General features: G+C 37.8%; 37 protein-coding genes, 1 pseudogene and 1 other annotated feature (1 of these 39 running past the window's edge). Of the genes and pseudogenes, 32 read left to right on the top strand and 6 right to left on the bottom strand.

Annotated elements, in window-relative coordinates:
• The 22 genes from BMY85_RS09855 to BMY85_RS15650 all read left to right on the top strand — a co-directional run.
• Positions 1-2,296, top strand: partial view of an RICIN domain-containing protein gene (locus BMY85_RS09855; protein ID WP_092478108.1) — the 3' portion only. The gene continues 425 nt to the left of window position 1, outside the view; 2,296 of the gene's 2,721 nt are visible here — the last part of the coding sequence; the start codon falls outside the window, past its left edge; its stop codon occupies positions 2,294-2,296.
• 165 nt (positions 2,297-2,461) lie between these two features.
• Positions 2,462-3,313, top strand: a complete 852-nt coding sequence (locus BMY85_RS09850; protein WP_092478107.1) for an HNH endonuclease — start codon at positions 2,462-2,464, stop codon at positions 3,311-3,313.
• Between the two features lie 50 nt (positions 3,314-3,363).
• A complete protein-coding gene (locus BMY85_RS09845) occupies positions 3,364-4,209 on the top strand; it encodes an MBL fold metallo-hydrolase (RefSeq protein ID WP_092478106.1) in 846 nt (281 codons plus the stop codon).
• 238 nt (positions 4,210-4,447) lie between these two features.
• On the top strand, positions 4,448-10,498 hold the full coding sequence (locus BMY85_RS09840; RefSeq protein WP_092478105.1) for a CehA/McbA family metallohydrolase: 6,051 nt from the start codon (positions 4,448-4,450) through the stop codon (positions 10,496-10,498).
• Positions 10,499-10,685: 187 nt separating this feature from the next.
• Positions 10,686-11,870 carry a YibE/F family protein gene (locus tag BMY85_RS09835; RefSeq protein ID WP_092478104.1) on the top strand — a complete coding sequence of 395 codons (1,185 nt, stop codon included), beginning with the start codon at positions 10,686-10,688 and terminating at the stop codon, positions 11,868-11,870.
• 22 nt (positions 11,871-11,892) lie between these two features.
• Complete coding sequence (locus BMY85_RS09830; protein ID WP_092478103.1) at positions 11,893-13,299, top strand: hypothetical protein; 1,407 nt, start codon at positions 11,893-11,895, stop codon at positions 13,297-13,299.
• Between the two features lie 16 nt (positions 13,300-13,315).
• Complete coding sequence (locus BMY85_RS09825; protein WP_092478102.1) at positions 13,316-14,281, top strand: U32 family peptidase; 966 nt, start codon at positions 13,316-13,318, stop codon at positions 14,279-14,281.
• An 18-nt stretch (positions 14,282-14,299) separates the two neighbouring features.
• Entirely contained in the window at positions 14,300-14,986 is a 687-nt protein-coding gene (gene tsaA / locus BMY85_RS09820) for a tRNA (N6-threonylcarbamoyladenosine(37)-N6)-methyltransferase TrmO (RefSeq protein WP_092478101.1), read from the top strand.
• A 123-nt stretch (positions 14,987-15,109) separates the two neighbouring features.
• The gene (locus tag BMY85_RS09815; protein WP_092478100.1) at positions 15,110-15,400 is read left to right on the top strand and encodes a hypothetical protein; all 291 of its coding nucleotides are present in this window, start codon (positions 15,110-15,112) and stop codon (positions 15,398-15,400) included.
• 146 nt (positions 15,401-15,546) lie between these two features.
• Entirely contained in the window at positions 15,547-15,936 is a 390-nt protein-coding gene (locus BMY85_RS09810) for a hypothetical protein (RefSeq protein ID WP_092478099.1), read from the top strand.
• A gap of 132 nt (positions 15,937-16,068) precedes the next feature.
• On the top strand, positions 16,069-17,304 hold the full coding sequence (locus tag BMY85_RS09805) for a hypothetical protein (RefSeq protein ID WP_092478098.1): 1,236 nt from the start codon (positions 16,069-16,071) through the stop codon (positions 17,302-17,304).
• A gap of 15 nt (positions 17,305-17,319) precedes the next feature.
• Positions 17,320-18,192 carry an ABC transporter ATP-binding protein gene (locus BMY85_RS09800; RefSeq protein ID WP_092478128.1) on the top strand — a complete coding sequence of 291 codons (873 nt, stop codon included), beginning with the start codon at positions 17,320-17,322 and terminating at the stop codon, positions 18,190-18,192.
• 15 nt (positions 18,193-18,207) lie between these two features.
• Positions 18,208-20,553, top strand: a complete 2,346-nt coding sequence (locus BMY85_RS09795) for a hypothetical protein (RefSeq protein ID WP_092478097.1) — start codon at positions 18,208-18,210, stop codon at positions 20,551-20,553.
• Positions 20,554-20,736: 183 nt separating this feature from the next.
• Positions 20,737-21,750 carry a LacI family DNA-binding transcriptional regulator gene (locus tag BMY85_RS09790; protein ID WP_092478096.1) on the top strand — a complete coding sequence of 338 codons (1,014 nt, stop codon included), beginning with the start codon at positions 20,737-20,739 and terminating at the stop codon, positions 21,748-21,750.
• A gap of 833 nt (positions 21,751-22,583) precedes the next feature.
• On the top strand, positions 22,584-25,616 hold the full coding sequence (locus tag BMY85_RS16070) for a glycosyl hydrolase 53 family protein (protein WP_278280405.1): 3,033 nt from the start codon (positions 22,584-22,586) through the stop codon (positions 25,614-25,616).
• Positions 25,617-25,796: 180 nt separating this feature from the next.
• On the top strand, positions 25,797-26,438 hold the full coding sequence (locus tag BMY85_RS09780; RefSeq protein ID WP_092478094.1) for a hypothetical protein: 642 nt from the start codon (positions 25,797-25,799) through the stop codon (positions 26,436-26,438).
• Positions 26,439-26,802: 364 nt separating this feature from the next.
• Positions 26,803-28,236: a glycoside hydrolase family 26 protein gene (locus BMY85_RS09775; RefSeq protein ID WP_092478093.1), complete on the top strand. Its 1,434-nt coding sequence runs from the start codon at positions 26,803-26,805 to the stop codon at positions 28,234-28,236.
• Positions 28,237-28,311: 75 nt separating this feature from the next.
• A complete protein-coding gene (locus BMY85_RS09770; RefSeq protein WP_092478092.1) occupies positions 28,312-31,083 on the top strand; it encodes a glycoside hydrolase family 9 protein in 2,772 nt (923 codons plus the stop codon).
• Positions 31,084-31,270: 187 nt separating this feature from the next.
• Positions 31,271-32,152 carry a helix-turn-helix domain-containing protein gene (locus tag BMY85_RS09765; RefSeq protein ID WP_177180736.1) on the top strand — a complete coding sequence of 294 codons (882 nt, stop codon included), beginning with the start codon at positions 31,271-31,273 and terminating at the stop codon, positions 32,150-32,152.
• A gap of 134 nt (positions 32,153-32,286) precedes the next feature.
• Positions 32,287-32,826: a flavodoxin domain-containing protein gene (locus BMY85_RS09760; RefSeq protein WP_177180735.1), complete on the top strand. Its 540-nt coding sequence runs from the start codon at positions 32,287-32,289 to the stop codon at positions 32,824-32,826.
• A 110-nt stretch (positions 32,827-32,936) separates the two neighbouring features.
• Positions 32,937-34,202, top strand: coding sequence for a hypothetical protein (locus tag BMY85_RS09755; protein ID WP_092478089.1), 1,266 nt, complete (start codon positions 32,937-32,939; stop codon positions 34,200-34,202).
• A gap of 272 nt (positions 34,203-34,474) precedes the next feature.
• On the top strand, positions 34,475-34,993 hold the full coding sequence (locus tag BMY85_RS15650; protein ID WP_177180734.1) for a hypothetical protein: 519 nt from the start codon (positions 34,475-34,477) through the stop codon (positions 34,991-34,993).
• Positions 34,994-35,120: 127 nt separating this feature from the next.
• On the opposite strand, the gene BMY85_RS09745 is transcribed toward BMY85_RS15650, so the two are convergent.
• The 3 genes from BMY85_RS09745 to BMY85_RS09735 are packed head-to-tail and all read right to left on the bottom strand — an operon-like array spanning position 35,121 to position 38,871.
• Complete coding sequence (locus BMY85_RS09745) at positions 35,121-36,239, bottom strand: GerAB/ArcD/ProY family transporter (RefSeq protein WP_092478087.1); 1,119 nt, start codon at positions 36,237-36,239, stop codon at positions 35,121-35,123.
• A gap of 33 nt (positions 36,240-36,272) precedes the next feature.
• On the bottom strand, positions 36,273-37,400 hold the full coding sequence (locus tag BMY85_RS09740; RefSeq protein ID WP_092478086.1) for a Ger(x)C family spore germination protein: 1,128 nt from the start codon (positions 37,398-37,400) through the stop codon (positions 36,273-36,275).
• 10 nt (positions 37,401-37,410) lie between these two features.
• Complete coding sequence (locus BMY85_RS09735) at positions 37,411-38,871, bottom strand: spore germination protein (RefSeq protein ID WP_177180733.1); 1,461 nt, start codon at positions 38,869-38,871, stop codon at positions 37,411-37,413.
• A 246-nt stretch (positions 38,872-39,117) separates the two neighbouring features.
• Here BMY85_RS09735 and rlmD point away from each other — a divergent pair, with 246 nt between their 5' ends.
• From rlmD to BMY85_RS09710, 5 genes are all read left to right on the top strand, one after another.
• A complete protein-coding gene (gene rlmD / locus BMY85_RS09730; protein WP_092478084.1) occupies positions 39,118-40,281 on the top strand; it encodes a 23S rRNA (uracil(1939)-C(5))-methyltransferase RlmD in 1,164 nt (387 codons plus the stop codon).
• 421 nt (positions 40,282-40,702) lie between these two features.
• Positions 40,703-40,849, top strand: coding sequence for a DUF4357 domain-containing protein (locus tag BMY85_RS15765; RefSeq protein ID WP_207646545.1), 147 nt, complete (start codon positions 40,703-40,705; stop codon positions 40,847-40,849).
• A 153-nt stretch (positions 40,850-41,002) separates the two neighbouring features.
• Complete coding sequence (locus BMY85_RS09720) at positions 41,003-42,049, top strand: Fic family protein (protein ID WP_092478083.1); 1,047 nt, start codon at positions 41,003-41,005, stop codon at positions 42,047-42,049.
• A gap of 313 nt (positions 42,050-42,362) precedes the next feature.
• Entirely contained in the window at positions 42,363-43,745 is a 1,383-nt protein-coding gene (locus BMY85_RS09715) for an MATE family efflux transporter (protein WP_242939717.1), read from the top strand.
• Between the two features lie 94 nt (positions 43,746-43,839).
• Positions 43,840-44,391, top strand: coding sequence for a hypothetical protein (locus tag BMY85_RS09710; protein ID WP_092478082.1), 552 nt, complete (start codon positions 43,840-43,842; stop codon positions 44,389-44,391).
• 196 nt (positions 44,392-44,587) lie between these two features.
• Here the strand turns inward: BMY85_RS09710 and BMY85_RS09705 are convergent, their stop codons facing one another.
• Complete coding sequence (locus BMY85_RS09705) at positions 44,588-45,811, bottom strand: S-methyl thiohydantoin desulfurase domain-containing protein (protein ID WP_092478081.1); 1,224 nt, start codon at positions 45,809-45,811, stop codon at positions 44,588-44,590.
• 276 nt (positions 45,812-46,087) lie between these two features.
• Between BMY85_RS09705 and BMY85_RS09700 the strand changes: the two genes are divergently transcribed.
• The 5 genes from BMY85_RS09700 to BMY85_RS09680 all read left to right on the top strand — a co-directional run bounded on the left by BMY85_RS09700 (position 46,088) and on the right by BMY85_RS09680 (position 54,715).
• The gene (locus BMY85_RS09700) at positions 46,088-47,998 is read left to right on the top strand and encodes an OPT family oligopeptide transporter (RefSeq protein WP_092478080.1); all 1,911 of its coding nucleotides are present in this window, start codon (positions 46,088-46,090) and stop codon (positions 47,996-47,998) included.
• Between the two features lie 283 nt (positions 47,999-48,281).
• A complete protein-coding gene (locus tag BMY85_RS09695; protein ID WP_092478079.1) occupies positions 48,282-50,216 on the top strand; it encodes a [FeFe] hydrogenase, group A in 1,935 nt (644 codons plus the stop codon).
• Between the two features lie 65 nt (positions 50,217-50,281).
• Positions 50,282-50,500, top strand: coding sequence for a hypothetical protein (locus BMY85_RS09690; RefSeq protein ID WP_092478078.1), 219 nt, complete (start codon positions 50,282-50,284; stop codon positions 50,498-50,500).
• A gap of 97 nt (positions 50,501-50,597) precedes the next feature.
• Positions 50,598-50,833 (top strand) — a binding site (T-box leader).
• A 23-nt stretch (positions 50,834-50,856) separates the two neighbouring features.
• Positions 50,857-52,608 carry an aspartate--tRNA ligase gene (gene aspS / locus BMY85_RS09685; RefSeq protein WP_092478077.1) on the top strand — a complete coding sequence of 584 codons (1,752 nt, stop codon included), beginning with the start codon at positions 50,857-50,859 and terminating at the stop codon, positions 52,606-52,608.
• Between the two features lie 385 nt (positions 52,609-52,993).
• Positions 52,994-54,715 carry a methyl-accepting chemotaxis protein gene (locus tag BMY85_RS09680; RefSeq protein WP_177180732.1) on the top strand — a complete coding sequence of 574 codons (1,722 nt, stop codon included), beginning with the start codon at positions 52,994-52,996 and terminating at the stop codon, positions 54,713-54,715.
• 112 nt (positions 54,716-54,827) lie between these two features.
• On the opposite strand, the gene BMY85_RS09675 is transcribed toward BMY85_RS09680, so the two are convergent.
• Both BMY85_RS09675 and BMY85_RS09670 read right to left on the bottom strand, forming a co-directional pair.
• Positions 54,828-57,119 (bottom strand): RICIN domain-containing protein, encoded by a 2,292-nt coding sequence (locus tag BMY85_RS09675; RefSeq protein ID WP_092478075.1) that lies wholly within the window; start codon positions 57,117-57,119, stop codon positions 54,828-54,830.
• A 225-nt stretch (positions 57,120-57,344) separates the two neighbouring features.
• A pseudogene (locus tag BMY85_RS09670) lies at positions 57,345-57,671 on the bottom strand (IS110 family transposase); the annotation flags it as partial.

The raw sequence follows: 57,671 nt of genomic DNA, 5'->3' as shown, positions 1-57,671 counted from the left end.
ACGTCCAGGCGAGCGTGGTACCAATGCTGACTATGATGCATTTGGAGGAGCAGACGGAGCAAACTGTATCGTAGACCACTGTTCCATCGGCTGGGCAAACGACGAACAATGGGGACTTTACTCCAACAACGATTACAATACCGTACAATGGTCAATTATTGGACCATCTAACTCCTTTTCCTATCACTCCAAAGGAATCCATGGTTTTGGAATTATGTTCGGTAAATCCAACTGCACCATGCACCACAATATGGTAGTACATAACGTGTCACGTAATTTCCGGGGAAAGATACCAGGCAAATCCACAGCCGAATTCGTCAACAATGTCATTTACGACTGGGGATATCAGACCGCATATGGAACCATCGGACACATGAACTATGTAGGAAACTATTTGAAAATGGGGAAATCCACAAAAGGTGGCTACAACTACATGTGCATTGACAGCACCACCAATCCAGAGAACTTCGGACTTTACCTGAAGGATAACAAAATGGTTACTATCGGTGGTTTGGACTACGGTTCTCTTACCTACAATAACTGGTCAGGAATTACTTATGGCAGTTCCAATGGCAGAAATGAATCCAACGTAAAATCCTATTCTCCATATGGCATCCAGATAAACGGTGAAAATGTAGCATATGCGGCTAAAGCAGAAAGCCCACAAGACGCCTATGACCACGTTTTAAGCTTTGCTGGTGCGGGCATAAATGCTTCTTCTCGTCCAGCAATCGACCAGCAGGTTATGTATGAATGTAAGACAGGAACGGGTTCTTGTAGTGGTGCAAGACCTTACTGGGAAGCCAATAGCGAACAAAAGGCGACCATTGACAAATACAGCATTGCTTGTGGTGTCACTTATAATTATCCAGCCAAGATTACTACGGGTGCTCCACTTGACAGTGACGAAGACGGAATGCCAGATGCATGGGAATCCGCCCGTGGCTTAAATCCCAATAGTCCATACGCTGGTGATGGTTCTTTGGAATCCAGCCAAGATTACTGCGGCAAAGGCTATACCAACATTGAATATTACATCAATGACCTTACAGCTGATTCCTTCCCAAAAGGAACCGTAGAGCTGTCACCAGCAAAAGCATTTGCCACACCAGCACCTTCTATTAAGCCATCCGAAGCAGCTTCTGTTACTCCAACAAATGAGGTAGCAATCGAAGCAAAAGAAGGCATTTACCAGATACAAAATGTCAATAGTGGCTTGTATCTGAACGTGGAAAATGGCCTTGGTGCCAACAATACCAACATTCAGCAATGGGGTTCTAATTCACCAGCCGACTACGATACTTTCCGTCTGGTGTCTTGTAACAATGGGTATTTCAAGATTTATTCCATGTTAGCAGGTGGAACAACTTATGTACTGGACATTGCAGCCAGAAAGACAGACAATGGAACCAACATTGCCCTTTACACCGATAAAAATGGAGCAAACCAGCAGTTTAAGTTTGTGCCACAAGGAGATGGTACATTTGCCATTATGACCAGACTTACAAATGACGCAAGTTGTATTGATGTTGAGAATTACAGCAAGGATTCGGGGGCTAATGTATATCAGTGGGTGTTTAATGGTACGTCTAATCAGTTATGGAGACTCGTGCCAGTAAATACAGCGTCACCAAGTCCAAGTATAGAACCAAGTGTGACACCAGAGCCGATTGTTATAGTAAGTCCAAGTATAGAACCAAGTATTGAGGCAGATCCGAGCATAGAGCCAAGTGTGGAACCAGAACCAAGTATTGCGGCAGATCCGAGCATAGAGCCAAGTGTGGAACCAGAACCAAGTATTGCGGCAAGTCCAAGCGTAGAGACAAGTAAAGCACCAGTTCCATTGGTAAAAGTAAGCGTATCAGGAGATACCAGTGCGACAGCAAGCTGCCTAAATAAAGTCATTTCCATTACAGGAACTGCATCTGAAACTGTGGACTTATCAAAGTTAAAAGTAAGATACTATTACACAGCAGACGGCAGCCAGAATCAAACTGTATGGATTGACTCTGCCGCCATGATGTATTCTGTAGCACCTTACTATGTGAATATTGCAGAGAATGTAAAAGGCTCAATTGTGAAATTGACGAATCCAGCAAATAGTGCAGACAGCTATCTGGAAGTAGCATTTAGTGGCAATTATAAAGTAAACAATGCAGTAAACGGCCAGGTGGCATTCCGTATTGCGAAAAATGACTGGTCATCCTTTGTACAGACCAATGATTATTCCTTTGGGGATGATAAAAAAGTGGTTGTGTACTATGATGGGGTTGTGATTGCAGGCGTGGAGCCATAAGGACATATAAAAATATGAGGATATAAGGTGTATGGTTTGAAAGAGGGCCATACATCTTATATTTTGTTTAACAATTTAATATAAAACTTTATTTAGGGTTATTTGAAAATCAATAATATGATAGAATTAGTATTAAATGTGAAGAAAAAAGGGAGGCAATAGTTTATGAGTTTTGTTCCATTAATAGAAATAGGAGATAAAGTCACAAATGATCAATTACGAGAGATATTCGGGTGTGGAATGATGGGGGGGATGAGACGTTCTACGAAAACTAATACATTAGTAATTATTTCTGATGAAACAAAGGGAATATATTGTGACACATGGAAAGAAGGAATATTACATTATACTGGTATGGGAAAAGTAGGGGATCAGAGATTAAAAGATCAAAATAAGACTTTATTTGAGTCTCAAACCAATGGAGTTACAGTACATTTGTTTGAACGAATGGAACCAAGATATTATACATATCGTGGAATTGTTGAATTGGCAGACAAACCATATACAGAACAGCAGAAAGATGTCAATGGGAATGATAGAAGTGTGTGGGTATTTCCGATTAAGATTGCAGAACAGATAATAAAAGAGCCACTCGAAAAAGAGGTGGCACAATTATCATATCAAGAATTAGTAAGAAGAAAACAGATTTATGTGGGTGACAAAGAATGCAAAACAGCAAAGGTAAAGGTTTACTATAGAGATCCGTATTTAAAAGAAATTGTAAAGCGGATTGCAGAAGAAAATTGTCAACTATGTGAAGATAAAGCACCATTTTATGACAAGAATAATAAACCATATTTAGAAGAACACCATATTATTAAGTTGGCAGATGGAGGCTCTGACACTATTGATAATGTAGTTGCAATATGTCCTAATTGCCATAGAAAAATTCACATTTTGGGAGATGAATCAGATATGACTAAGCTTAGAAAAAAGGCGGCTGAAAATGAAGAAAAGTTAAACAGAATGTTAGCGTATGAACGGACTAATAAGACTAAGATAAAAAAGAAAAAATAGATCAAAAATATTTTAATTATTCAGTTCGTAAAAACAGAAAGGAAAACCATATGAGTATCACCATCACCACCCTAATAGAAAACACCCCATCAACAACCATCCCACTCCTCAACTACGAACATGGTCTCTCCCTTTACATCCAGACAGCCCATGCAACAATCCTCTTTGACACAGGCCAGTCTGGTGACTTTATCCAGAACGCAGACAAGCTAAACAAAGACCTGAAAGCTGTAGATTACCTAATCCTAAGCCACGGTCATTACGATCACGGAGGTGGAGTGTGCAAATTATTAGAACAAAAAGTACTAAATCCAAAGTGTAAACTCCTAACTGGAGCAGAATTCTTCACTCCAAAATACAAGATAACAGAAGACGGGGAGTGCAAGTTTATCGGAAATGCATTCGACGAAGAAGAAATTCAGGCAGCAGGCATCCATTTAGTTAAGATTACCCAAGACACTGTTGCGTTGACGCCAAATGTATTGATATTCCATCATTTTCGTCAGTTTAATCACTTCGAAGAACTGAATCCGAAATTTATTTTAAAAAAAGCAGCAAACCACGTCATAGATTCCTTTCAAGATGAGATGGCAATTGGAATCAAAACAGCAAAAGGATTGGTTCTAATCGTAGGCTGTTCCCACATTGGCATTGTCAACATTTTAGAAGATGTAAGCAAACGGGTAGATATGCCTATTTACATGGTCATTGGCGGAACTCATCTAGTGGCAGCAGATGAAGAACGAGTGCAGAAAACAATAGAGGCATTTCGGCAATTTGGCGTGGAGAAAATAGCAGTTTCCCATTGTACGGGAGAGTATGCAGCTGGAAAATTAAAAGAGAGTTTTCCAAAGGGATTTGTCAAAAATAATACAGGTAACATTATTTTTCTGTAAATTCACGAAAATAGATTGACGAATTACAAAATATCAGTATAAAATGTGAATAGGGAGAAGAAATAACGAACGGTAATAGGGGACGGACTTTTAATAGTCAGTCCTTTTTTCTTTATAGAAATACTGTGGCAATCATTTATATAAAGCCATTAAGCCTTATATAGTTTAGTAACCAGTCAAAAAATAACCGTATATCCATACGGATTACATAGATATCATTCTAGAGAAGAGGAAAAAAATGAATAAAATAATAGTGAAGAAACATCGAGTATTGGCTATTTTGTTAGTATTTGCAATGGTATTAAGCTCCATTACGCCAGTACAGTCTGTATCTGCATCTGAGGAAGATGGAAAGGATTACAAACTAGTCAACATGATACTTACTGATGGCAAGGTATCTTTGCTGCCATATGAAGACGATTCAACTGGTGTGCATGCTGTTTTACAAAGAGACATAAGTGTAACCCCAGGCTTTTCATCATCATCTTTGAAAACAGATTCATGGGATGGTGAGATGACAGATAGATATTGGCTGATTTCTTTTTCAACCAGGAATTTTGAACATGTAACAGTAGATGCAAAACTTCGTTCTTCTGGTACAGGACCAAGAGATTTTAAGGTGCAGTATAGTATTGATGGAACGAATTTTACGGACTTATCTGAAACCATTACAGTGGGAACTTCGTTAAATGCAATTAGCCAGATTAAACTTCCAGAAGTGGCATCCAATCAGGATAAGGTATATGTTCGCATTTTACGTGTAAGTAACATTGCGGTGAATCAGAAAAATGGTATGGATCAGAACATTGCGGCTGCTGGAGTTTCTAACATCAATGACATTGTGGTAACAGGTGATTCTATTGACGGTACACTTCCAGAAGTAACCGTGTCACCATCAGTAGAGCCAAGCCAGACAGTCACAGCCAGTGCTGCACCGGCAGAACCAAGTAAAGCACCAGTGACAGCACCACAGCCAGTTGTTTACAACGATCCTATTGCAGCCAGTGAAGTTCCAGAAGGTGCGGTAACCATTGATAAGGCTTATGAAGCGGCAAAAGGAGCAGAACTTACAGTTGTCGGCCAGTTACAGTACCAGTATGGAAAAAATGGTTCTGTAAATACTGCCATTATTGAGGATGTTATAGATGGTGAAATCTATGGATTCCAGATCTATGATAGCTTATCTGGCTACAAAGCTGGTGATGTACTTGCAATTACCGGAAAAATATCGGAATATGGTTCCGTAAAGCAATTACAGAAACCAGACAGTGGAAGTCTGGTTATAAACAAAGTAAAAGAGGCAGCACCAATAGGTGCACAGACGGTAACTCTTGAACAGCTAGATGAGGGAAAAGATGCCTATTTATCAGAATACGTTCTTATTAAAGAGGTAACTTTAGGAAAATATAGTACCTCCAATACAGCAATTACAGACGGCACAGGCAAAAGCCTGAACATTTACCAGAGCAGTGCTTTCCCAGCAAAACTGGCAGAAGGCGATAAAGCCAACGTATACGCAGTATTTTCAAAGTACAACACAACCTATCAGCTTCGTAACGGCAGTTCCGAAAGCAGTTTTAAAAAGGCAGGTTACGACGTAGAAGAAACGGTTACCAGTCAGCTAGCGAAATGGGCTGGCAATGGGCAGTTTGAAGGAAATGTAGCATATGGTGACTTATATGCCAACAATGATTTTCTAGATAAAAATGCAACATTTACATTAAGTACAGGCAATCAGCCACAGTATAGCAACAACAATAACGGAACAATGGAATATTGTCTTGGCCAGACGAAATTTGCATTGGGCCAGTATTTCCAATTAGAGTTTTCCAGTGATAAATATGCGGCTATGGAACTTGACTTCCAGTTGCGTTCTTCTAATGCTGGAGCGAAGTATTACCAAGTCCTTTATAGTACAGATGGTATCCATTTCGAGAGAGCCAATAAGATTTCATATGTGATTAAAACCACAGATTATACAGGTGCTACACCAGTAAGTTCTTCTAAGACATTTGAAAATATGGATCAGTTAGAAGCCACTGCAGGCTGGCAGGCTTATACGGTGCAGCTGCCGGATAGTGTAGCCAATGCAGAGCATGTAATGGTTCGCCTTCTGGCACCTGTGGAAAACAGCCGTATTGATGGAAAAGACAGTGCAGTAGGAACTGCTTTCCCATGTAGAATCAGTAATGTAGTAGTAACGGGTTCTCCTATTGTATCAGAGGAACTGACAGGTCTTGTAACGGTTTCTCCAGAGGCAGGAGCCGTAGCTTTAGGGAGTGAAGTAGCACTTTCCTGTGCAACAGAAAATGCGGTTATCTATTATAGCGTGAATGGAAGTGAGCCAAAAGAGTACAAGGAAGATGCGAAACTTGTTCTTACACAGCTTCCAGCTGTTGTGACTACATATGCGAAATCAGAAGGAAAAAAAGAAAGCGTCAAAGTATCATACGGATTTACGCAGGCACAGGTATCTACTGTAAAAGCTTCACCAAATGGTGGTGCTGTAAAACCAGGCAGTGAAGTAAAGTTAAGCTGTTCAACGGAAGGTGCAAAAATCATGTACTCTATGGATGACGGTGTAAGTTATAAAGAGTACACAGAAAAGATTGTACTAACCAATTTACCTCAAGTTATCAAATGTTATGCTACGTTAGATGGTTATGTACAGAGTGAGGAGAAAGTTTTGAACTTTACAGAACGTTCCAAGGAAAACTACACACCTTACTTTGGACAGATTCACTCCCACACCAATTATTCGGATGGTGCAGGAACACCGACAGAAGCATTTGAACATGCCACAAAGGTAAAGAACTTAGATTTCTTAGCAATTACAGACCATTCCAATTATTTTGACAATGATACATCCTGTACGATTTCGGATGGTTCTAAGAGTACGGAGTGGCTGCAAGGTCATGAGATTGCAGATCAGTTTACCAGCGATAACTTTGTTGGGGTTATGGGGTATGAAATGACATGGTCTGGTGGTGCACCAGGACATATGAATACCTTTAATACAAGTGGATTTTTAAGTAGAAATGACACAGGCTATGGGAATGGAAGCAGTGCGTCTTTAGTAAATTACTATGCGGCATTAAAGACAGTGCCAGATTCCATTAGCCAGTTTAACCATCCAGGTACTACCTTTGGTGATTTTTATGATTTTGCATATTATGACACAGAAATTGACCAGTTAATTACAACGATTGAGGTTGGTAATGGAGAAGGAGCTATTAGAAGCTCAGGTTATTTCCCATCTTATGAGTATTATACAAGAGCATTAGATAAAGGATGGCATGTAGCACCTACCAACAACCAGGATAATCATAAAGGATTCTGGGGAGATGCCAATACAGCAAGAACGGTTGTATTAGCCGATTCCTTAACAAGAGATAATATTTATGATGCCCTAAGAAATATGCGTACATATGCAACAGAAGACAACGACTTGTCCATTCAGTACACTTTAAATGGAGAAGTGATGGGTACCATTCTGGAAGAAACTCCAGACGAAGTAAACATTGCAGTTTCTTTAAAAGATGCTACCGTGGATAAAGAGAACAAAAAAGAGAATATCGGAAAAGTAGAAGTTATTGTAAATGGTGGCTTATCCGTTGCATCAAAAACTATTTCTGCTAGTGAAGGGACAATTGACTTTAAGTTAAGTCCAGACTATTCCTATTATTATATTAAAGTGACTCAGGAAGATGGAGATATTGCGGTGACTGCTCCAGTCTGGGTAAGTGAGGTAGATGCAGCAGGTATCGCAGCTGTTACTACATCAACGGCTATGCAGATTCAAAATGAAGCAGCAGATATTACAACAGAGATTTTCAATAATAATGACAAAGATTTAAACATTGATAAAATCCAGTTTACAATTAATGGAGAAGTGGTTGAAAACTTAGAAGGAGAAAAGCTTAGTGAAGCTGGACTTTCCATTCTTCCTTCTCAGACAAGCAAAAAATATACGTTTGATTTAACCTATACAGGTTTAGGAAACACAACAGTAGTTGCAATAGTCTATGCAACTGCCAATGGAGTAAATAAAGTATATTCCAATAAAATAGAATTAAACTATGTTCCTAGAAGCATGGTAAGTAAAGTAATTGTAGATGGTACGCATTTTAATGATTATGTAAATGGATACTATGAAGGCAGCATTACAGAATTAGGACAGCTTGCAGCCAGCTATTATGAAGAAGTAGTTGTGAAAAAAGATAAGATTACAGCACAAGATCTGAAAGACTGTGCTCTTATGATCATTACTTCTCCTGCAAAACAGTCTGGTACAACCAAAGATGGAACAGCGTATACGCCAACTACATTTGACGATGCATTTATTGCATTAGTATCGGATTACGTGAAAAATGGTGGAAAAGTTGTACTTTGTGGTATTGCAGATTATAAAGATTCAGCCACAGTCCAGACTTCCACAGAACTTAATAAGTTACTAACAGCAATTGGAGCTACAACCCGTATAAACAGCGATGAACTTTGTGATGATGAGAATTACAGCAATCAGAATTACCGTCTGTATTTCGACGATTATAATACTTCCTCCAAATACCTGAATGGTTTAGTAGAGAAAATGACATATAGCTGTTACAGTGGATGTGGTATCCTAGTAGATAAAAATGCCATTGCCAGTGGAAAAGCAGAAGCCATTGTATATGGCCATAATACTACATATTCTTTCGATTCTAAGAAAATGGATTCTAACTATGTGGAACAGCAAAAGGGGGATATTGTAGCACTTGCTTATGAGCAGGTTGGAGAGAATGGCGGAGCAGTCTGGGTAGGCGGAACGGTATTTTTATCCAATTACGAAATTGATACAGAGATTAAAAACAATTCGGATGAATTATCTTATTCCAATACGGTAATTGCAGGGAATATTTTAAAAGAAAGCCAGAAGGAATTAGAGATTACAGATATTGCAACGGTAAGAAAAGCAAAGGAAGGCGAAATCTTCACAGTGGAAGGTTATGTAACGGCAGGTACAACAGATGTTGCAACTACATTTTTTGATACCATTTATATTCAGGATGATACAGCTGGAATCGATATTTTCCCAGTTGCACAGCAGGGAATTGAAATTGGACAGAAGATTCGTTTAACAGGTTATGTGGCAAGTTACCAAGGGGACAAAGAACTTATGGTAATGTCTTATGACTTGTTGTCAGGAAAAAAGGTTTATAAACCTAAGAAGCTGACTGCAAAAGAAGCAGCAGATTATGATACATATGGAGGAAGTTTAGTTAAAGTAACAGGGAAAATTGTAAAGCTAGATTACTCCGAAAATGTATTAAACTACATTTACGTAAAAGATGCATCGGGAGTGGTATGTAAGGCATTAACAGATGGTTATATTGGATCTTCTTCTGGAGTCGATAAGACTAGCAGCGTTTGCAAAGTAGGGAATAATGTTTCTATTACAGGTATTTTATACCGAAATCCAGACGGAACCTGTATCCGTGTGCGAGACCGAGATGAAATCGTATTAGAAAAAGCACCAGCAGAGCTAACACAAACCTCTACTATCCACTATGTATTAAATGGTGGAAAAAATGCAGCCTCCAATCCAGATAAGTACACAGAAGGAAAAGCGGAGAAGCTTGCAAATCCAGTAAGAACAGGTTATACTTTCGCTGGATGGTACAAAGAAGCATCCTTTAAGAATAAGATTACAAGCATTTCTTCTTCACAGAAAGGAGATGTGACGGTATATGCAAAATGGACTGCAAACACTTATAAAATCAGTTTTTCCAGAAGTACAATACTTGCAAATGGTTCTATGAAGAAACTTGCGGCCGTATATGACAAATCCGTGAAACTGCCAAAGGCCAGCTTTACAAGACGTGGCTATGTATTTGCAGGCTGGTCTAAGACTTTAAATGGTGCGGTTGTTTATAAAGATGGTGCAACGGTTAAGAATCTTACCAATATCAATGGAAAAGCAGTTACTTTATATGCTAAGTGGACCAAGGTTTCAGCAGGAACAGTAAGCAAGGTTAAGGTTGTGTCGAAAAGAAGAAATATTCTTACTGTTTTTTGGTCAAGTGTCAGTGGTGCAGAGGGATATAAAATTACCTATGCGGATAATAGTGCTATGAAGCATGCGAAATCCGTAGTGGTTAGCCAGAAGACTTTAACAAAAACATTAACAGGTTTACAAGCAGGCAGGAACTATTATGTAAAAGTAAGTGCTTACCAAAAGGATTCTGCTAAGGCAAACGTGTATGGCAAGAATTCCAAGACAGGAAAAGCTGCCGTTAAGAAAAAATAAGAGACTTCTATTTATAGAAATAAAATAATAGAAGTACAGGCTGCAGATGTCAGAGGAAAGTAAGCTCTGGCATCTGTGGTAAATGAGTTTAAAGACATAGGAAATGTGTTGCAGGTATATTTCCTATATCTTTAAAAAGAATCATACAGGACAGAATGTGAAAGTTTGGGTTACGAGGAGATAAAAAATGAAATGGTTTGGTTGGTTTTCCAGTGGGACAGAAAATGGCTTTGATAAGAAAGAAGCAGGAATTCGGTTGGGTGTAATTCTAGTAGCAGTGTTGCTTTTTGTGGCCGCATATGGGTATGTCCATGGACATTTACAGGTGAAGAAGGACAAGGGAGTACAAAAAAGCACTTATGAAAAGGCTGTTGTAGTGGAACTGGCTAGTGAAAAGGTGACCAAGGACAGTCAGTATGAAGGTGTCTTAAAGGGTTCCCAGAATATTGCAATTAAGCTTTTGACGGGAGAACACAAAGGAGAGATTCATCATATTACCAATTATTTAACTGCCCTTTATCAAATAGACTGCCAGAAGGGAACAAAGATCGTAGTTCGCTTAGATGAAAGGGAAAATGGTCTTATTAATGTGGGAGTATACAATTATGACAGAGAAGGAATTCTTCTTGGGGCTATTGGAGTATTTGTTCTTTTGTTAGGTGTAATCGGTGGGAAAAAGGGCTTTATGTCTTTGTTAAGTTTAGCTTACACTCTGCTTATGCTGTTCTTTGTTTTAATTCCGGCATTATATTATGGAGCACCATTGCTGCCAGCTACAATTGGAGTAATTATTTTAACCAGCATTATCAGCTTTGCACTGATTGATGGAATCAATCAGAAAACCATTAGTGGATTTCTGGGAACGAGTGCTGGTGTACTGTTTGCAGGCTTATTTGCTTATATTATGGGGAAAATGACACATATCTCAGGATTTCAGACCAACGAGGCGGAATCTTTAATGTTAGAATGTTATGATTATGGCTTGCAAATAACCAATATTTTTACAGCAGGAATTCTTGTATCGGCATTAGGTGCGGTAATGGATGTTGCTATGAGCATTGCGTCTGCGATTAAAGAGTTAGCCACGTTAAATCCAGAGTTAAAAGCAGTGGATTTATTTCGTTCGGGAATGAACATCGGGCGGGATGCTATGGGAACTATGTCCAATACGCTGATTCTGGCATTCGCAGGTTCTTCCTTAAGCCTGCTTATTATGATATACTCCTACCAGATTCCTTTGACACAGCTTTTGTCTACGGATCTTGTGGCTAGGGAAGTCATTCAAGGCATTTCAGGGAGCATAGGAATTATTATGACAGTGCCACTCGTTGCATTGTCTGCTTCCATTATTATGAGAAAGAAAACACATTAAATTGCATAAATGGAGTAAAAATATGAAGTTACATGGTGTGGAATTCCTGCCTTCTAGTCTGGTAACTTGTTTTGTTCAAGACAGGGAAGTCCGTATTGTAGAACTTGCTTATGAAGGATTTTCGTTTCGTGTGGCCAATCCATTGGATGCTATAGAGACAATTACGTTGCATTTTCTGCAGTTTGAGCAAAGCAGTTACCTTTCTGTGGTTTTGGAAGAATTTCAAGTGGAAACAGCAAAAACAGAAGAACCGTTTTTTATTACTTATACTGTCTGTACTAGGAAAGAATCGTATGTGGAAAATGTCAAAAGCCTTGTAGCCATGTATGGCAGATATATTTCCCTTAAATTAACAGGAGATGACGGATATCTGTCAGAAGAACTGGTGGAGTACCCAAGAAAAGAAGATGAAGTGTTTTACGAGACATTTGCCAGACAGAAAAAGGACTGGTTTTCGGATACTGCAGAATGCTTTGGAGGACAGGGCCCAATAGGAGAGAATGTTTTGGAAAAGTCTTACCAGCTTGCATTTTCCTTAGATACTCCAAAACATTATAAAGAGTATCTGGAAAAAGGAATTGCAGTGTTTCAAAGAGAGCGTCTGGAGGAAAATTATTTACAGGACCATCCCCTTTTTAAACAGCCAGTAAAGCGTCTGTATATCGGCAGCCAGTTCTGTCATAACCTGTTGCCAGAAAGAAACCAGTGGGTGGTACTTATGGACAAAGCATTAAGTGAAAACTTAGAGATTACATTAGTCTTTACTTATCTTAGAGATGAACTTGTAGAAGAAACAAGGGAGCTTTTGCAGGAAATCGTCCTGTGGTGCCAGAAAAGACAGAAGCCTATTGAAGTAGCAGTTAATGACTGGGGAATGGTGAACATGTTTCGGGAACTGCTTTTTGCCACAAAGGGAGAGGAATTCGTACAGTTAAATCTAGGAATATTGTTAAATAAATATCGAAAAGATCCTCGTTACGGTTATAAACTTGGCACAAAGCAACATGTGGATAACTTACAGAAAAATAATGTAAACGGTGAATTATACCAAAATTACTTGCATGATATTTGGAAGATTGCCAGATATGAGTACGAAGCAGTGGAGCCCTATATGGAAAATGGGGCTGTCAAAGTTATGGAGATACCTAGAGGAAACCACAGTCTTCATTTACCCTATTACCAGACCAATACATCTCAGTTTTGTACGTTATATGCCTTTTGTACCACAGGAGATCGAGGCAATCAGAAACTGCCGAGAAACTGTCCAGGTTATTGTGAAGAAAAAGTATTTCTGTATCCAAAGCATCTTTCTATGGTGGGGCGGTATAATTCCCTGTTTGGATTGGAAAAGACCATTCTTTCGGATCCTGCTATGGTCAATGCATACTTAAAACAAGGGATTGACCGTCTGGTACTTACCTTACTGTAAAAATGGGAGGAATTATATGAAAATTGTGTCAGGACTGGGTTCTGTGGAAGATTATCCTCTGTTAGCAAAGGCAGGGGCAGATGAGTTTTTCTGTGGCTATGTTCCCTTTTCATGGAATGAAAAATACGGTGTTCTTTCTCCTCTTAACCGTCGTGAAGTTTTATTTTACAATGTACAGATTGGGACAAGAGGGGATCTGGAGATTCTTAGAAAGATGGCAGAGTATTATGGGGTTCCTGTTAAAATTACTTTTAATTCCTTGTGCTATATGCCAGAACAGTATCCGTTAATAGGGCAGATTATGAGGGAATGTATCGAGTGTGGGTTTGACGTGTTCATTGTGTCTGATCCAGGACTTCTTCTGTATATTCGGACCATAGGGATTCCATGTAAGATTCATTTAAGTGGAGAGACCGCAGAAGTAAATCGCCCTATGATAGAATTCTTTCAGAAATTTGACATACAAAGAATCATCTTTCACCGGAAAAATACAGTAGAGGATATGAAGCGTTGTATGGATGCCAATAAAAGAAATGGTCTGGAGTTTGAGGCATTTGCATTAAATGAATATTGTCATTTTACAGGTGCATTCTGTAATTCTCTTCATTGTGACGAGCTGACGCATTTATGTAAAGTGCCATATGTGCTTGGTGATTTAAAGGCAGGGAAAAGTCATTTGTCCATGTGTAAGGATCTGACTGTTACAGAAAATAAAGAGGAAGCCTGCGAAGAAGGATATGTAACAGGACAGACAGGGTGTGGTCTTTGTGCTTTGAAAGAATTGAAGGAAATAGGAGTAACTCATCTTAAGGTAGTCGGAAGAGGCAATCATACTGCGTATATGGCAGAGGACATTAGACAGATGAAGCGGGCACTTTTACTAGCAGATGAAACAGAATCAGTAGAGGAATACAAAAGGCTTGTGAAAGAGAAGCTCTTTGTTGGAAAATGCATGGAAACCTGTTATTATAGAGAAAAATGAAGTGGTTAGGTGAACGATATGAATAAAATAGGAACCATACGAACGGATTTTCCAGCGAAGTTTGGAATTCCAAGGCAAAGTGGACTTGTAGAAGAATTAAAAGGAAAGATATATTTTGAACCACAGTATCATAATATGGATGCTTTTCGTGGTCTTGACGGATACTCTCATATCTGGCTGTTGTGGCAGTTTTCTGAGAATATGGAGAAAACGGCTCCTATTTCCGTAAAGCCGCCAAGGTTAGGGGGAAATACAAGAATGGGTGTGTTTGCCACAAGATCTCCATTTCGTCCTAATCATATCGGACTGTCTTGTGTGAAATTAGAAGCAGTTGAGTGGGAGGAAAAATCAGGACCAGTTATTACGGTTTCTGGAATTGATTTAATGGATCGGACTCCTATTTTAGACATTAAGCCATATCTTCCTTATGTAGACTGTCATCCAGAAGCGACTGGTGGATTTGGCAGCCAGGTAAAGGATTATGGATTGAAGGTCGTTTTCCCAGCAGATTTATTAGCACAGATTCCAATAGAGAAGCACAAAGCCGTAATCGGTGTGTTAGAACAGGATCCTCGTCCAGCTTATCATAAGGATCCTGAACGGAAATATGGTATCACATTTGCTGGTTTTGATGTACGGTTTTATGTGAAAGATGGAGTTCTGACAGTTTGTGAAATTGAACAAAAAAAGGATTTCATGATATGATGAAAGCAAAATAGGGAGGCATAAGAAACCTGTATTTTAGTAAAAGAATGATTGCTGTAACGGTTGCGTTAGAAGAGATGACTTGGTTAAGGCACTTTAGGAAAAAGAGATAGGAGAGATGGTATGGAAAAGTATATAATATGGCTAGGAGCGGTACTTTGGATTGCACAGCTAATTTGTTTTCTGCTTCCGTTCCAAAAGAAGAATAAGGGGATTATCAATTTGGCAGCAGGGGCTATAAGCAGCATAGGAAATGTTTGGATTGCAGTTTATTATAATAATCTGCCTGGAAAAGGGCCTATGCCAGGACTTACTTATATAAGCCAGACATTCCTTGCATTTGGATTCGTTATTTTGGCAGTTGTGCTACTGGTTTTTGGAGTTATTCTAGCAGTAATCCAAAAAAGAAGATAAGTTTTACTTTATTATATTATGTCTGGAATGGGTTTGTGCAAATTTGTGTTACTAAAAATGGAAAATTTAACAATAGAATGGTTGACTTGTTAAAAAAAAGACGATAGAATAGAAACGTGAATTTTATACATATAGGAGGATGAAGGATGAATTTGAAAAAAATAATTGCAGTATCAGCTCTATCGGCAGTTCTGGGGGTAAGCACGTTGAGCCAGGCAGTATCTGTTAATGCAGAGGTAGCAGAAACAGGTGTGTATTGTTCTAATGGAATGAGTGGAATTACCGTTTATGCATATGAACACTTTGGTCTCGAACTTGGAACCATGCATTTATATGTAAAAGGAAGAACTGCGTATAATGATTTTAAGACTTCCCGTTATTGTTCACCATATTTGGGAGTTGGTTTTGATCCATATAACTTTTCCTATGCTGGTAGTGCCTATCTTTATAAGAGAGCAGGGGAAATGGTGATAGCAAAAAAGACAGGAGGGTTATCAGATTCTGCATATGGGTTTGCAAATATAACGTATAAGTAGGACATGCTTATCATTGGTCTGGTAGGATTAGGGTGCTGAAGAAGGCTGTAAGATAGAGTAGATTTCAGATTTCTTAGCACTCTATATCAGATAAGGGCAATAACGAAGACTAGTTACACGAAAGGAAGCAGTATGAATAAAAAAGGAATAGGGATACTTTTGGCAATGGTTCTGCTTGTCATAGCAGGAGTTGTGTTTGGATATGTACAGCATAAGGACAAGGAAATCCAGTTTTCCAGTACCGAATATGCATATAATCCAGAGTCCAATTTTTATCTTGCAAAGGATGGCCTGTACTATGTTCAGGATGAGATCGCTCAATATTATGATATGGAGTCAAAAAGGAAGATTAAGTTAGGAAGTAACGATGGAGACGCTTATTATAAGCAGCCCGTAGGAATTCTGTTTTATAATAATACCTTTTATTGCATCTCGGCAGATTTTGATGCAGCAAAAAATGGAATCCCGAAAAATACGTTATATCAGTGTGACTGTGATGGAAATAATCGAAAAAAACTATATGAGTTTCCAACAGGTGGCGTAGAATCCATGTATGTATATAATGGCAAGCTATACTATACTTTTTTTAATGATATTCTAAAGAATGAGGACCATGAGGAAGAATGGAACGGATCTTTGAAAAGTATAAACTCTTTACGGGTGTTTGACTTAAAAACGAAAAAAGAAAAAATACTTTATGAATATAGACAAACGGGTGAACAGCGTAATGGATCGTTACAAATATGTCCTAGCGATAACAGAGACAAAATATATTGTCTGTATAGATATTATGATGGAGATCAAGAAGATAGAGACGCGGAAGACTACTTGCCAAAGTTTTTCCGAAGTGAATTTTTATGTTACGATTTAAAGAGTAAAAAAATGGAGAAGTGCTTTACACAGCTTGATAAAAGCTCATTTGTGGCAAAAGGCTGTATCTATCATGATTATCTATACTGCACAAGAATAGATTATACGACGAAAGAGGATGATATGATATTGGAGCGATATCCTGCAGATGGAGGAAAAAAAGAAGAACTTATAAAGTATGGGGAACATGGCTATGCTGCTTTGTTCGAAAATATTTTTTTCATATATAATGACACATCCAATGTTTTGTATGATGTAAAACAAGATATGTGTTACCGGAAAACGAGTAAGGACATGTTGCGTGTTTCAGCATTTTCTAGTGATGGCAAAATGGTTGCATTAGATGATGGGGACTATTCCGACCTGAAAAAAGGAGATACCTATACCAAAAGCAGATTTGTTCCAAAAGTCATTACAATGGATGAGTTTTTGACAGCATTTGAACCCTTTGAAGGTGGGAATTTTCAAGGAGTACAATATACACCAGTAAAAAATTAAGTTAGGGTGAAATTAGTGGAGTTAAAAATCAGTAACATAACAAAGCGATATGGGAAAACGGTTGCTTTAAATAAAGTATCAATGACTTTGTGCAATGGCATTTATGGATTACTAGGTCCAAATGGTGCAGGAAAAACAACCTTGATGAATATTCTTGTAAATGATATGGAGCCAGACGAAGGGCAGATAATATTCAATGGACAGGAAATCAATAAATTAGGCAAAGCTTATCGGAAATGCATTGGATATATGCCACAGCAGCAGTGTATGTATGAATATTTTACAGGATACCGTTTTCTGTCTTACATGGCAGCTTTGAAAGGAATGGATGCCAAAACAGCGGCAGAAAGAATTCAGTCAATTGCGAAAAAAGTAAATTTAGACCAATACTTAGAAAATAAAATTGGCAGTTATTCCGGTGGAATGAAGCAGCGGCTTCTGATTGCTCAGGCAGTTTTGGACGAACCGGCAGTGTTAGTATTGGATGAGCCAACAGCAGGATTGGATCCGAAAGAACGGATCCGGATCCGTAATCTTATTTCTGAAATAGCGAAGGATAAAATTGTTATAATAGCAACACATGTAGTACAGGATATTGAATACATAGCCAAAGAAATCATCTTGTTAAAAAAAGGCGATTTAATTTGCAAGTCAACTCCAAAAGGTATCATTTCGAGACTTCAGGATAAAGTATTTGAAATCAGCTGTAAGGAAGAAGAAGTTGGAATGCTTTCCAAAAAGTATCTGGTTACGAATATAGTGCGGGAAGAGAATTTCATTAAGGTTCGGGCAATATGTGAAGAAGTGCCAGCTGGTTTTTTGCATAATATGGTAACTGCAAGCATTGAAGATTGTTATCTATATGAGTTTCAAGATGAAATAGGTTAAAATAGGGAGAAAAGAATGAAGTATAGGTTGGGCAATATAATTCGTGCCGAAGCGAGAAAACTGCTGCAGAACAATTTGTTCCGAATTAGTCTGTTAATGCTTTTTTTTGCAAATTTCATTATTTTGATGCTTTCGTATCATTCCAATCCTGCGTTCAATCATTCTTATCGAAAGTTTAAAATGAACTATGAACACTTTGGAAAAACAGAGCAGGAACGGCTTGATTATGCAAAAGAACTGTGTGTGAAGAAACAGGTAATGAAAGTATATGGGGACGAGTTAAGCAGGGAAGAGGAAGCGTTATATTCCTTTGCCAGAAGTCAGGACATTGCAAAGCAGGAAGGATATTCGGATGCCTGGTATGAAGAGGTGAAAAAGGAGTATTTATCTGGAAGCAGATTAGAATATGGAGCTTCTGCGGAAGAAGAAGCAGGTTTTCTTTTGGAGACTTTGGAAGAAATAAAATATATAGCAAGTTATCAAGAATATTTAGATTCCGTTCAGGAGAAAGTAAAGGACAATTTTGCCATTAAATCATTTGCAGAAAACCAAAGTGAATTCAGTAAAAAGAACTTAAGAAAAATGAGCAAAGATTATAAACGGATGGAATCTGTAAAACCGGTTTTTTCAGGTACAAATGGCCTTGCTGGCATTTTAGGAGCCATCCGGCTTGATATCTGTCCATGTATTCTGTTAGGAGTAGTAAGTATTCTGCTTTTTTTGGAAGATAAAAGAAATGGTATTTCTAAATTGTATCGTTCTACTTGGAATGGGCGTGGTGGAATATTTTTAGCAAAAACAGTTGTAATGCTTTTGTCCTGCATGTTCATTGTAATTGTTTACTGGGGAGGAAATTTTGTTTTTATATGGAAAGTATGTGGGGGCATTCCGCTTCAAGCTCCAGTACAGTCCATTGTAGGATTTCAGCAATGCATTATGAAGGTAAGTATTGGAGAATATTTAGTTTATTATGCACTGCAAAAAATGTTTGCACTATTTGTTATAGGGCTTATATATAATCTTATTGGAATATGGGCAGAAAATTATGTAACCTTTTTTATTTTCGTTGGAACAGGTGGGGCTGTGTCTGGATTTTGTGCTTACATGATTCCGAAGTATACCTTTTTATCTCCTTTCAGATATCTTAATCTTATTTACTATGGTAAGGCAGCCCAGATGACAAAGCATTACCTGAACTTTAATGTAATGGGACATCCTGTAGGAAAGTGCATTGTTTGTAATATAGCCGCATGTTTACTAGCTCTTTTTATGCTGTCTGCAGGTTTAAGTCTCTATGGAAGGTGTGAAAGAGTATACCACAATTATTCGATATCTTTCCATAGAAAGATAAAAAGAAGAAAAAAAGCGAACGTATCTGTTCTAAGACATGAAATATTCAAAGTATTTTATGGTTCTAGGGTACTGGTTCTTATTATGCTGCTATTGTTCACTCTTTCTTATATAACAGTTTACCAGCCGTATTATTTGAATGAAGAGGAATACTATTACCAGATGTATATGAAAAAATTAGAGGGTGAAGTGACAGAGGAGAAGCTTGCTTATATTCAGCAAGAAGAAGAAAGGATTGAAAGCATTCATAAACAGATACAGTCAGCGTATGCCAAATATGAAAATGGGCAGATGGCGGAAGATGTAATGAATGCACTTGTTGGAATGCTCAGGCTGAAAATAAAGGGAGAAAATGCGTTTGAGAAAGTAAAATCGAGACTAGAGTATATTAATATTCATAAAAAGGAACAGTATCCATTGGTATATGAGGATGGATGGAATTGCGTATTTGGCTTATGTGATATAGGAGTTAGAAGGGATAAGCAAAATGCATTCCTATGTGCAGCAGCACTCATTATCTGTCTAGGAGGCATATTTGCCAATGAGTATGAAACAGGAATGAACCGCCTGCATAAGGTTTCGTTAAGGGGACGCCGTTATACAGCAGTTTGTAAGCTTGGTATGTCTGAACTTACACTAGTGATAACAATGGCAGTTGTGTATTCACAAGATTTCTTTTTTGCATCCAGAAGTTATGGAATCCATAGTCTGTTCCAAAAGGCAAAAAGCATACCGGAATTTGCGGAGTGTTTTGGGGCGGGAGGTACAATTCTTCAGTATTGTATCATACTGTTCCTTGTACGGTTCCTTGGGTACTCACTGTTATTGATGGTAAATTATGTGATAAGCCGTTTTACAAAGAGTACGATAAAAACAATGTTATTCTTGTTTTTGTTTTTTGTATTTCCAGTTGTTATGAGCCTTCTAAGAATTGAGCAGGTAGACAGGTTTTCTCTAAATTATTTGTTTTACGGAAATAAAGCACTGCAGTTACTGGGAAAAATAGTGTAAGTTATTTAACTATTTTTTTCCTTCGCTTCTTGTAACAATGCATAAATTTTCATCAAAAAAATAGCAATTCATATCTTGCGAAAGAAAAACAAATTTGTTACTCTTTTATTAGAGCAACCAGTTGCGCAAAAATTTAAGCAATATTATACATAAGATAAAGGAAAAAGGGGAAGGAGGGAATGCATGGAAGAGAAACTGCAAAATAAGGAAAACATGACAATTAGTGATGTTGCGGAAGCACTAGGTGTTTCTAAAACTACTGTTTCTCGTGCAATTTCAGGGAAAGGACGTGTTGGTGCGACTACAAGAAACAAAGTATTGTCTTATATAGAAAAACATAATTATAAACCAAGTACGGTAGCAAAAGGACTGGCGCAATCCAGAACCTATAATATCTGTGTCACAATACCTAGTGATTGTGGAGTCAGTGAACAGCTTTTTTTTCAGTCAGTAGTTGCAGGCATGTGCAATTATCTTGCGCTCCGAGATTATGATGTTGTAGTCGCAAGTATATCGGATATGGATATATCCAATCTAAAGAGGATTGTGTCTAATCACAAAGTAGATGGAGTTATTGTGTCAAGAACATACAGGAATGGAATTATCGTAGAATATTTAAAAGAATCTCACATACCATTTGTAACATTAGGTTTGTGCAATGATAAAGAAGTGGCGCAGATAGACTGTGACCATAGAGAAGGCTGCAAAGAGCTGACTTCGCTGCTTCTTATGCGGGGAATGAAAAAAATAGGCTTAATTGGTGGAGATACAAGACATATGGTAACTCAAAGCAGGTATCAAGGTTATCTGGATGCATTTAAGGAATTGGGACTGGAAGCAGATCAGCAGCTTATTTATGAAAATTCAATTACGGCAGTATTAGTAGAAAATGCAGTAGAGGAACTGATGGTACAGCAGGCAGATTGTATTCTGTGTATGGATGACAGCATTTGTAACTTTGTTTTGCATAAGTGCAGTCATGACGGTATTATCATACCAGAAGATTTAAAGGTTGCCTCCTTTTTTAACAGCAGCATTTTAGAAAACCATCGGCCAGCTATTACCTGCTTGAATTTTGATAATAACGAAGAAGGGGTCATAGCAGCAAAAACCATATTAGATCTGCTAGATGGAAAAGAAGTTCCTAATGTAAAAAAATTAGGTTATCAAGTGATCATAAATAATTCAACTAAATAATGAAAAAAATAAATTGCGCAACAGAAAAAAGGGAATTCCTCCAAATTTAGGGATTTTATTTGTGCATATTGTACATAAAATGAAAAAATATCTCATTATGTATATTCATTGACAATAATTTTGGGTTATTCTATACTATAAAAAGAACAACTGATTGCGCAAAATAAGCTAGGGGGGACTTATTTTGATGGAAGAAGTAACATAAGGAAAAGAACGGCTGCAGTATTATTGTTACTAGTGGCAGTTATATATGTTTTATGCTGATTTTGTTTAAAATACGGAAAAATGAGGTCAATGATTACAATCATTCCTTTGAGATAGTATGATTTTGTATTATTACGGTTCTAATCATTCTTGCTTTCGCAACCCTTTACCTGTGGAATCGGGTAAAAGTGTACCGGTGGCAGGAGGTGGCGGAACAAGGAAAACACACCAGTTCTTTTGGGGAGGATGTAAAGTCTTATCTGGATTAGAAATTCCACGTAACGCTTTTGTTCTTTCCAATTCTAGGTGTGGTTATGTTTATGGTAATCCCACTGATTGTTATGATATCCGTGGCATTTGCCAGTTATGACCAGAATATCTGCCACCGACCTCTTTATTTACATGGGTTGGCATAAGGAAGTTTAAGTCCTTATTTGCCAATTCCCTAATAACTTTTAAGGAAATTTCTTTGAGAAATTGGGAATTGTCAATTTACTTTTTTATTTGACAGGAAAGTTCTCTGCGAGTCCTTCCCTATCAAATAAAAAGTGCCCTTACATTCCAGTTGCGAGAGTCTGAGGAACTCAGACTTTGTTCGTATGATTTTGCTTATGGAAAGGTGGAAAAATATGATTCATAAGACATTTAAGCGGATAACAGGTGTAGCTTGTGCACTGATATTAGGCACAGTTACACCTATTTCGCATGTAGGGGTAATCAAACCCCATGCAGCAGACTCAAGTTATTTGGCCAATGGCAGTTTTGAAAAAAGTATATGGGAGGACAATGCATGGTCTCTTTCTTGCGACTGGAATTATGTAAGCGAAAGCCGGCAGATGCAGGATGACTATTTAACCATACCAGATGGACAATACATGCAAAAGTTCTGGATTAATCAGAATGCCCGATCAACGCAATATGTCTGTCTGACACAGAAAGTCAATTATTTGCCAGCAGGTACGTATCTGTTAAGTGGTAAAACAATGGGAGATCCCAAAATTGAAACCAATTTCTATACTCAGGATGCCAAAGGAGAGACTGTGGCAACAGGTGGCTGGAATAAATGGAGTAAATTTACTATGGAATTTACTTTAACAGAAGCCAGATCCAATTATGAGATTGGAATCTGCCTTGCAGGTGGCGCATCTACTACGGTTGCAGTTGATCAGGTTTCTTTAGTGAAAATCCAGGAGGCAGTCCCAGTGACATCAGATATAAATGTAACCAAAGTAACAGGAATGAATTCGGACTTTATCAAAGGGGTGGATATTTCTTCGTATATAAGTGAAATTGACAGTGGGGTTATTTTTAAAGGATGGAATGGAGAAAAGCTGTCACAGCAAGGTTTTTTTGATCTGCTAAAAGAGGCAGGAGTGAATTATGCCAGAATCCGTGTATGGAACAATCCTTATAATGCCAATGGTGCTGGTTATGGTGGAGGAAATAATGATGTAAAGAAAGCAGTTACCCTTGGAAAACTGGCAACCAATGCAGGAATGAAGGTGCTCATAGACTTCCATTACAGTGACTTCTGGGCAGATCCAGGAAAACAGTCCGCTCCAAAGGCATGGAGGAATTATTCGGTATCCCAGAAAGCCAATGCCATTACGGACTGGACTACAGAAACGTTGCGTACCCTAATAAATTCCGGGGTAAATGTAGCTATGGTTCAGGTTGGAAATGAAACGAACAATGGCATGTGTGGGGAAACAGCCATTGACAATAAATGCAGACTGTATAGTGCAGGATGCAAAGCAGTCCGTTCCGTAGCAAAATCATTGAATAAAAATATTTGGATAGCCATACATTACACCAATCCAGAGACGTCAGGAAGATATACATCTTATGCAGCTTATTTGAAGCAATATAACGTGGATTATGATGTATTTGCTACTTCTTATTATCCATTCTGGCATGGAACACTAAACAACTTAACCAATGTACTTTCTTCTGTTGCCAATACATACCACAAAAAAGTTATGGTTGCGGAAGTGTCCTATGCTTATACTTTAGAAGATGGTGATGGCCATGAAAATACTGTGACGAAAAAAGACGTTTCTTCTTTAAGTTATCCTGCAACGGTACAAGGACAGGCAAATGTAGTTCGAGATGTCATGCAGGCAGTAGCTGATGTTGGAACAGCTGGACTTGGAGTGTTTTACTGGGAACCAGCATGGATTCCTGTTGGGGTATATCAGAAAAATGCATCCAATGCAGCTAGCGTATTAGCATCTAATAAACAGAAATGGCAGACTTATGGTTCAGGCTGGGCTTCAAGCTATGCAGGAGAATATGAAAGTGATGCAGCAAGCTGGTACGGAGGTTCTTCTTGGGATAATCAGGCCATGTTCGACTTTACAGGAAAACCACTAGCTTCTTTAAATGTATTCCGTCTTGCTGGTTCTGGAGCAGTTGCACCAAAACTTGTTGACAGCATTGAAGATGAATTAACAGTAACTGGGGAATTGGGCAAAAACATTACATTGCCACAGTCTATACGGGTTGCTTATAATAATGGAACTGCGGAATATAAGACTGTCGCATGGAATAGTCAGGAATTACAGTCAGCAATAGCAAAAGGTCTTGGGAACTATATTATTCATGGAACTGCATCTGCCAATGGAACTGCTTACAGTATTATTTGTAACCTTTCCATTATAAGACCAAACCTGCTGGCAAACCCAGGTTTTGAAAGTGGCAGCAGCAATTGGAGTATCAGTGGAAATGGTGTATCAGTGCAGAAAGAAGCCTCTAATGTACGAAACGGAGAAGCCTGCCTTAAATTCTGGGATGATAAAAACATGACATTCCAAGCAACACAGACTGTAAGAGGTTTAACATCAGGTTATTATGAATTTAGTGGATATCTGCAAGGTGGAGATGCAGGCAATAACTCTAGATTTGTATTATTTGCAGATAGCAATGGACAACATTATGAAGAAGCATCAAAAGTGTCAAGCTGGCAGGAGTGGGAAAATCCTTGTGTAAAGAGAATCTATGTTGGAAAGGATGGAACAGTAACTGTTGGAGTATCGGTTTTGGCTGTGGCAAATGCCTGGGGATCATTTGATGATTTCTATTTGTGCAAGGTGGGAGATGTGGCAGTTTCAGCTCCGTCTCCATCTCCGATAGCAAGTAAAACACCAGCCGTTAGTCCGACACCAGTGGTAAGTAATGCACCGTCTCCAAGTCCAGCACCGATAGCCAGCAAAGCACCAGCTATAAGTCCAAGTCCAGCTGTATCTAAAGCACCAAGTGTTTCAGGGGCAGCACCGAAGGTAACGGTGACAAGTAACTTACAGGGGAATACGGTTCTTCAGAATTATTCCGTTACAGGAAACGGCAAGGGAAGCATAGATTTATCTAAGATAAAAATTCGTTTTCATTACACAAAAAACGATAGCAAAAAACTTCTTGTAGCTTGTGACAGTGCAGGAGCCCAGTTATCTAAGGCACCTTGGTATCAGGATTTGACATCTTGTGTATCAGGAAGCTGTGCTAGTGACTATGTGGAAATTGGCTGTAATAAAGAGTTAGATTTAGCAAATGGTACTGCACAGATGACAATTCGCATTTATCAGGAGGACTGGTCAGGCTTTTCAGGGTTTGCTGCAGGAAAGACAGAAGTGTATTATGACGGAGAGTTAGTTGAAGTGATTTAAGAAGCGGGTACATCAAAATAGAATATTATGAATAGAAAATGGCATCCAATTATTCTGTAGAGATTAAGTGGATGCCGTTTCTTTATACAGAAAATTGTTTTACCATGCCAATGCATATCTCATCCCATCAAAATCCAATAATAACAATATATATATCCATGCAATGAAAAGAGGTAGCATATGTTACGTAAAAAAATATTTGAAGGTCTCGCCCATTGTACCTTAGAGCCAGTATTAGGCACAGAACAGTGGTATTCCTGTATAGAAAGTCCTCTTACATTTTACCAGGCTAGTGAAATGTTTAGGAATGAAGGCGAGTATCAAGGCACAATGTGTTCCTTGCTACATTTTCCAGATGGAAAAAAACATTGCCCACTTACTATAGAGAAAAACCGTTATATTGCTCCACCTGTTTATGATGAAGGAAAATTAGCTTTTCTGGCAGCTGATTTTGAAAGGAAAAAATTTCAGATACTTTATTATCAGCCAGAAAAACAGAAGCTGACACTTCTGGCAGAAGTAACATTGGATATACAACAGGAATATACGAATCTCTCATTAAAAACAAGGCCATTACTGCTAGGGTATAAACCTAAAGAAGATAGCTATAGAGTAATTTGGCCAGAGACGTGTGAGATTCCGATTGAAAAAAACGAAGTTTTTATGTTTCGTGATCTGGATAATCTGTATTTTCAAAAAGATGCAACATCCAAAGAGCCGTCTTGTGTTTTGATACGCGACTTGCATACTGGACAAATAAAAAATCGCATGACAGGAAAAATGTATCCAATGCCCGATGGAAGGTTCTGGGTGTTTTCATGAAAATAGAGAGAGGGGCTTAAAAGCACACAGGCGGGAAACAAAATTAATTATACCCGCCTGACGTGGCAGAGCCTAAGTCCTCTTTAAACAGCGAAAGCCCTGGAAAACGCAAACTTTATGCATTTTTACAAAATAAGTTTTGAGTAACATAATAACTTAATAGTATAATAGAAGTATAAGAAAGGAGGCGAGAGAATGAAATCTGTTAGCAGAGTATTTAAAGATAATGCAGAATACGTAAGGAATTTATGCATGTTGCGCACCTGAATTATATAGTCAACATTCTGTAACATGATAGTGTTTGCTTTGCATTTTATATGGTTTTATAATAAGACAAAGTAACGGATTAAAGGGAGGTAAATCTATGAAAAAGAGAGTAACAAAAATTTTAGCAACAGCAGTTCTTGCTATTGCAATGTGCGTCAGTACAGTATCTGCAAGCATTTCCATGAACGATAGCGGTTTGAAAATAGGTGCATGGCTTGGGGTGCAGGCCAATACATCTGAAATCAATACCTGGCAGTCGTTAGCGGATTATAAGTTGGATACCGTTATGGCATATATGGATTGGAGTACGAATTTCAATTCCATTAAAAATACTATTATGGATTCTATCTATAATAACGGTTCACAGGCTATTATCACATGGGAGCCATGGGGACTAAGCAATACCGCTATCAGCAGCGGCCAGAAAGACAGCTACATCAGACAGATGGCAAATGATATGAAAGCATATAATAAAGAAATCAATATTTCTTTAATGCATGAAGCAAACGGAAACTGGTATGACTGGGCAATCGGTGACAGTAAGGTAAATACAAATCAGACTTACATTGCAGCGTATCGTCATGTTGTTGATATTTTCCGTCAGCAGGGTGCAAAAAATGTTAAGTTTATCTGGAACGTAAATGCAGGCAACTGTGGTTCTGGAAGTACATATACAGGACACTATCCTGGCGATGCTTATGTAGATTATATCGCAATTGATGGTTATAACTGGGGAACAACACAGTCCTGGGGAAGTACATGGCAGTCATTTGATTCCATTTTCGCAGCTCCATACCAGGCATTGTGTGCAATCAGCAAACCAATTTTCATTACGGAATTCTCTAGTACAGAAATTGGTGGTAATAAAGCAGCATGGATTACGGAAACATTTAATACAATCCGTACAAAATATCCAAGAATCAAATTAGTATCCTGGTTCGGTGAAAATAAAGAAACTGACTGGAGAATCAATTCAAGTGCTTCTGCTTTGGCAGCATTTAAGGCGGCATTAAAAGCTGGTTCCACTGCTCCAAGTGTGGCACCTAGCATAAAACCTAGCGTAGCACCATCCGTAGCACCTAGCATAAAACCATCCGTAGCACCAAGTCCATCACCTGTTGTAAACCCAAGCAAAGCACCATCTGGAAATGTAGATGTAAAAGTAAATACAACAGCATCTGGTTCTGTAAATCAGGTTTACACTATTACATCCAATGGCAGTGCAGTTGATTTGTCTAAATTAACAATCCGTTATACATTCCAGAAAGCAGATGCAAAAAATATGAATGTATTCGTAGACAATGCAGCAGCACAGTTAAATGTGGCACCTTATTATACAAGTTTTAATTCAGACGTAAATACTGTCATTAAAAAAGATGCAGGCAATTATGTATTAGAATTAACATTTAAAAATGCATTTACTTTACAGCCAAATACGGGCAGTGTGCAGATTCAGGTCCGTATGGCAAATGATGACTGGTCCAGCATTGGAGCAGGATTTACAGAGAAAGACTTGACAGTGCTTTATTAATTGTGTGCAAGCAATAAGAAAAAAAAACAATAGAGCAAGCTTAACAAAAAATATTTTAAAAGGGAGAATGATACTATGAGAAAAAGAGGATTAGCAGTACTGGCTGCTTTAGCATTAGCAGCAGCTCCAGTAGCAGGGCCAGTTCAAGGTACAATTGCTGTAAAAGCAGCTCAGCAGCAACAGCAGCCAACAAACACAAACTTAATTACCAATGGCAATTTAAACAATGGATTAGCTGACTGGAACTATTTCACAGCAGAAGGCGGAAAAGGAACTATGAATGTCAGCAATGGAAAATTAGTTCTGAATGTACAGGATACAGGAACCGTGAATTATTCCATGCAGGCATATCATGAAGGATTCCAGATGTATAAAGGCGGTGTGTATGAATTATCTTTTGATATTTCTTCTTCCATCGCTAGAACAGTAGAGTACAGAATCCAGTTAAATGGTGGAGATTACCGTGGATATTATGACGGAAGTGTAAAAACAAACAGTTCTACACAAAGAGTAGATGTTAAGTTTACAATGAAAGAAGAAAATGACATTGTTCCAAGACTTTGCTTTAGTGTAGGGAACTGTGGTGCTTCTTTACCAGCACACCAGATTTATCTGGATAATGTAGAGTTAAAATTATTAGACGGAAGCAACATTAATTATTCATCCGATGAAAAGAAACAACAGGATATCAATCTTAACCAGATTGGTTATAAAACAACGGATACAAAAATCGCTGTATTACGTGGTTCTAACATGGGCAGCAGCTTCTCTGTAGTAAACACAGAAACAAACAAAACTGTTTACACAGGATCTCTTACTTCAAAAAGCAGTTCCATCGCTCGTGAATCCAATAAAATAGCAGATTTTTCAAAGGTAACAACACCAGGTACTTATAAGATTGTATCAAATGGATGTTCAGATTCTTTTGAATTTGCAATTAGCGATTCCGTATATGATGATGTATTTGAAGATTCCATGAGATTTTTCTATTTACAAAGATGTGAAGCAATTCCAAGTTCTCTTGGCGGTGCATTTGCACATCCAGCTTGCCATACAGCAAAAGCTCGTATCTTCGGAACCAATAATTACATTGATGTTTCTGGCGGATGGCATGATGCTGGTGACTATGGACGTTATGTAGTTGCTACATCCAAGGCAGTTTCTGATATTTTACTGGCTTATCAGGCTAATAAAGCTGCATTTTCTGATAACACCAATATTCCAGAGAGTGGCAATGGAACAGCGGATGTATTAGATGAATTAAAAGGACAATTTAAATGGATGCTTAAGATGCAGGATCAAGGAAGCGGTGGTGTATATCACAAAGTAACCTGTGCTGACTTCCCATCTTATGTAATGCCAGACAAAGAAACCAATGAATTAATCGTATGCCCAATTTCTACAACTGCAACTGGTGATTTCGCAGCTTGTATGGCATTAGCTTACGATACATATAAAAATACAGATGCATCATTTGCAAAAACATGTTTAGATGCAGCGAAAAAAGCATGGAATTATTTAAGCTCTCATGGTTCTCAAAGAGTAGTAAACCCAAGTGGCATCAACACAGGTGAATATGGTGATAACAATGACCGTGATGAAAGATACTATGCAGCAGCAGCACTATATTATGCAACTGGTGACAGCACATACCATAATGCATTTAAGAATTATGTAAATTCAGGTGTTGAAACAGAATATGGCTGGCAGTCAGTTGGCCAGTATGGGAATGTATTATACTTAAAAGCTGCAAATCAGGATTCTTCTATTAAATCCAAGATTGAAAGCAAGATTTTATCCGTAGCAAATGGATTATTAAGCAATGCACAGGGCGAGGCTTATGGAATTTCCACAGGAAATAATTTCATCTGGGGAAGTAACATGGTTACTCTAAACTATGCAAACTTAATGATGGATGCTTACAAGATTAGCGGAAAACAGGAATATAAGAACTCAGCAATTGAACATGTAAATTATATTCTTGGTAAGAACCCTATGGGAATGTCTTATGTAACAGGTTATGGTACCGTTTCTCCTAAGAACCCACATCACAGGCCATCTATGGCAGCAGGACAGGCCATCAAAGGTGCAATGGTAGGTGGACCAGATGCTGATATAGAAGATAGCATTGCAAAAGCATATGTACAGGGTGAAGCACCAGCAAAATGTTATGTAGACCATTCTGAATGCTATTCTACAAATGAAGTTGATATTTACTGGAACTCAGCATTCGTATTATCTTTAGCACAGATGGATCGTGTTGGCGGTAATGGAAGCACGCCAGTACAGCCAAGTGTGGCACCAAGTGTAGCACCATCAATTGCACCAAGTCCATCACCATCCGTAAAACCAAGTCCATCACCAAGTGTGAAACCATCGGTAGCACCAAGCGTGAAACCAAGTGTAGCGCCAAGCGTAGCACCTTCTAAAGCACCAGTATCTGCAAGTGGTATTAAAGTGACAGCATCTACTTCAGGAACAGGTTCTTTAAATCAGGTATATCAGATTAAAAATGAAGGTTCTAGTGCAATTGATTTATCAAAATTATCAATTGAATATCGTTTCACAAAGAATGATACAAAAGATATGAATTTATGGATTGATAACGCAGCAGCACAGTTAAATGTAGCTCCTTACTATAAGAGCATCTCATCTGGTGTAAAAGCAGCTGTTACGAAATCTGGAAACGAATATGTTGTAAGGATTAACTTTACAGAAGCATTCAGTTTTGCTCCAAATTCAGGTTCCATTGATATTCAGGCACGTATAACCAATACAGACTGGTCCAATGTATCTGGATTAAAGGAAAGCGGAATGCAAGTATTTTACAATGGAAGCTTAATCTGAAAAAGGTTTCCGCAGTAATATCTGAATAAGTGATGAAAAGGCATTTGTCGAAAGACAGGTGCTTTTTCTATGTTCTAGGAAATTACTGTTTTCTTCATTCGAAAAAAATGTTAGAATGGTAACACAAACGAAGAATTTAATCGAATTTACAAGATTAAAAAAACGAGAGAACAAGAGGTGGATAACTATGGATTTCAATCCAGTTGTTGTTGATGTTACCAATACAAAGTCAGAAACTTTGTTTTTGCCTCCTGGAAAACCATATCCAAAACGTATTACAAGATTTTATGAGGTGGAATTAATAACGGGTGGTGCTGGCAGCATGACCACAGCGGGCAAAAAATACTGTACTATGCGAGGAAATATCTTTTTAAGAAAACCTGGTGTTGAAACACAAGGAATTGCTGGCTATTTTGGATATGGAATTGCATTTGATCCAGTAAAAAGCCAGGAACGGGAAACTTGTTATAATACCACGATTCCTTACTGGGTTACGGATAGCAATACACAGATTGAGGATTATGGTTTTTTTGACGATTATCCAGATTACTATCTTACAAGGCAGATTGATGAATTTGAAGAATTGTTTGCAAGGGTAGTGGAACTGGCTCATGAAAGCAAAACGGAGAATCAGGAGACGATGAAAGAGCTGTTAAAAGAGATTTTTAAAAGAATAGATTCTGAAATTCAGAGCGGGGGAATTTTAAAGGTAAACAAAAGTGCATTAAGACACTATGATCTGATACTATCATGTAAAACTTACATAGACAATAATCTGGAAAAGCATTTTACCTTGGATGATTTAGCAGCACAATGTGGATTAAGTAAAAATTTTTTTAGTAAAACTTTTAAGGAGATTATGGGCATGACTCCTTTTGAATATATCATAGAAAACAGGATGCTGCTTGCACGGAAACTGATTTTAACGACTAATATAAGCATTGATCAGATTGTGAATTTATGCGGATTTGATGACAGGACTTATTTTTACAGAATGTTTAAAAAGCGTTTCCATGAGGCTCCGTCAGTGTACCGCAAAAATTTCATTGAATATACGATATCAGAGTAAAAAATTCCAATAGCAATTGCTAATCGCCGATACTTGCTGGAGACGATCCCATTTCTTGACGAAATATATAACTTCCTCTATACTAAGTTTATACAGGGTAGAAGAGTAGTCGTTAAGAAGAAAGGATGAAAAATATGGGTAAGGAAGTTGTACTGTTTCGTTCGAAGACTGGGTATACGCTACGATATGCACAATGGATTTCAAGAGCATTAGATTGTGAATTAAGGGAAATACAAAATGTAAAATTGAGTGATTTAGAATCTTATGATACGCTTATTATTGGGGGAAGTGTATATCTGGGAGCACTCAAAGGGATGGATTTCCTGCTGAAGAACTGGACATATCTGGTTCACAAAAAAATATACATATTAATGGTAGGTTTAGAAGAACCCGATACCAAGAGAGTGGAGAAGATCTGGAGAAGGCAGTTTACAAGCCAGCAGCGCAGGCAGCTAAGGTATTATTATGTCAAAGGTGGACTTAATTATGAAAGACTAGGAATATTTGATAAAGCTATTATTCTGTTATTTAAATTGCTAATGCAAACAACTAAAACAGGAAAAGGCAAGACACAAGGCTTTATTGGAAATTTACGCTGTCCTGTTGATTTTACAAATAGAGAGAGTATAGAACCTTTAATAAAGGATATAAAAAAAGGAAGAGAATGTATGTAAAAAATATTTCCAATCTTGTTAAAGTTATGATACAATTGCTATAAAATAATTATAAAGGAGGGACTTTCTTACGCGCAAGCATTAAAAATGCGTGTATGCAGGGAAACTAAATGAAGAAAATAACGGGCGTTTTGCTCATGGTTTTATGTATGGTTCTTTTAACTGCTTGTGGAGATGCAGCAGATATTAAAATGAATGCGGATGGTACAGGAAGCATGGCAATTACACTAATGATGGATCAGGCGGAGTATGACGTGTACATGGCAATGGGTGGTTCTGCTTATATTACTGCATTAGAAAAGGCTGGATTTACTAAGTCTGAAGAAACATATAAAGGAACTAAATATGTAGATTTTACAAAGTCTGTAGATTATACAGCACCTGAAGAACTTGCAAAACTTTTAACGGATGAAAAAGCATTTGGTAAAGCTTATTTTGGTTCTGCAGCTAGTGAGTATGGCTCTGCAATATTAGCTAAATGCACTGTAAAAAAAGATTCTTTTCAGGGGGTGCACGAAGGAACTTTAGGCAGAAATGATCTTGAGGATGAAGATTACGAAGACGAAGAAGAAGAATTCACACGTATTTCCATCACGTTTCCAGAAGAGATTAAATATGCAGATAAAGAAGCAAAATTAGAAAACGATAAGAAAACAGCAACATGGATGTTAGAAGACTGCTTAAATAGCAAGTTATTAGAAGTTTCTACAGTTGGAAAATCTTCTTTTCCAGCAGATAAGACAAAACCTGTAATCAAAGGTGTTAGAAATGGCGGATATTATAATGACTATGTTGAAGTAACACTTTTGGATAATGTTGGGATTCAGAAAGCAACTGTAAATGGAAAACCTATGGGTAACGAAGAAAGCTTCTACTACGGAGAAGGACAGAAAAACGTTACAGCATGGGATTTTGCAGGAAATTACACAAAAGCAGCATTCTGCATTGATTACACAGCACCAGCAGTGAAGGGGGTTTCCAATGGCAAATACTACAACACTACAAAAACAATTACATTTTCCGATAAGTATGGTGTAAAATCAGCTGCTTTAAATGGAAAAACGGTTAAGAGCGGTGTTAAAGCTGGACAATCAGGCAAATACAGATTAGCAGTAAAAGATAAAGCAAATAATGTAAGAACAGTAAGCTTTGTAATTGATAAAGTACTTCCTAAAGTTACAGGTGTAACAAATGGAAAGACTTACCGTTCCACAAAAACCATTAAGTTCTCCGATGCATCTGGTGTAAAATCAGCTGTTTTAAATGGAAATACAATTAGAAATGGTTACAAAGTTTCTAGACCAGGTAAATATTCTATAAGAGTAACAGACAAAGCAAATAATGTAAGAACAGTAAGATTTACAATTAAAAAGTAGTTGTAAAACCGTAGCAGGTAATGATTCTGCAAGTTCCTTATTCTTTTGGCAGTAAAATGTCGGGATAAGGAACTTTTTGATTGCTAAATTCTGCTAAGTCTCGTATGGTATTCATTGGATGAAAAGAAGGAAAAGGATAAAACCTAAATTGATTTTGATAGAAGGTTTACCTGCTATGTGGATTCCAGAACGAGAGTATTAGGGGGGAAACATTTGAGTCTTTCTGCATAGCATAGTATAAAGTGGATCGCTATGGAGAAATGGAGAGTCATATGGATCAATTAGACGGCAGAAGAAATAATGGGCGTGGTCAAGACAATGGACGTGGACCATCAAGACCACAGCCACCAAGACCAAGGCCACCAAGACCAGAACCACCAAGGCCACCAAGACCGGAACCACCAAGACCAAGGCCACCAAGGCCAGAACCACCAAGGCCACCAAGACCAGAACCACCAAGGCCACCAAGACCAATTCCATTACCAATTCCACAGCCAGTGGAAAATATAATGGCAGTAGATAACGCATTAATTATTGATGTGGATATTACACCACAGTTTTCTACAGTAACCATTGTTTATGAAGTGAGAAATTTTGTAAATCAAGCTAGCAGTCAGACCGTTCGACTGGTAATAACCGATGAGACTCAGATTGTCAGCCAGTTTGGACAAAGGATTGGAGTCTGGGGACTTCGAGAAGGAATGCTTATAAATGCAAGATTTTCTTCAAGATTTACAAGAAGCCTGCCACCTCAGGCAGAAGCTTTTTGGATAAGGATTATTCGTTTTTGAATAGTGTGAGATTATAAGGGAAAGGAACTGTAAAAATACAACAATTCCTTTCCTTATATTTTTCTATCTGAAAATAGATTTTGATAAAATGTTAAAATGATTAACAAAAGTGAAAGAATTCTTACTTTTATTCCGATCCAACTATGTTCCTCCTGCTAAGCTTAGGCTTCTTAAAGCAACAGATAATTCCCAGAATAACAGGAATAGCATACTGGAAAAGCAAACTGATGCGATCTATGTTTACACGATAATAATGCTCTAACGTATACTGTGGAACATCAAAAACGCAAGCTATGGTACAGGCAATCGTAAGGGTAATTACAGCGATTTCTTTATAATTGTCTATTCCGAAAGCTAAAGTAAAGCATTTCATTACAAGCAGCAGATAAAAGGTTATGGTGATAAAGTCAGAGATTACAGTAATTAAAGTAATAAGGGAATCAAAACGTTCTAAACTGCTTAAAAAGGTGATACATTTGATTGCTTGAAAAAAGGAGTAACTATACTGGCTAGTTAAGGTTGCACCTGCAATTCCGATTGTCAGGAATACGGTCAGATAGCTGATAAGAAAAAATACAAATATACTTTGGAATACTCTCTTTTTAACTGTACTGTACTGGTTTTCATGAGAAACTGGACGCAGGAAAAACAGAAGAAAGAACAGATTTCCTCCAATAGGAGCCAAAGTCCAAAGGGTCGGTACATTTAAACGTAATTGTTCCCTTGTAACAGGTGCTAAAAATTCTTTATTGATATTTGGCAATGTGAAGATGAGCAGCACAATAAGGAAAAAGATTAATAAACCGTACAATAATTCGGATACACGGAAGATGGTTTTTGTTCCTTTGAAAGCAGCATATAAAACCAAGAAAAACAAACCAAACAAAATGATATAGTTGCGGCTGTTATCCATAAGAGTTGCCTGTATCAAAAGGTTATAGAAACTTAGCTTAAAAATCAGCAGCAGAAATGTCCATATGCCATATAAGAAGAAAAGAAAGCGGGAAAGAACAGAACCAATCATAGAAGATAGTATTTCATAGAAGTTCTGGTCTGGGTAGACTCTCATAATCCGAAGAAGCACAGCTGCGTAAACAAGCAAAATAGCACCAAAATACAGAGTACTTATATAACCACTGTTCTGGGCATTTTGTGCTGCAATCTGCGGAACGTACGTAAATAGTGGCGTAATTGCCGTAAATATAAATAAAAATATAAATTGTCTGATAGAGATTTGATACTTCATTTCATTACAACCTTTCCATTCAATAAATAACCATTAAGATAAATTTGTTTTCTTCTGCTTATCTGTGTCAATTGTATAGGTCTTTGCAGTGGCAGATTGAACAGATAAGGAAATATCAAGATTTTCTATATACGTTTCCCAGTTTTTTTTAAGCTTTGTACTTTGGGTTTGCTTCTCCAATGTCGAGCCAATATTAAGTAAATCAAGGTGATACCTCTTAGAGATACGAATGATTTTGCTTAACTGTTCGATAAGGCGGTATTTCTCCAGATCATTCATTTTAGAGAGTGTATCGGGATTGAATATGTCGATAGCATCTGATGCCTCCTTGATTTGAGAGTCAGATTTTACTATTAATTTCAAAAATAGCGAATCATTCTTTAAAGATACATGAGGAGTGACGTTTATATTGGATAATTCTACATTTAAGTTTCTTGAAAGTTCAAGAGGGTAAGTGCGTAAATTGTTGCGGAAAAAATCCACTGCCAAAGAAGTATTGTAATCAAGAAAACCATATAGTTTCTGGTTCTTAAAGGTAGAATAACCTTCTAAATACATAGTATTATTGTCATACACCAGATAAGGAATCAAAAGATTATTATAGGAATGATCCATACTGTTTAAAACTTGTAACAAAGTATTATTAGGCTTTTTTAAGTTGTTGGTTTCTTTTTGGGATATGGCATTTAATGTTTCGGAAGGGGTAAAATCTTCTTCCATAGCATCTTTTAAAAGTTTATTCGTATTATCAGACTGTACAATGAAAATATTGGCATTGGTTTTCAGATCTGGCTCTCTAGAGATAAAGTCCAGGCAGTCAGGAAGCCCTTTTTTCGCAGTATTCTCACTGATTAGAAAATAGTCTGCATGGTCAAGGGAAATGTCTTTGGAATTTTTTCGTGACATATCCGTATAGGCAGTATAGACAGAATCACCAGTGCCTTCTATAGACTGAAGGCCATCGTTATTTTTGCTTCCTGCATTGTCATATAGAGCAGTAATGGTATAGGTATCATCTTGCTGGTCAATACATAATACTTCAACAAAATGAATATCATTCACTTCGGAACGGTTTATCTGAACGTAGCTAATATATAGGATAAGAGGAATGGCAATCCAAAGGAAAATGTGATAGGATGCCTTTCGTTTTCTAGGTTCCATAATAGTCTCCTTACTTTTGTTTTCGTGTATTTTGAGGTGCAATGCCTTCTGGCCGATACTTGAAATTCTCTACAGGATATCGAAGAATCGTATCTTGTAAATCGGCTTTGTCTGTTTCTACAAATGGTGCCATATAAGGGACCCCATTATTATCTAAGCTACATAGATGTGTAACAAGAAATAAAAAACCAATCATCAGACCGTAGAAGCCAGCAAAAGACGAAAGTAATGCTAATCCAAATCGGGAAATTCGAAGTGCAATGGATAAATCCTGATTTGGTATGGTAAATCCAGCAATTCCTGCTAGGGCGATAATGATGACCACGACTGGTGAAATAATATTGGCAGCTACTGCAGCCTGACCGACGACTAGTCCACCAACGATGGACATTGCGGAACCTATATTTTTCGGCAGCCGAAGTCCAGCTTCAATTAAAATCTCAAATGCCAGCAGTAATCCTAGTACTTCAATGCACGACGTAAAGGGGACATTAATCTTTGCTTTCTGAATAGATAAAAGTGCTGGCAACGGTAGCAGATGCACATGGAATGTGGTGACTGCTATATAAAAAGCAGGCAGGAGCAAAGATACAAATAAAGTAATGTATCTTAGACAGCGAAGAGTAGAGCCTGCTAAAAAACTTTCTGCATAATCTTCAGAGGATTGCAATAACATTGGGAACTGGCAAGGCAGTACATAGACATATGGAATGCCATCCACGACCAGAACAATTCGTCCGTCAGTTAAATTCGAACAGCATCGATCTGGCCGCTGTGTGTACATAACTTGCGGCATAAGGGAATTTTTATTCTCTGAAATAAATTCCTCAATAAAAGAAGAAGTACAAATATTATCAATATCAATGGATTGTAATTTCTTACGGATTTGGTCCACCAGATTCATGTTACAGATGTTATTCATGTACACAAGTGCAACATCAGTGCGGGAAAGCCTTCCCACATACATCTGTTCAATTGTTAAGTACGGAGAACGGATTCTTCGGCGAATCAGTGCAGTATTTGTTCGTAATACTTCAATAAAGGAGTCTTTTGCTCCCTTCATTGTTCCTTCTTCCGATGGTTCCGATACGGAACGTTTGTCAAAGGTTCTGACATCATATACAACAGCGGCCTGTATATCATCTAAAATAATAGCAGCCATACCACTCATAACCATTGTGTTTAACTGGTCAAAATCAGTGACAAAAGAAGCAAAAGCATGGTAGCCGCCACCGTTGTTCAATAAATAATTGGCGAGATCCATCTGGTTTTTGCATTTTTTTAGTTCCTCTTCTGTGGCGATAGGCTTAAGTATAGTTAAATCAAGAACTTGTGAGTTCACAAGCCCATCCACACAGAAGATAGAGACTGATAGAGCATTCTGCCCCGTAATTTCAATCGGTCTTATGAGTACATCAGTACTCTTCTGGTATAACTGTTTTAGCACTGTAGAATGAATTATGTGATTCATAATATCCTCCATGTAAAATGAAAAGTCTACATGTTAATATGGCTTACGAAGCAGAAAAATATTCAGAAGTGTATATTATTTCTTTTCTCTTTATCATCAAGGTTATCAAGAATATACCAACTAGCAGATAATACAATGTAAAAAAAAGTAGCACAGAATTGGGAAACAGGGTATAATGCTAAACAGAGTGAAAGAATAAATTGCCTAGCCAAAGAAATAGGCCATAGAAAGAGTGAAGGTGCAAGAATGACAAAACAGGTAAAGCAGGAAAATGATAAATGTGTTTATGCAAGGAAATGTGGAGGATGTACGTATCAGGGAATAGTTTATGAAAAACAGCTTGAGAAGAAACAGGGACATGTGATTCATCTGTTAAAAGATTTTGGAAAAGTTCATGATATCATAGGAATGAAAGATCCTTACCATTACCGCAATAAAGTACATGCTGTATTTGACCGACTACGTGATGGAACCATTATTTCAGGGGTTTATGAAGAAAAATCACACAGAGTAGTCGCTGTTGACGAATGTATGATTGAAAATAAATTAGCAGATGCCATTATTGCGAGTATTCGTGATTTATGCAAATCTTTTAAAATCAAGATTTATAATGAAGATTCAGGTTATGGCCTGCTTCGTCATGTGCTTGTAAGAACAGGACATGCCAGTGGACAGGTGATGGTAGTGCTTGTGGTATCCAGTCCAATCCTGCCATCCAAGAATAATTTTGTGAAGGCACTTCGTAAGCTTCATCCAGAGATTTCAACTGTCGTGCTAAATGTGAATGATAAAAGAACTAGTATGGTTCTTGGGGAGCGAGACATTGTCCTTTATGGCAAGGGATTTATTGAGGATACGTTATGTGACTGTGTATTCCGTATTTCTCCGCAGTCGTTTTATCAGGTGAATCCAGTGCAGACAGAGGTTCTTTATAATAAGGCAATAAAACTGGCTGGCCTGACAGGAAAAGAGCGTGTTATTGATGCATATTGTGGAATTGGTACTATTGGTATCATTGCAAGTAAACATGCAAAAGAAGTTATTGGTGCAGAACTTAACAAAGATGCGGTGAAAGATGCCATTATCAATGCAAAGCGAAATGGAGTAAAGAATATTAAGTTTTATAATCAGGATGCAGGTAAGTTCATGGCTGGCATGGCAAAGGACGGAGAAAAGGCCGATGTGGTTTTTATGGACCCTCCTAGAAGTGGGAGTGATGAGGCATTTTTATCTTCTGTCGTAAAGCTTGCGCCTAAGAAAATTGTGTATATCTCCTGTAATCCGGAAACCATGGCTAGAGATTTGGAGTATCTTTATAAGCATGGATATCAGGGAAGAGATATTTATCCAGTGGATATGTTTCCGTTTACGGAGCATGTAGAGACTGTGGTAATGTTGAGTAAAGTATAGAAATAGAAGTTTGAAAAGACTTGAAATAAGGGGTTTATAGGACTAAAATGACATATGGAAAATCAATAGAATTAGTTCTGGTAAATGAATAGTGGACAGTTTGATTACTGCAGAACTATCAAACGGGAATGGAAAGGCAATAAAGATACCTCGAATTAAGGTTTCAGCTTGTACTCGTGATGATATAACTAAAGCAGGAGTATATTTTTTATTCTGCAAAGAAGATGATGGCTCTGATTCTATATGTTGGAGAAACTGAAAATGTTAAGGAAAGACTTGTCTAGCATTTGAGAGACTATCAGTCTGAAAAAGAGAAGTATTACTGGAATACAGCTGTGATTTTTATTGGTAGGGATTTAAACAGAGCTCTTATTAGGTATCTTGAGAATTAAAAGGAATTTATAGATAATAGTGATAAAGAATGACGTATTCCAAAGAGATTATGAGTTCAACGGCACCATCGGCTGCATCTGTGGCTGTACTTGGGCATATATCTAATGGAAATGTGGATTGGAAAACGAAGGACGATAGGTCATTGAAAGAACTTGAGAGTAATCAAACAACTTAAAATGATAATTAATGGTAGTTTTTCTTCAGAACTTAAAAATATGAAGGACACATGGGAAAGTAAAAGGATGCCAACGTTTAAAGGGTCAGGAAATACTGTTGATGTTTCACTTGAAGCATGCTATTATTTAAGGGAAACAATGGAGGTGAGGTTGTGAGAAACTTTAATTATTCTGAAATTAAAAATCGGAAATGGGATTCAGATATCTTGGGTTTAATAGCTGCAGTATATAAAGAAGCTGGAAAACAAGAAATGTATCTTAAACAGAGACCAGAAGAGTTAGAAAAACTAGTTGAGATTGCAAAAATACAGAGTACAGAAGCATCTAATGCTATTGAGGGGATTGTGACAACAAATACCCGTATCAAGCAGTTGGTAGAAGAAAAGACAACACCTAAAAATCGTGATGAACAAGAAATTGCAGGCTATCGTGACGTGTTAAATATTATTCATGAAAGTTTTGATGTGATTCCTATCTCACAGAACTATATCCTTCAGCTTCATAAGATTTTGTACAGTCATATGAATAACCCGATGGCAGGCAAAACCAAAAGTGTACAGAACTATATTAGTGTCACATATCCAGATGGACATGTTGAAACGCTGTTTACACCACTTGTTCCATATGAAACACCAGAGGCATTGAATAAAATATGCGAAGAGTACAATCGAGTGATAGGAAATATGGAAGTAGAACCGTTAATTGCAATTCCAATTTTTATTCATGATTTCCTCTGTATTCATCCTTTTAACGATGGTAATGGCAGAATGAGCCGTTTGCTTACAACCCTGTTGTTATACAGAAATGGCTTTTATGTGGGTAAATATATTTCTTTGGAAGCTAAAATTGCAAAAAATAAAGATTTATATTATGACGCACTAGGTCAAGCACAGGACGGTTGGCATGAAGGTACGGAGGATGTTGTTCCATTCATTAAATACTTACTTGGAACTGTTCTTGCTGCATACAAGGATTTTGAAGAACGATTTGCTCTTGTAGAAACAAAGTTACCCACCCTTGAAATGGTAAGACGTGCAACTATGAATAAGTTAGGACGTTTTACCAAGCAAGATATTCATGAACTTTGTCCTTCAATTAGTATAAGTTCTATTGAAGGGGCACTACGAAAGTTAGTAGCATCTGGAGAATTAAAAAGAGAAGGCTCAGGGAAGACCACTTGTTATTATAGATTAAAGTGATTCCTTCAAATATTAAAAAATTCCCTTAAAATAATGTGATATTTAAGGGAAAATTAAATTTTTACTTTCTAATAAAAGAGTATAAGATTTAATAATAGTATGGAATAATATAATCGGAAAAAGACATTAGAGTATAGTTATTGCTATATGAAAATGTCTTTTTTATATGGCAGAAAATCCATAACAAAGCCTCAAAAACTCCGTTCCCTACATAAAAACGTACACTTTGTTCAATATTTGAAAAATTATTTGCCTTTATTTGGTTTATTGTTTATGATATTAGTAATCAACTAGAACGAAAGAAAGTGTTTAAATGAGCTTAGTCGGGAAAAATGGCTGTATGAATACAGAACGTAGTTATATGTTGACAGGTTCTTTGTGGGACAAACTGCTATTGTTTGCGTTACCCCTAGCGGCAAGCAGTATATTACAGCAGTTGTTTAATGCGGTAGATGTGGCTGTTGTAGGCCATTATGGCAGTAGTCAGGCACAGGCTGCAGTTGGCTGTAACGGACCTGTTATTAATCTGTTATTAAACCTTTTTGTTGGAATATCTATTGGTACCAATGTGGTTATCGCAAATTATATCGGGCAGGATCAAAGCAAAAGAAAGAACATTCAAGATGCCGTACATACATCATTGGTTGTGGCATTGATTAGTGGTATTTTCTTGCTTGTTTTGGGTTTGGCAATATCAAGACCTATTTTAGCTGCTCTAAAAACACCAGAGGATGTGCTGCAGCAAGGGATTCTGTATTTGCGAATATATTTTTTGGGAATGCCATTTATTATGATTTATAATTTTGGAGCTTCTATCTTAAGGAGCAAAGGAGATACGAAAAGACCTTTTTATTGTCTGCTGATATCGGGAATTATCAATGCAGCATTGAATCTTTTGCTGGTTATCGTATTTCATCTGGGAGTTGCAGGCGTTGCAATTGCTACCGTTGTGTCAAATATAGTGAATGCCTTGATGGTGTTATGTTTTTTATTTAGAGAGGAGGAATCATTAAAAGTAGAGTGCAGGAAACTCAAGATTACGAAAAAGGAATTGGATAAAATACTGAGAATTGGCATACCAGCTGGATTACAGGGAATGGTCTTTTCCGTTGCCAATATATTTATTCAGGTCGCTTTGAATAAGTTTGGATCGGATGCAGTCTCGGGATCCGCAATTTCCTTGAATTATGAGTTTATAACTTATTTTATTATTAGTGCATTTAATCAGACGGCAGTTACCTTCACAAGCCAGAATTTTGGTGCAGGAGAGTTTGAGAGGTGCAAACGGATTTTCAGAATTTGTATATTGCTTAGCATAATACTAACGGGAACCCTTAGTTTGACTATCGTAATAAATAGAGGATTTTTTATACGTTTATTTACAACAAAGCAAAATGTTGCACATTATGCATCTGCTCGCATTGTCTGGATTTTGACTGTGAACTGCATGGCATCAACATACGAGATTGCAGGAGCGGCATTACGTGGTATGGGAAATTCTATGTTGCCAGCGGTTCTAACGGTTTTCGGGACTTGCATATTCCGTCTCTGGTGGATCTGGTATATATGTAGAAAGTTTACAGGGTTTGTTACATTGCTGATTGTGTATCCGATTTCCTGGGCTATTACAGGAGTAATTGTACTGGCAGCTTATTACCTTGTGAGAAGTCGGAATTTTAAAAGGGCAAGGATATGAGTGTAAAAATAGATGCTATTAGTAAAAGACTGTGGTTAAAGAAATTGACTGTTAGATTTTGGAATGGAGAAGATATATGGAAAGGGGGAGCTAAATGAAGAAAATATTACTTGTGAATACATATTTTAAACTGATATGTACGTTGGGACTGCTTTTTATTCCAACGTTATCGACGCTGTTTGTTTGCGTTTATTCTTTACATATTGTTGCAAAAGTGATTGGGCTGCTAATACCGAAAACATTTGGGGTTTACAATACCGAAAATGCTTCCTTTGATAGTATTTCAGATATTATTTTTAACATACTGATTTTAGTGAAACTTCTGTTATATGCACTTGTATACATACCAGAGTGGGATTATATTATGATTATTTCAACAGGCGTTTTAAAAACATTTGCACATTTTGTATGTATGGCAAAATTCCGCCATCCACTTTCATTCAATACTGTTATGAATAGTGTTACAGGATTTTTACTTCTTATTTTTCCTTATTTGATATTAGTTGTAAACGTGGCAATTGCAAGTGAAATCATTTGCGGAATAGCGTGTCTGGCTGCCGTAGAAGAATTGACATGTGCTTTGATTATGCGCAAGTATGTGCCAAGAGTTAAATGTGTATTTTCATTGTTAAAAAGGCAAGAATAATTCCTTTCTTATTCCAGATTATGAAAAAGAAGCGTTTGAAAAAGTGCACTTTGGGCAATGCAGTAAACGGGATAAGAGACAGGTATTCTGTGTAGAAAAAAGACCCCATACCATTTCTGGTATAGAGGTCTTTTTTCTTGCCATTTTCGTTTCCATCTCTTTTTATGTTAGAAACCAATTAAGAATAGACGATAGACTATAGACGTCCCTCAATATTGTCATAACGCAGGCAGAATCCGCGATAATCTATCTCGTCGTAGGATTTACGCCAGATTTCCGTCATATCTTTTACTTCACGGTTTTCCCACCATTTTGCAGGAGCAGGCATAACGCCAAGGGTTACTTTGTGATCCTTTAATTCCTCGATATGTGCTAGAATATAATCATTTGTTAATGGGATATTATCGGTTTCATCGAAAATGGTAATTACACTTGGAGCTGTAATAACAGGAGCATCTAAAGCAGATTTGCTGTTCTGGAAAATGACCATGCTTTCATTGATAAAACGGATTTCCCATTGGATGTTGTCGTCTGGACACTTGGTGTAAATCTGAATTACTCCAAATTCCTTTCCATTTTGTAATTTTCTCTTTCCAGCTTTTGCAAGAGTAGTAAAAGAGCCTTTTGTATTATCGCCAAGTGCACATCCTTTGAAATCTTCCATATGTGCATTTAAATAATCAAATACAGAAGTATTTGTTTTTTCGCCTTTGGCTTTTATGTACTGGCTGATGCAGGCACCAAGTTTCTGAGCATAAGTTAAGCTGTTCGGATTGGCATATGTTTTTAACTCAGAAGATTTAATTGGCCATCCTGCTGCTCCATTTACTGAAGTAAATAATGGAGAGGTTGTTCTTAAGCTGTGGCTTACAATTTGGCATTGAGCGGCGTCAGTGTCATTGGCAAGGTCAATGCACATACTGTCATTCGTTTCGTTTGCCATAACAAATGGAGTGATTGGTGCCCCATTTAAGGATACTAAGGCCGTATCAAGAGATGGAACTGCACGTCCAGAACCGTCTGCATCGGCAAGTTTAAACTCGTCATTGGTTAATGCCAGATAAGCTGGAATTGCAGTGCTGACACCACCGTAAGCAAATGGTATTACATGTGTTATTTTTTTATATGTAGAACATGCCGTACAACGTTTTCTCATCTGAAGAATCGTGTTTGATAAAATGGATGCAAAGTCATGTTCCTCAAGTTCGGATGGAGAACCCATGACAGCCAGAATAGAAGCATATTCAGCTGATGTTTCAGGTGTATCTTCCAAATCACCTATTTCATAAAGTTTCAGTGTTTCTTCCTTCAGGTTCTCAAAAAGCTTTAGACCCGCCTCTAAAGAGCCACCAGCACCACCGGCTAAGAAGGTGGAACCAATTAACATTTCACAGATTTGATCATAATTAAATTCTTTCATTGATTTCCTCCCTTTTTATAAGTTAGAATTTATAACCTTTATTGTATCATATATCGTCAAAAATTTCACTAAAAGATTAATGTGGACAGTATCTGCATATTAAATTCCTCTTTATTGCCAGATAGGTAATGATTTATCTTTGCTCACTGTCAGAAGGAAAAAATTTCTAGAAAATAATAAAAATTCTGACTGGAATAATTACATAAAATAAACCTGATTCGTAAAAAATGTATATTGTATTGTATGCAAAAGAAAATAATACAGAGAGGCGAAAAAATGGAAAAGAAATTACCAAAAGGAGCCTATGGTGACGTTGATGGAAAAGAGTACATTCCATATGTCACACAAAAGGATCGTACTGGAGGAAATGGAGCTGTTTTCATTATTGGGGCAGTACTTGCAATTTTATTTGCTGCCTCCACAGCTTATTCAGGAATGAAGTCAGGTCTTACTGTGGCGGCAGGTATACCAGGTTCTATTATAGGTTCTGGTCTTGTGGCAGTCTTTGCAAAAAGGAGAGGAATCCTTGGAAAGAATATTGTACAGGGAATGGCTAGTGGGGGGGAATCTATAGCCAGTGGAATCATTTTTCTTCTGCCAGCGGTTATTTTAATTGGGAAGAACTTTACGTTCTGGGAAGGATTTCTTGTTAGTGCAGGAGGCGTTCTGTTTGGAATTGGCGTTTCTTCTTTCGTTTACAAGAATTTTATTGTAGAGGAACATGGTAACTTAATGTACCCAGAAGCCCTTGCAATATCAGAAACGTTAGTAGCATCAGAAGGTGCTGGTGAATCCATGAAATATATGGGAATTGGTTTTGCCGTAGGTGGTCTGCTTACTGTGGTATCTGGTTCATTTTTAAACATGGCCAACACGGTGATTTCTTATGTGAACGAGCGATTTTATAAATGGAAACTGGAATTAGAAGTAAATCCTCTTTTGCTTGGAATTGGTTTTATTGTAGGAGTGGACGTAGCCGTGATTATGTTTGCAGGCTCTGTTTTAGCTAATTTTGCAGTCCTGCCTTTAATCAGTTATTTCTCTGGTTTTGCAAGAGAAGGAGCGTTTATCTGGAACAATGACGGTGTGGCCTTATCTTCTATGATGGTAAATCACATCTCTGGCAGTTATGTAAAATACATTGGGGCAGGCATGATGCTGTCAGGTGGCCTGATTGGTGCAATCCGTCTGATTCCAGCTATTGTATCATCCGTTCGTGAGACTGTAGGGGCGAAGAAAGAAAAAAGGGAAGAATCCTCAAGTTTCGCCTCTTTAATGTTACTGATTGGAATAGCCATTGGATTTGTAACTGCATTTCTCATTTCAGGGGGCAATCTCTGGATGGCGATTTTAGGTGCAGTTTTCAGTTTTGTGTTGTCTTTGCTTTTTGTAATTGTTTCTGGAAGATTAACAGGAACCATCGGTACTTCCAATTTGCCAGTGTCTGGCATGACGATTGCTTCTTTAGTTATTTTGACTTTGCTCTTTGTCATTATGGGCTGGAAAGGGGCAGCAGATAATAAAATACTGCTGTTATTTGGTACTTTTATTGTAACTGCTATTTCCGTAGCTGGCGGGTATTGTCAGTCTCAAAAAGTTACTTATTTAATTGGTGGCAAGAAAGAGGAAATGGACAAATATTTTGCAGCAGCAGGTATTATCGGTGTATTTGTTGTTATTGGAGTTATTAAAGTGCTATCTGACCAGTTAGCCATGACAGGAGATAATGTGGCATTTGCACTTCCACAGGCAAATTTAATCTCAACTTTGACAGCGGGTATTATGTCAGGTGAGCTTCCTTGGCACATGATTATTGTTGGAGTTGTATTTGGGATTGTGCTTTACCTGCTGAAACTCCCAATTATGACAGTGGCTATTGGATTCTATCTGCCAATTGCAACAACATCCATTATCTTGGCAGGTGCATTGGTTCGTCTGTTTCTTGAAAAAACGGCAAATAGTGAAAAAGACAAAGAGATTAAAGTGGAAAATGGAATCAGTTTGTCTTCTGGTCTTGTAGCAGGTGGTTCCATTATCGGACTGATAGGAATTGTACTGCAAGTGTCAGGATGGGTTGGAGGCTTTGCTCCAAGTGGATTTTTAGCTTCCAATGGAATGGCATATGTGCTTTTGGTTTTGTTACTGGTGTTTACCATTTGGCCGCTGATGTCTAGGAAGAAAGAGTAAGGCTGTTTTGTTGTGGCATTGATTATTGGATTAATAGGGCTATCTGGTTCAATGATTAGTAAGAGAAAATAGTAGCTGCATAGAGACACTTTATACTTTATGGAGTATAAAGTGTCATTTTGCCTTAAAGCAGAGTTTTATGTGATTTATTAACTATTTCCTGAAACATAAAAAATTTTCAAAAAACATTGTCAAAATCCTAACAATCATTTAATATGTTTATAGATTTAAGCACAAAACCTGAAAACAGGAAAATAATGATTAGAAAGGTATAGGAAATTATATGAAACAGAAAAGAAATTCAATGCTGAAATCCTCTATCGGCTCAGTATTTACTATTTTTAGTGAACAGGAATTAGAGGAGTATAACAAAAAGGATGGGTATTATGTTGCGATTTCTGGAGCAGTAAAAGAACCAAGCATTCAGGAAATTAAGAAAGATTCTACCATTCGGGATGTATTAGAAAGTGCTGGTGGGTTATTAGAAGGAAAGAAACTAAAAGCTATTCAGGTAGGAATTCCTTGTGGACGTTTGTACATAGAAGAAGATTTAGATAAGCCAATTGATTTTAAAATATTTAAAGGCGGTGTATGCAAAGCGGTCATTGTACTTTCGGAAGATGAATGTATTATTCAGTATGCAAAATATTATCTGCAGTATTTAATTGGTAAAATGGAAAGGGAGCAGATAGCACGTTATCTTTGGGCAAAAGATGAATTTTATGCCATGCTGAAAATTTTAGATCAGATTGCCAAAGGCCGTGCTACCATGCGAGATGTCTTCTTGCTTCGTGGATTATCAGAAGATTCCAAGCGGAAAGCAGCACAGGAATACAGTACCATTGGACAGATCATTGAGCATTTTTACGAAGAAATGAAAGAACATGTGGAAGAGAAGCATTGTCCAACTCTTCGCTGCAATCATTTAACGAAATTAACCATTACGGAAAAATGTATCGGCTGTGGTGCTTGCAAGCGTGCTTGTCCAGTGGACTGCGTAGAAGGCGAAGTAAAGAAAAGGCATAAGATAGATTATCTGAAATGTACACATTGCGGGGCCTGTTCTTCTGCTTGTCCAATTGGTGCAATTACTACAGGAAATAATATCATGAAGTTTTTGCGTGATTTGGCAACACCTCAGATGACGGTAATTACTCAGATGGCACCAGCGGTACGTGTTGCCATAGGAGAAGCATTTGGATTTGAACCAGGAGAAAATGTAGAAAAGAGAGTTGCAGCAGCACTTAGAAGACTTGGTGTTGACTATGTATTTGATACAACGTGGGCAGCGGATTTAACGATTATGGAAGAGGCTAACGAATTAATTGAGAGACTAGAAGGATATGAAGCAGGAGATCCCAATGTGAAACTGCCACTTTTAACTTCATGCTGTCCAGCATGGGTAAAATTTATAGAACACAATTATGGAGATATGCTTGATATTCCATCTACTACGAAATCACCAATGCAGATGTTTGCTACGATAGCAAAGGATCTTTGGGGAAAAGAAAAAGGCATTCCAAGAGACAGAATCATTTCTGTTGCAATTATGCCATGTCTTGCCAAAAAGTTTGAAGCTTCACGCAGGGAGTTTTCCAAAGGGTTAAATTATGATGTGGATTATGTCATTACCACCAATGACTTAATTGATATTTTCAAGGATACAGGTATTGATTTGAAAGAGATGGAAGAGGAAGAAATTGATCAGATTATGGGAGAATATACTGGTGGTGGAATTATTTTTGGCCGTACTGGTGGTGTAATTGAAGCTGCAACACGTGTGGCAGTGGAAAAGATAACAGGAAAGAGATTAGATGAAATAGAATTTAAAAGCCTGCAAGGCTGGGACAGTTTCCGAAGCTGTGATGTTGAAGTGGGGGATGTAAAACTGAAAATAGGTGTAACATATGGCTTAAAAGAAGCGAAGAAAATGTTAGATAAAATCCGTTCGGGGGAAGAATTCTATCATGCCATTGAAATTATGGCTTGTACTGGCGGATGTATCGGCGGAGGGGGACAGCCAAAGGCTAAGAAACGAGAAGTAACCTTGCAGCAAAGGATGGAAGGATTAAATGAGATAGACCGTGCCCTTCCAATTAGACGATCCAGCGAAAATCAGGCTGTTCAGTATATTTATGAAAAATACTTGGATTATCCACTGAGTGACAAGGCACACGAACTGCTCCATACAGAATATTTTATCCGTAGAAAATACTAAAGACACCTATTGTTAGAAATGGTATAAAAGCAACGGCTGGATATGAACCTGATCTGGATGCATTAATGGAGTTACGAAAAGAATTTATGGAAGCTGAATTTCATGCAAGTGAGAAGCAGAATTTAGAAGCGTATTACAAAGCTTCCGAGCAGTATTTTCTTAGCTCATTTGCAAAGGGAGAGCAAAGTTCTTGTCTTGCTTATGTGGATGGGCATCTGGCAGGCATGTTCCATGCTTTGCTATCAGCATTTTCTGTCTGCATTAGAACATCCAGCTGGTTTTAGGGGACAGAATCTTGCCTTTCTCCTTGACTTTTCTTGGTTTCATGCTTAAAATATATGGTAAATGCTTATAGTAGGATGATACTGTTTAAGCAGTTAAATAATGGCGAAGACGAAGAGAAGTAGCATCAATTATCGTTCCCAGAGAGTAGAGATCAGGTGAGAGCTCTGCAAAATGAATTGACGTGAATAACACTTTATCAGCTGCAATCTGAAACTTATATGTAAGTAGTAGGTGAGCCGTAAGCTGTGCGTTAAGCAGCAGGGTTTTATACCAATAAGTGACTGATATTCAGTAATTCAGGTGGTACCGCGGACTAAATGTTCGTCCTGAACTTATAGATGAAAAGGAGAATATTATGAACACTTCAAACATTTACCGTAACTGCACCATGGATAAAATTGGTGAAGAGAATGTAGGCACAACACTGAAAATTGCGGGATGGGTTGAAAACATCCGTGACCACGGTGGTGTGTCATTTATTGATTTACGTGATATGTATGGCGTGATGCAGGTTGTTATGCGTGACACAGCCTTATTAGATGGAATTAACAAAGAAGACTGTATTAGTGTAGAAGGTCTTGTCCAGCATCGTGATGAAGAGACATTTAATCCTAAGATTCCTACAGGAACAATTGAATTAGAAGCACATGCAGTTGAAATTCTTGGTAAAGTATATGCACAGCTTCCATTTGAAGTCCAGACTTCAAAAGAAATCCGTGAGGATGTGCGTTTAAAATATCGATATTTAGATTTACGTAACAAAAAAGTAAAAGATAACATGGTTTTCCGTTCACAGGTAATCAGTTTCTTAAGGCAGAAGATGACGGAGATGGGCTTTCTGGAAATCCAGACACCAATCCTTTGTGCATCCTCTCCAGAAGGTGCCCGTGACTATGTAGTGCCTTCTCGTAAATTCAAAGGAAAGTTCTATGCTTTGCCACAAGCTCCACAGCAGTATAAGCAGCTTTTAATGGTATCTGGTTTTGATAAATATTTCCAGATTGCTCCTTGTTTTCGTGATGAGGATGCTCGTGCTGACCGTTCTCCAGGGGAGTTTTATCAGTTAGACTTTGAAATGAGCTTTGCTACACAGGAAGATGTATTCCGTGTAGGAGAAGAAGTATTGACAGAAACATTTAAGAAATTTGCTAAAGAAGGGGCTGCTGTAACAGAAGCTCCTTTCCCTGTAATTCCTTACAAACAGGCTATGCTTGAGTTTGGTACAGATAAACCTGATCTTCGTAACCCATTAAGAATCGTGGATACAACAGACTTTTTCCAAAGATGTACGTTTAAGCCTTTCCACGGCAAAACAGTACGTGCTATTAAAGTACATGCGGACATGTCCAAAGGGTTCCATGAAAAATTGTTAAAATTTGCTCAGTCTATCGGCATGGGTGGGCTTGGTTATCTTGTGGTAAATGATGACATGACCTATAAGGGACCTATTGACAAGTTTATTCCGGATGATATGAAAAATGAAATCAAAGAAATTGGCAAGTTAGAAGCTGGCGATACAATCTTCTTTATCGCAGATAACGAAGAAAGAGCCGCTTTATATGCAGGCCAGATTCGTACAGAGTTAGGCAGCCGTCTTGACTTATTAGAAAAGAATGCTTACCGTTTCTGTTTCGTAAACGACTTTCCAATGTTTGAATACGATAAGGAAGAAAAGAAAACGATCTTTACACATAACCCATTCTCCATGCCACAGGGTGGTTTAGAAGCTTTAGAAACAAAAGATCCTTTAGACATTCTTGCTTATCAGTATGATATTGTATGCAATGGTGTTGAGCTGTCTTCAGGTGCGGTTCGTAACCACGACATGAAGATTATGGTGAAAGCATTTGAAATTGCCGGTTATACAGAAGAAGATCTGAAAAATAAATTCGGTGCCCTGTACAATGCATTCCAGTTTGGTGCACCACCACATGCTGGTATGGCTCCAGGAGTAGACCGTATGATTATGTTACTTCGTAACGAAGAAAACATCCGGGAGGTTATCGCATTCCCAATGAACGGTAATGCACAGGATGTAATGTGTGGAGCTCCTAATGAAATTAGTGAAAAGCAGTTAAGAGAAGTGCATATTAAGATTAGGGATTAGCCTGTGCAAATTAGAAAACAGTATTTTTCCAGAAGTTAGAGCGGAATTTATTTTAGTTAGGCAGAAACATTCAGTTTCTGCCTGTACTTTATATGGAGAGTTGTTAATGAAAACTCTTTTTCTAAAGAGATTAAGTATGTAATGTAAAACAAGCTTAAGATAATTGGTGCTGCAATCCAGATAAACATGGGGGTGCTGTTAAAAGTCTGGAAAGCTTAAAAAATGCCAGAGAATGGAGATGATTGCAAGGAATAAATGATTAATGATACAGGAAAAGGGGGGGATTTCTGTTTGAAGAAAGCATGATGTTTTTGGAAAAAGGAGATTAAAATATAGAGAAGGTAGTTATATGTTATGCTACCTGATAAGCTGTGGAGGGATATATATGAAATTATTACAGAAAGCCAGTATTTCGGTTAAGTTAAGTTTGGTTATAGTAGTTACACTTAGTATTGTTTTTACTGTGATTACATATAGAGAGGCAGCGCGTATAGAAAATCAGGTGTTAGCAGCTTTGAAATGCGAAGATCAGAAGCTGGTAAAGGCATATGCAATTTATATACAGGATCTAGTATCAAAAGAAAAAACGGGTTCCTCTAATGTACAGACAATCCAAGCATTAATGGATTCCATTAATGGAAAATCTGAGTACAACTATGTGGTATATATGGCAGAACAGGCAGATGGAACTGTTAAGGCAATTGCACATTCCAATCATGAAAGAATTGGCATTACGCTAGATGATCCAGGAAGCATAGCAGCAAGCAAAGAAGGAAAATCTTACTGTGATTATTATACGGATTCTGTATCAGGAAAAAGAACGCTGGATATTCTTGAGCCGATATATGCAAATGGAGAGTTAATGGGTGCATTTAACATAGGGGTACCTGTAGATGAAGCGACATTAAATCATATGGTGCATTCGGCTGTTTTGGAAAGTATTGTTACGTCAGCAATTTTTTGTTTGTTTGTTATACTGATTTTATTTTTAGCACTTCGATTTATTATAATAGTGCCACTTCAAAAAGTCAGTAAAAAACTGAATGATTTATCTGATGGGGATTTAGAATTTTCTTTGCGGATTTCTAAATTTAATCAGGCGGATGAAATAGGAAAGCTAGCAGACTGTACAAGAAACCTGAACTGGAAATTCAGAACTATTATCCAGAAATTGAAGGAAAGTTCAGATGTACTTTTGCATAGTTCAAATGAGTTAAACAATTCTATTACGAGTACGATGGAAGGGGTTTCCCAAGTAACAGAAGCAATGAATGAAGTAGCACAGGGAAGCACGTTACAAGCGGGTGATACATCCAATGCTATGGCACAGATAGAGGAGTTATCTGCTAATCTTGAAACTATTAATTCACAGATGGCAGAAACAGGTATAAAAGCAGAAGAAACAAAGTCTCAATCTGAATGTTCAAGGGGAATTATGAATGAACTGGTACAGATTATTAATTATACAAAAGCCAGTATTGACGATATTGTAAATCAGTCCTTGCAAAATGAAGAAGAAATGAAATCAATTAATGAGATCATTTTATCAATACAGGATATTACAAGCCAGACAAATCTGCTGAGCTTAAATGCAAGCATAGAAGCAGCAAGGGCAGGAGAAGCAGGAAAAGGTTTTGCGGTTGTTGCAGGTGAGATTGGAAATTTGAGCAGCCAGTCCCAAGCTGCATCTTTACAGATTCAAGAGATTGTAGACCGTTTGGTTGTTTCTGCCAGTTCAACTGCAAGTAAAGCACAGGTGCTGAATGAGAATGCTAATTTACAGACGGAAAAGCTGTCAGCGGTGGATGAGAGTTTCAGCAGGGTGAGTAGCAGTGTTGATGATGTTACCAATTCGGTGAAAGAGGTACAGACAAGTGTTCATAATGTAGATGTGGCAAAGAATACAATTGTGGATGTAATTGAGGATTTATCTTCGGTATCAGAAGAAAATGCTGCAACTTCTCAGGAAACAGCATCATTTATCTGTATGATTGATCAGAATATGAAAAATATTTCAACTCTCGTAAAAGATGTTGATAAGATTATAGAACAGTTAAATGAGCAGATTTCTTATTTTAAAATTCCAAATGAAGCAAGAGAAGGATAAATTAAGAAGAAAAGGATAAAGACAATAAGAAGCTTCCACTTTAAGGAAAATAAAGTGGAAGCTTCTTATTTTTTTGCATTACAGTAAAGTTTTGTCTTCTTTTCTTAAATATTTATCTGGAAACACCAAATCCAAGAATCGTAAATTCTTTATTAGCATTTCCGTTAGCCATTTTAATTTCAATTGTATGCTGTGCAGAAGTAGAATTGCCCATTAATTTAATTACCCAAGGATTATTCCAGCCACCACTCTTATAACTGTCAACTGTCTGAGAGTATTTGCCGTCAATGTAAATGTCTACTTTACCAGCGTTTGAGCTGTTACTTAGTTTGTAAGCGAATAACATGCTCTTGCAGGTTACTTTCATAGTAAAGCTTGTATTGCCAGAGTTTGTGCCATGTTTCCAGTCGTATTTAAATTTAGGCTGGTTGTTGTACTGGAAGTTTCCAGGTGTTGTATCTGTGCCATTAAATCCACCAGCATTGATAGAAAGACCATCCATTCTTGTTTGAGAATCTACCATAGTCATGCCATCAAATGTCTTGCCAATTGCAGCATTATTGGTAACAGAAATATCGTTAGCATCTTTTCCTTTTGCAAGCATCTGGTCTACACAGTACATAATGGAATCAGCCATTAATTTATGTCCATAATCCATAGGATGCCATCCATCACTAGCCCAGAACTGGTTTGCAGTAATCTGGCCAGCTTTTATGGCTGGAACGACAGCATTTTTGATACTGACCATAGGTAAGTTGTACTGTTTTCCAACTGGGATCATACGGTCTTGTAAGTTCCAGTCTGGTTTAAATACACTAAAGATTAGCATGCAGGCCGGTTTGCTAGGTGTATTAATGACATTACGTACTAAACTTTCGTATGCATCTCCGTTTGTAACGTCATCTGCATCATTTACTGCGAATTCAACAAATACGATGTCAGGATTTGATGGAGCAACGTCACGGCTGTAACGGATAACACCTAAAGAAGATGGAGTGCCGGACATGCCAGCATTTACATAGTGAACATTGCTGCCGCCATTTTTGCCAAATCTTTCTTTGAACATGTTGTAGAAGGTATATGCATAGCTCTTAGTATGTGTTGTAGATAGAGCGCCTTCTGTAATAGAACCTCCGATATAAGCGATTGTTACATCCTCGCCTCTCATTGCTTTTTGGATTGCGTTAATCATACGATAGGTATTTCCTGTCTGAATGAAGGAATTTGCTATCATTTTGTTATATGTAGTTGCAGGCCATGAGGATGGTTTTGGTATGCTGGTGTCTGGTGCAGAAGATGCAGCAGGCTGGCTTGGAGCTATGGAAGGGCTTTGGCTTACAGCTGGTGCAGAACCTACACTTTCAAATACCCATTGCTGATTGGTTCCGCCGTTTAAGGTGTACTGCTGTACGTTTGCGCCATCAGCAGTGCTGCGGTTTGCTACGTCTAAATATTTGGTTCCACTACTTGCTTTTGTTCCGATGGTGTAAACTCCCTTAGTAGCTGTTTCTGTTACGTAAAATCTTTGGGCATCTCCACCCCATGCACTGTAAATCTGTACGTTAGCACCGTTTGTATCTGCACCGTTGGCAATATCTAGCATGTAATTTCCTAAAGCAGAAGTTAATGTGATGGTGCCGTCGGAATTGTTTACTAAATTCCATTTTTGACCAGCAACGCCAGTACCAGTTCCGATTTCAACATTCTGTACATTTGCGCCAGTGTTATTTTTTACTTGTAAATATTTCTGGGCATTTACATTCTTGATGTAATACCAGCCATCTGCTAATTTGCCAGAAACAATAGGAGATGGGGATGGTGATACAGTAATAGGAGCAGCGGAACTAGGAGCAACGGATGGTGCAATGGAAGGAGCTATACTAGGAGCAGCGGATGGTGCGACGGAAGGAACTATACTAGGAGCAGCAGATGGTGCTAAGGTTCCTTTATATTCTTGCCATACACCCCATTGCCCGGTTGTTCCAGGTGTTTCGTTGATGGAATACCAGCCAGCAATCCAGTTTTTACCACCATAAGATACAATATCACCTTCGTGGTACACGATTTGGTTATCCCAAGGATTGATGCCAGTAGATGGTGTGGCAGATTCCATAGGTGCTGTAGAAGGGGTAATATCCTGAGCACTTCCTCGTTGCTGCCATACGCCCCATTGTCCAGTTGAGCCAGGTTCTTCATTGGTTGTATACCACTGGGCTTCCCAGATACTTCCATTGAATACTACTTTGTCTCCAGTGTTATAAACTTTTTTTGCACTCCATTGTGGGTACGATTCTGCATGTACGATTTGTCCATTGCCAAAAGAAAGGTTACCTGCATTTACAGGTGGGACACTAGTTAATACAAGTGCAGAAATTAACGCATAAGCGAACTTTCTGTTCTTCATGAAAACACTCCTTTTCTATTTGATAAGATTTAGTTTAACATTTATAGAGGAATTACACAACTAGTTGGTGTATCATGTGAAAATATTTTATATAAACTGCAGAAAAACATTTTAGAATGCCTTGAAAGGGGTGCTGTTTTAGAGGTAAACTAATAGTACTAGTTATAAAGTCCAGCTAATAAATGTCAATGACTAAACAAAAAAAATTTTTGTTTTTTTTCGGGATTAAAAATGGGCGCACTTATCCCTTGGTGAAAATATCTTTCTTTTGTTGTCTCTAAGTATTGCAAATATCATGTTGCATACTTTATGAGATACAGCGCCCATGGCGACAAGTTTTGGCTTGGCAAATGCAGAAAAGTCACCAATCTCGCCCATGAGGGATACAGCAGATAAGAAACCAGCACCTTTGAAGGTTTCAATTAGATGGATTTGCTTAACAAAATGCGTATCTTTATTGGCATCTACAAGCTCGTGCAGTGATTCGAGTATGCCTTTGATTTCTTCATCGTATTTACGGATGAAGCTTATGTATAAGCGAATACGCTTGAT

This window comes from [Clostridium] polysaccharolyticum (assembly GCF_900111595.1).
Classification (GTDB): domain Bacteria; phylum Bacillota; class Clostridia; order Lachnospirales; family Lachnospiraceae; genus Clostridium_AI; species Clostridium_AI polysaccharolyticum.
The sequence above is the reverse complement of the archived record's forward strand: the minus strand, read 5'-3'. Positions and strand labels throughout refer to the sequence as shown.

Coding starts and splice junctions, on each gene's coding strand:
- BMY85_RS15650 (WP_177180734.1), top strand. CDS start 34,475: ATGGATCAATTAGACGGCAGAAGAAATAATGGGCGTGGTCAAGACAAT.
- BMY85_RS09840 (WP_092478105.1), top strand. CDS start 4,448: ATGAATAAAATAATAGTGAAGAAACATCGAGTATTGGCTATTTTGTTA.
- BMY85_RS09845 (WP_092478106.1), top strand. CDS start 3,364: ATGAGTATCACCATCACCACCCTAATAGAAAACACCCCATCAACAACC.
- BMY85_RS09835 (WP_092478104.1), top strand. CDS start 10,686: ATGAAATGGTTTGGTTGGTTTTCCAGTGGGACAGAAAATGGCTTTGAT.
- BMY85_RS09775 (WP_092478093.1), top strand. CDS start 26,803: ATGAAAAAGAGAGTAACAAAAATTTTAGCAACAGCAGTTCTTGCTATT.
- rlmD (WP_092478084.1), top strand. CDS start 39,118: ATGACAAAACAGGTAAAGCAGGAAAATGATAAATGTGTTTATGCAAGG.
- BMY85_RS09690 (WP_092478078.1), top strand. CDS start 50,282: ATGGAGTTACGAAAAGAATTTATGGAAGCTGAATTTCATGCAAGTGAG.
- BMY85_RS09830 (WP_092478103.1), top strand. CDS start 11,893: ATGAAGTTACATGGTGTGGAATTCCTGCCTTCTAGTCTGGTAACTTGT.
- BMY85_RS09740 (WP_092478086.1), bottom strand. CDS start 37,400: ATGGAACCTAGAAAACGAAAGGCATCCTATCACATTTTCCTTTGGATT.
- BMY85_RS09745 (WP_092478087.1), bottom strand. CDS start 36,239: ATGAAGTATCAAATCTCTATCAGACAATTTATATTTTTATTTATATTT.
- BMY85_RS09710 (WP_092478082.1), top strand. CDS start 43,840: ATGAAGAAAATATTACTTGTGAATACATATTTTAAACTGATATGTACG.
- BMY85_RS09675 (WP_092478075.1), bottom strand. CDS start 57,119: ATGAAGAACAGAAAGTTCGCTTATGCGTTAATTTCTGCACTTGTATTA.
- BMY85_RS09780 (WP_092478094.1), top strand. CDS start 25,797: ATGTTACGTAAAAAAATATTTGAAGGTCTCGCCCATTGTACCTTAGAG.
- BMY85_RS09825 (WP_092478102.1), top strand. CDS start 13,316: ATGAAAATTGTGTCAGGACTGGGTTCTGTGGAAGATTATCCTCTGTTA.
- BMY85_RS09815 (WP_092478100.1), top strand. CDS start 15,110: ATGGAAAAGTATATAATATGGCTAGGAGCGGTACTTTGGATTGCACAG.
- BMY85_RS09755 (WP_092478089.1), top strand. CDS start 32,937: ATGAAGAAAATAACGGGCGTTTTGCTCATGGTTTTATGTATGGTTCTT.
- tsaA (WP_092478101.1), top strand. CDS start 14,300: ATGAATAAAATAGGAACCATACGAACGGATTTTCCAGCGAAGTTTGGA.
- BMY85_RS15765 (WP_207646545.1), top strand. CDS start 40,703: ATGACGTATTCCAAAGAGATTATGAGTTCAACGGCACCATCGGCTGCA.
- BMY85_RS09850 (WP_092478107.1), top strand. CDS start 2,462: ATGAGTTTTGTTCCATTAATAGAAATAGGAGATAAAGTCACAAATGAT.
- aspS (WP_092478077.1), top strand. CDS start 50,857: ATGAACACTTCAAACATTTACCGTAACTGCACCATGGATAAAATTGGT.
- BMY85_RS09695 (WP_092478079.1), top strand. CDS start 48,282: ATGAAACAGAAAAGAAATTCAATGCTGAAATCCTCTATCGGCTCAGTA.
- BMY85_RS09795 (WP_092478097.1), top strand. CDS start 18,208: ATGAAGTATAGGTTGGGCAATATAATTCGTGCCGAAGCGAGAAAACTG.
- BMY85_RS09700 (WP_092478080.1), top strand. CDS start 46,088: ATGGAAAAGAAATTACCAAAAGGAGCCTATGGTGACGTTGATGGAAAA.
- BMY85_RS09735 (WP_177180733.1), bottom strand. CDS start 38,871: ATGAATCACATAATTCATTCTACAGTGCTAAAACAGTTATACCAGAAG.
- BMY85_RS09715 (WP_242939717.1), top strand. CDS start 42,363: ATGAGCTTAGTCGGGAAAAATGGCTGTATGAATACAGAACGTAGTTAT.
- BMY85_RS09705 (WP_092478081.1), bottom strand. CDS start 45,811: ATGAAAGAATTTAATTATGATCAAATCTGTGAAATGTTAATTGGTTCC.
- BMY85_RS09790 (WP_092478096.1), top strand. CDS start 20,737: ATGGAAGAGAAACTGCAAAATAAGGAAAACATGACAATTAGTGATGTT.
- BMY85_RS09760 (WP_177180735.1), top strand. CDS start 32,287: ATGGGTAAGGAAGTTGTACTGTTTCGTTCGAAGACTGGGTATACGCTA.
- BMY85_RS09770 (WP_092478092.1), top strand. CDS start 28,312: ATGAGAAAAAGAGGATTAGCAGTACTGGCTGCTTTAGCATTAGCAGCA.
- BMY85_RS09765 (WP_177180736.1), top strand. CDS start 31,271: ATGGATTTCAATCCAGTTGTTGTTGATGTTACCAATACAAAGTCAGAA.
- BMY85_RS09810 (WP_092478099.1), top strand. CDS start 15,547: ATGAATTTGAAAAAAATAATTGCAGTATCAGCTCTATCGGCAGTTCTG.
- BMY85_RS16070 (WP_278280405.1), top strand. CDS start 22,584: ATGATTCATAAGACATTTAAGCGGATAACAGGTGTAGCTTGTGCACTG.
- BMY85_RS09805 (WP_092478098.1), top strand. CDS start 16,069: ATGAATAAAAAAGGAATAGGGATACTTTTGGCAATGGTTCTGCTTGTC.
- BMY85_RS09680 (WP_177180732.1), top strand. CDS start 52,994: ATGAAATTATTACAGAAAGCCAGTATTTCGGTTAAGTTAAGTTTGGTT.